At 49.8% G+C, this 57,671-nt stretch carries 53 protein-coding genes (1 of these 53 running past the window's edge); 23 read left to right on the forward strand and 30 right to left on the reverse strand.

Translation table 11 applies throughout. The annotated features are described in order from the left end of the window. The 5 genes from IEY24_RS12095 to IEY24_RS12120 all read left to right on the forward strand — a co-directional run. Positions 1–1,131: oligosaccharide flippase family protein (locus tag IEY24_RS12095; RefSeq protein WP_188932359.1), on the forward strand; the 1,131-nt coding region annotated here is incomplete at its 5' end. 14 nt (positions 1,132–1,145) lie between these two features. Further along, the gene (locus IEY24_RS12100) at positions 1,146–2,408 is read left to right on the forward strand and encodes a glycosyltransferase family 4 protein (RefSeq protein ID WP_188932361.1); all 1,263 of its coding nucleotides are present in this window, start codon (positions 1,146–1,148) and stop codon (positions 2,406–2,408) included. A gap of 1,302 nt (positions 2,409–3,710) precedes the next feature. Then, positions 3,711–4,262, forward strand: a complete 552-nt coding sequence (locus IEY24_RS12110) for a hypothetical protein (protein WP_229222162.1) — start codon at positions 3,711–3,713, stop codon at positions 4,260–4,262. Between the two features lie 111 nt (positions 4,263–4,373). After that, positions 4,374–5,300 (forward strand): hypothetical protein, encoded by a 927-nt coding sequence (locus IEY24_RS12115; RefSeq protein ID WP_188932365.1) that lies wholly within the window; start codon positions 4,374–4,376, stop codon positions 5,298–5,300. A gap of 17 nt (positions 5,301–5,317) precedes the next feature. Then, complete coding sequence (locus IEY24_RS12120; RefSeq protein ID WP_188932367.1) at positions 5,318–6,880, forward strand: vanadium-dependent haloperoxidase; 1,563 nt, start codon at positions 5,318–5,320, stop codon at positions 6,878–6,880. A gap of 70 nt (positions 6,881–6,950) precedes the next feature. Here IEY24_RS12120 and IEY24_RS12125 read toward each other — a convergent pair whose 3' ends face one another. The 6 genes from IEY24_RS12125 to IEY24_RS12150 all read right to left on the reverse strand — a co-directional run bounded on the left by IEY24_RS12125 (position 6,951) and on the right by IEY24_RS12150 (position 11,626). After that, the gene (locus IEY24_RS12125; protein WP_188932369.1) at positions 6,951–7,439 is read right to left on the reverse strand and encodes a YdeI/OmpD-associated family protein; all 489 of its coding nucleotides are present in this window, start codon (positions 7,437–7,439) and stop codon (positions 6,951–6,953) included. Next, the gene (locus IEY24_RS12130; RefSeq protein ID WP_188932371.1) at positions 7,439–7,792 is read right to left on the reverse strand and encodes a TfoX/Sxy family protein; all 354 of its coding nucleotides are present in this window, start codon (positions 7,790–7,792) and stop codon (positions 7,439–7,441) included. Before IEY24_RS12130 ends, IEY24_RS12125 begins: the two co-directional genes overlap by 1 nt. A gap of 2 nt (positions 7,793–7,794) precedes the next feature. Beyond that, positions 7,795–9,957 carry a xanthine dehydrogenase family protein molybdopterin-binding subunit gene (locus tag IEY24_RS12135; RefSeq protein WP_188932373.1) on the reverse strand — a complete coding sequence of 721 codons (2,163 nt, stop codon included), beginning with the start codon at positions 9,955–9,957 and terminating at the stop codon, positions 7,795–7,797. Between the two features lie 32 nt (positions 9,958–9,989). Continuing rightward, complete coding sequence (locus tag IEY24_RS12140) at positions 9,990–10,481, reverse strand: (2Fe-2S)-binding protein (protein ID WP_188932375.1); 492 nt, start codon at positions 10,479–10,481, stop codon at positions 9,990–9,992. A gap of 92 nt (positions 10,482–10,573) precedes the next feature. After that, the gene (locus IEY24_RS12145) at positions 10,574–11,086 is read right to left on the reverse strand and encodes a DinB family protein (RefSeq protein WP_188932377.1); all 513 of its coding nucleotides are present in this window, start codon (positions 11,084–11,086) and stop codon (positions 10,574–10,576) included. Positions 11,087–11,212: 126 nt separating this feature from the next. Beyond that, positions 11,213–11,626 (reverse strand): DUF3052 family protein, encoded by a 414-nt coding sequence (locus IEY24_RS12150; protein WP_188932379.1) that lies wholly within the window; start codon positions 11,624–11,626, stop codon positions 11,213–11,215. 147 nt (positions 11,627–11,773) lie between these two features. Here IEY24_RS12150 and IEY24_RS12155 point away from each other — a divergent pair, with 147 nt between their 5' ends. The 4 genes from IEY24_RS12155 (at position 11,774) to IEY24_RS12170 (ending at position 15,505) form a co-directional block, all read left to right on the forward strand. Next, the gene (locus IEY24_RS12155; protein ID WP_188932381.1) at positions 11,774–13,000 is read left to right on the forward strand and encodes a DUF819 family protein; all 1,227 of its coding nucleotides are present in this window, start codon (positions 11,774–11,776) and stop codon (positions 12,998–13,000) included. Between the two features lie 12 nt (positions 13,001–13,012). Further along, entirely contained in the window at positions 13,013–13,705 is a 693-nt protein-coding gene (locus IEY24_RS12160; RefSeq protein ID WP_188932383.1) for a molybdopterin-dependent oxidoreductase, read from the forward strand. Positions 13,706–13,718: 13 nt separating this feature from the next. Further along, positions 13,719–14,531: a helix-turn-helix transcriptional regulator gene (locus IEY24_RS12165; protein ID WP_188932385.1), complete on the forward strand. Its 813-nt coding sequence runs from the start codon at positions 13,719–13,721 to the stop codon at positions 14,529–14,531. A 101-nt stretch (positions 14,532–14,632) separates the two neighbouring features. After that, complete coding sequence (locus IEY24_RS12170; RefSeq protein WP_188932387.1) at positions 14,633–15,505, forward strand: SDR family oxidoreductase; 873 nt, start codon at positions 14,633–14,635, stop codon at positions 15,503–15,505. A gap of 21 nt (positions 15,506–15,526) precedes the next feature. Here the strand turns inward: IEY24_RS12170 and IEY24_RS12175 are convergent, their stop codons facing one another. Continuing rightward, the gene (locus IEY24_RS12175) at positions 15,527–16,288 is read right to left on the reverse strand and encodes an MBL fold metallo-hydrolase (protein ID WP_188932389.1); all 762 of its coding nucleotides are present in this window, start codon (positions 16,286–16,288) and stop codon (positions 15,527–15,529) included. 7 nt (positions 16,289–16,295) lie between these two features. Continuing rightward, positions 16,296–16,673, reverse strand: coding sequence for a response regulator (locus IEY24_RS12180; protein WP_188932391.1), 378 nt, complete (start codon positions 16,671–16,673; stop codon positions 16,296–16,298). A 187-nt stretch (positions 16,674–16,860) separates the two neighbouring features. Between IEY24_RS12180 and IEY24_RS12185 the strand changes: the two genes are divergently transcribed. From IEY24_RS12185 to IEY24_RS12210, 6 genes are all read left to right on the forward strand, one after another. Beyond that, positions 16,861–17,514, forward strand: coding sequence for a DUF1684 domain-containing protein (locus tag IEY24_RS12185; RefSeq protein WP_188932393.1), 654 nt, complete (start codon positions 16,861–16,863; stop codon positions 17,512–17,514). Positions 17,515–17,637: 123 nt separating this feature from the next. Continuing rightward, positions 17,638–20,067 carry a phenylalanine--tRNA ligase subunit beta gene (pheT, locus tag IEY24_RS12190; RefSeq protein WP_188932395.1) on the forward strand — a complete coding sequence of 810 codons (2,430 nt, stop codon included), beginning with the start codon at positions 17,638–17,640 and terminating at the stop codon, positions 20,065–20,067. A 41-nt stretch (positions 20,068–20,108) separates the two neighbouring features. Then, a complete protein-coding gene (locus tag IEY24_RS12195) occupies positions 20,109–20,453 on the forward strand; it encodes a hypothetical protein (RefSeq protein WP_188932397.1) in 345 nt (114 codons plus the stop codon). After that, positions 20,450–20,761, forward strand: a complete 312-nt coding sequence (gene zapA, locus IEY24_RS12200; RefSeq protein ID WP_188932399.1) for a cell division protein ZapA — start codon at positions 20,450–20,452, stop codon at positions 20,759–20,761. Before IEY24_RS12195 ends, zapA begins: the two co-directional genes overlap by 4 nt. 120 nt (positions 20,762–20,881) lie before the next feature. Next, positions 20,882–22,453: a ribonuclease Y gene (gene rny / locus IEY24_RS12205; RefSeq protein WP_188932405.1), complete on the forward strand. Its 1,572-nt coding sequence runs from the start codon at positions 20,882–20,884 to the stop codon at positions 22,451–22,453. 15 nt (positions 22,454–22,468) lie between these two features. Continuing rightward, positions 22,469–24,007 carry a magnesium chelatase ATPase subunit I gene (locus IEY24_RS12210; RefSeq protein WP_188932407.1) on the forward strand — a complete coding sequence of 513 codons (1,539 nt, stop codon included), beginning with the start codon at positions 22,469–22,471 and terminating at the stop codon, positions 24,005–24,007. A 75-nt stretch (positions 24,008–24,082) separates the two neighbouring features. Here the strand turns inward: IEY24_RS12210 and recA are convergent, their stop codons facing one another. Further along, the gene (recA, locus tag IEY24_RS12215) at positions 24,083–25,150 is read right to left on the reverse strand and encodes a recombinase RecA (protein ID WP_188932413.1); all 1,068 of its coding nucleotides are present in this window, start codon (positions 25,148–25,150) and stop codon (positions 24,083–24,085) included. 350 nt (positions 25,151–25,500) lie between these two features. Here recA and IEY24_RS12220 point away from each other — a divergent pair, with 350 nt between their 5' ends. Both IEY24_RS12220 and IEY24_RS12225 read left to right on the forward strand, forming a co-directional pair. Then, positions 25,501–26,538 (forward strand): aminopeptidase, encoded by a 1,038-nt coding sequence (locus IEY24_RS12220; protein ID WP_188935137.1) that lies wholly within the window; start codon positions 25,501–25,503, stop codon positions 26,536–26,538. Between the two features lie 10 nt (positions 26,539–26,548). After that, positions 26,549–27,355, forward strand: a complete 807-nt coding sequence (locus IEY24_RS12225) for a DUF3108 domain-containing protein (RefSeq protein WP_188932415.1) — start codon at positions 26,549–26,551, stop codon at positions 27,353–27,355. On the opposite strand, the gene IEY24_RS12230 is transcribed toward IEY24_RS12225, so the two are convergent. Together IEY24_RS12230 and dnaA are read right to left on the reverse strand one after the other, a co-directional pair. After that, positions 27,312–28,325 (reverse strand): GNAT family N-acetyltransferase, encoded by a 1,014-nt coding sequence (locus tag IEY24_RS12230; protein WP_188932416.1) that lies wholly within the window; start codon positions 28,323–28,325, stop codon positions 27,312–27,314. The two genes, IEY24_RS12225 and IEY24_RS12230, sit on opposite strands and share 44 nt — an antisense overlap. 40 nt (positions 28,326–28,365) lie before the next feature. Next, the gene (gene dnaA, locus IEY24_RS12235; RefSeq protein WP_229222171.1) at positions 28,366–29,793 is read right to left on the reverse strand and encodes a chromosomal replication initiator protein DnaA; all 1,428 of its coding nucleotides are present in this window, start codon (positions 29,791–29,793) and stop codon (positions 28,366–28,368) included. A gap of 220 nt (positions 29,794–30,013) precedes the next feature. On the opposite strand from dnaA, the gene scpA reads away from it, so the two are divergent. Both scpA and IEY24_RS12245 read left to right on the forward strand, forming a co-directional pair. Beyond that, positions 30,014–32,977, forward strand: coding sequence for a methylmalonyl-CoA mutase (gene scpA, locus IEY24_RS12240; protein ID WP_438821070.1), 2,964 nt, complete (start codon positions 30,014–30,016; stop codon positions 32,975–32,977). 277 nt (positions 32,978–33,254) lie between these two features. Next, entirely contained in the window at positions 33,255–33,650 is a 396-nt protein-coding gene (locus IEY24_RS12245) for a DUF4369 domain-containing protein (protein ID WP_188932418.1), read from the forward strand. 935 nt (positions 33,651–34,585) lie between these two features. Here the strand turns inward: IEY24_RS12245 and IEY24_RS12250 are convergent. Continuing rightward, complete coding sequence (locus IEY24_RS12250; RefSeq protein WP_188932420.1) at positions 34,586–34,942, reverse strand: hypothetical protein; 357 nt, start codon at positions 34,940–34,942, stop codon at positions 34,586–34,588. Continuing rightward, on the reverse strand, positions 34,882–35,493 hold the full coding sequence (locus IEY24_RS12255; protein ID WP_188932422.1) for a hypothetical protein: 612 nt from the start codon (positions 35,491–35,493) through the stop codon (positions 34,882–34,884). Before IEY24_RS12255 ends, IEY24_RS12250 begins: the two co-directional genes overlap by 61 nt. 157 nt (positions 35,494–35,650) lie before the next feature. Here IEY24_RS12255 and IEY24_RS12260 point away from each other — a divergent pair, with 157 nt between their 5' ends. Next, a complete protein-coding gene (locus IEY24_RS12260) occupies positions 35,651–38,806 on the forward strand; it encodes a T9SS type A sorting domain-containing protein (RefSeq protein ID WP_188932428.1) in 3,156 nt (1,051 codons plus the stop codon). After that, complete coding sequence (locus IEY24_RS12265; protein ID WP_188932429.1) at positions 38,763–39,089, forward strand: hypothetical protein; 327 nt, start codon at positions 38,763–38,765, stop codon at positions 39,087–39,089. The genes IEY24_RS12260 and IEY24_RS12265 overlap by 44 nt, the downstream gene beginning before the upstream one ends. A 31-nt stretch (positions 39,090–39,120) precedes the next feature. Here IEY24_RS12265 and IEY24_RS12270 read toward each other — a convergent pair whose 3' ends face one another. From IEY24_RS12270 to IEY24_RS12340, 15 genes are all read right to left on the reverse strand, one after another. Further along, entirely contained in the window at positions 39,121–40,308 is a 1,188-nt protein-coding gene (locus IEY24_RS12270; RefSeq protein ID WP_188932430.1) for a beta-ketoacyl-[acyl-carrier-protein] synthase family protein, read from the reverse strand. Positions 40,309–40,314: 6 nt separating this feature from the next. Next, positions 40,315–40,581: a phosphopantetheine-binding protein gene (locus tag IEY24_RS12275; protein ID WP_188932431.1), complete on the reverse strand. Its 267-nt coding sequence runs from the start codon at positions 40,579–40,581 to the stop codon at positions 40,315–40,317. A gap of 82 nt (positions 40,582–40,663) precedes the next feature. Next, positions 40,664–41,941, reverse strand: coding sequence for an ABC transporter permease (locus IEY24_RS12280; RefSeq protein WP_188932432.1), 1,278 nt, complete (start codon positions 41,939–41,941; stop codon positions 40,664–40,666). 4 nt (positions 41,942–41,945) lie between these two features. After that, positions 41,946–42,692 carry an ABC transporter ATP-binding protein gene (locus IEY24_RS12285; protein WP_188932433.1) on the reverse strand — a complete coding sequence of 249 codons (747 nt, stop codon included), beginning with the start codon at positions 42,690–42,692 and terminating at the stop codon, positions 41,946–41,948. Positions 42,693–42,698: 6 nt separating this feature from the next. Then, positions 42,699–43,730, reverse strand: coding sequence for a BtrH-related acyltransferase DarH (gene darH / locus IEY24_RS12290; RefSeq protein WP_188932435.1), 1,032 nt, complete (start codon positions 43,728–43,730; stop codon positions 42,699–42,701). Positions 43,731–43,734: 4 nt separating this feature from the next. Continuing rightward, a complete protein-coding gene (gene DarG, locus IEY24_RS12295; RefSeq protein WP_188932437.1) occupies positions 43,735–44,133 on the reverse strand; it encodes a flexirubin biosynthesis protein DarG in 399 nt (132 codons plus the stop codon). A gap of 26 nt (positions 44,134–44,159) precedes the next feature. Next, complete coding sequence (gene darB, locus IEY24_RS12300) at positions 44,160–45,302, reverse strand: dialkylresorcinol biosynthesis protein DarB (RefSeq protein ID WP_188932439.1); 1,143 nt, start codon at positions 45,300–45,302, stop codon at positions 44,160–44,162. Beyond that, positions 45,302–46,213 carry a hypothetical protein gene (locus IEY24_RS12305; RefSeq protein WP_188932441.1) on the reverse strand — a complete coding sequence of 304 codons (912 nt, stop codon included), beginning with the start codon at positions 46,211–46,213 and terminating at the stop codon, positions 45,302–45,304. Before IEY24_RS12305 ends, darB begins: the two co-directional genes overlap by 1 nt. Positions 46,214–46,243: 30 nt before the next feature. Then, positions 46,244–46,720 (reverse strand): hypothetical protein, encoded by a 477-nt coding sequence (locus IEY24_RS12310; RefSeq protein ID WP_188932443.1) that lies wholly within the window; start codon positions 46,718–46,720, stop codon positions 46,244–46,246. A gap of 43 nt (positions 46,721–46,763) precedes the next feature. Further along, the gene (locus tag IEY24_RS12315) at positions 46,764–47,822 is read right to left on the reverse strand and encodes a methyltransferase (protein WP_188932445.1); all 1,059 of its coding nucleotides are present in this window, start codon (positions 47,820–47,822) and stop codon (positions 46,764–46,766) included. Next, entirely contained in the window at positions 47,819–48,559 is a 741-nt protein-coding gene (locus IEY24_RS12320; protein ID WP_188932447.1) for a YdcF family protein, read from the reverse strand. The genes IEY24_RS12315 and IEY24_RS12320 overlap by 4 nt, the downstream gene beginning before the upstream one ends. A gap of 136 nt (positions 48,560–48,695) precedes the next feature. Next, positions 48,696–49,331: a hypothetical protein gene (locus tag IEY24_RS12325; RefSeq protein ID WP_188932448.1), complete on the reverse strand. Its 636-nt coding sequence runs from the start codon at positions 49,329–49,331 to the stop codon at positions 48,696–48,698. Between the two features lie 26 nt (positions 49,332–49,357). Beyond that, positions 49,358–49,972, reverse strand: a complete 615-nt coding sequence (locus IEY24_RS12330) for a hypothetical protein (protein WP_188932450.1) — start codon at positions 49,970–49,972, stop codon at positions 49,358–49,360. A gap of 33 nt (positions 49,973–50,005) precedes the next feature. Beyond that, entirely contained in the window at positions 50,006–51,256 is a 1,251-nt protein-coding gene (gene flxY / locus IEY24_RS12335) for a flexirubin biosynthesis putative acyl-CoA ligase FlxY (protein ID WP_188932452.1), read from the reverse strand. 48 nt (positions 51,257–51,304) lie between these two features. Further along, entirely contained in the window at positions 51,305–53,014 is a 1,710-nt protein-coding gene (locus IEY24_RS12340) for a C45 family autoproteolytic acyltransferase/hydrolase (RefSeq protein WP_229222178.1), read from the reverse strand. A gap of 34 nt (positions 53,015–53,048) precedes the next feature. Between IEY24_RS12340 and IEY24_RS12345 the strand changes: the two genes are divergently transcribed. Further along, positions 53,049–53,675 (forward strand): 4'-phosphopantetheinyl transferase family protein, encoded by a 627-nt coding sequence (locus IEY24_RS12345; RefSeq protein ID WP_188932454.1) that lies wholly within the window; start codon positions 53,049–53,051, stop codon positions 53,673–53,675. 30 nt (positions 53,676–53,705) lie between these two features. Then, positions 53,706–56,183, forward strand: a complete 2,478-nt coding sequence (locus tag IEY24_RS12350; RefSeq protein ID WP_188932456.1) for a PIG-L family deacetylase — start codon at positions 53,706–53,708, stop codon at positions 56,181–56,183. Between the two features lie 72 nt (positions 56,184–56,255). Here the strand turns inward: IEY24_RS12350 and IEY24_RS12355 are convergent, their stop codons facing one another. Both IEY24_RS12355 and IEY24_RS12360 read right to left on the reverse strand, forming a co-directional pair. Then, positions 56,256–57,365 (reverse strand): vWA domain-containing protein, encoded by a 1,110-nt coding sequence (locus tag IEY24_RS12355; protein ID WP_188932458.1) that lies wholly within the window; start codon positions 57,363–57,365, stop codon positions 56,256–56,258. Positions 57,366–57,442: 77 nt separating this feature from the next. Next, positions 57,443–57,671, reverse strand: partial view of a BrxA/BrxB family bacilliredoxin gene (locus tag IEY24_RS12360; RefSeq protein ID WP_188932460.1) — the 3' portion only. 200 nt of this gene lie beyond the right edge of the window; 229 of the gene's 429 nt are visible here — the last part of the coding sequence; the start codon falls outside the window, past its right edge; the stop codon is at positions 57,443–57,445.

Below are 57,671 nucleotides of genomic sequence, written 5' to 3' on the forward strand. Positions count from 1 at the left end.
AATGACGTGTACATCCCGATCGGGCAGTTGCTGGCCATTCATGTCTTTTTCAGTTCCCTCAGCGTAGTCCCGAAGAATATACTAATCAAGTCGCAGCTGTTCAAGAAAATAGCTATTATCGATGTTTGCACAGCACTCACGGCCGGGCTTTTGGCGGTGTTATTGGCCTCGCAGCATTACAGCTACTTTGCCATCGTGTGGAGATCGATATTTGTGAGCTCTGTCACCTTTACCATCTATTTCCTGATCTCCGGCCTAAAATTTAAAAAAGGCTTATCGCTGGCGCCGGCACGGCGGGTTGCGAAATACTCGTCGTTCCAGTTTGGATTCAATTTCATCAATTACTTCTCAAGAAACCTCGACAACATCCTGATCGGCAAATTCATGGGCAATGCTCAGCTTGGCGTGTACAACCAGGCGTACCAGCTGATGATGTACCCGATCTCCAACCTGACCTTCGTGATAACCCCCGTGCTGCACCCCATTCTGGCCAAATACCAGCACGACAAAGCCTTTATTTACAAAGAATATGTAAATGTGGTCAACATCCTCGCTGTTCTGGGCGTGCCGATATCTGTTTTTGTATTTTTTTCCTCCGAAGAAATCGTCCAGATCATGCTCGGAAGCAAATGGGCTGCCGTTGTACCCATACTGAAAATAATGAGCCTGTCCGTATGGATACAAATGGTGCTTTCCAGCAGCGGTTCTGTTTTCCAGGCCTCGGGAAGGACCGACCTGCTTTTTCTTTCGGGGGCATTGTCGGCCGTGTTCACCATTTCCGCTATTCTGGCAGGGGTTTTTTATTATCAATCCATGCAGGCAACGGCCTGGCTGCTGGTGAGTGCGTTTTCATTTAATTTCTTCCAGGGATTCTACACCCTTATTGTGCACGCATTAAAACAGTCCCCGCGCATTTTTTTCAAAGCAATTCTCTCCAAAGCACCCATGGCGCTGGCCATGATCGTTACACTGCTTGCTAAAAACCAGTTTATCAGATTAATGCATTTCGATCTCCCCCTCATCCCATCAATCCTCCTCAACATCATGATTTGCCTGGTGTTTTTCATTCTATTCCAACATGCCCTTGTGTCAACATTCGTAAGAAAGTTCGTGCCGCAGAGGGTTACTTAACGCTCCCCCGAATTATGATCACTAAAAAACCCCGAATTTTAACTTTTACGCATTATGGTGAATTGTACGGTGCAAACCGGTCCCTGCTAACCCTTTTGATCGCCCTGCGCGACAAAATCGACTGGTGGGTGATCTGTAAAGAGGAAAGCGAGTTCTCCCGGGAATTGCGACAGCAAAACATCCGGTACAGCATTGTCCCCTTCACCAATGACGTTTACATGCAAAAAAAGCGGTTTCAATGGCTTAACAGCATCAAACGCACGGTGTACAATGTTGCGGTTGGCCTTTACACGGCGTTCATCGCAAGAAAGCATGGTGTTGATTTGATTTACACCAACTCATCCGTCATTTTCATCGGCGCGGTAACATCCTTCTTCTCCGGAAGAAAGCACATCTGGCACATCCGCGAATTTGTTTACGACGACTACAAACTCACATACCTGCTGGGGGAAAGGGCATTCCGTTTTTGGGCCAACAAAGCCAGCGCTATTATCTGCATTTCTAAAAGTATTCAAAAGCGCCGGGTACTTTCCAAAGACATCAACGTTAAGTCAGTTATCATTTACAATGGGCTTGTAAGCGATCAGAGCAAAGCCACAGTCAGGCCGAGCCCTGTCAAACCTACCGTTCTGGGTATTGTCGGGGTTATTGATCCTGCCAAAAATCAGCTTGCGGCCATCAAGGCGGTCCACGAACTTGTGAAACGCGGAAAGTTTGTCGTCTTAAATATCGTCGGCAGCGTTAGCTCGCAGGCTTATTTCGAAACCCTGAAAACCTACATTTCGGAACATGGTTTGAACGAGTACGTCAATTTTACAGGATTCTGTAAAGATGTGAGTGCTATCTTCAAATCGATCGATATCACATTGATGTGCTCTCCGCACGAGGCATTTGGACGGGTAACCGTAGAAAGTATGATGCACGGGGTACCGGTAGTGGCTTACAAATCAGCGGGCACGGTCGAAATTATCGACCACGAGATTACCGGATTGTTATATCATGACGAGAAAAACGCCCTCACTACGCAGTTAACACGACTAATGACAGACGACGACCTGTATAAAAAAATCTCCTCAAGGGCCTCAAAAGTAGCCCGCGAAAATTTTACCATTAAAAGCTACGCCGACCAGTTCGCCCAGTTGGTTTACAGTCTAACAGCCAATTGCGCCACCTCCGGCGGCGCAAACTGGTTAAGTGTCACTTTGGGGGCGAATTTCATGTCAACATGCGCAGTCGTAACAGACCAAATTTTGATTTGCCCTACATTGTTGGTTTGATTGTCTTCGGTTACTTGTCCTTCCGTTTGGCCATTACTCCACTCGGGACGGAACCGCAACGGTGGACCGTACTTCTTTCGCAGTGTCAAAGTCCCGAGGTAGGCCCCTGACAAATCCGTGCAGGACAGGTATTGGTTCGGCATCGTACACCCGTTAGTTAACCCGCTCGCTTATTGATCCCTCATTATTCGTTTGAAACGTAAACTTAGCGGATGCATCAGACCAATAGATTCATTATGATTAATCAAGTGTGTAAAAAAACTTGTCCGCTTCCGGCCAATCGAGGGCTTGCTGGCCAAGTAGTCGCGTGAGCTTGCGGCTTGGATAATTAAACTTATTCCGAGTTGGTAGCAGGGTAGACTTTGGGGCGGGATGGGGATAGCTGGATAGAAAGACGGCCAGGTAGCTTCCGTTATAACCCCGAGTACTGATTTGGTCGAACAAGGTTTTATCACAGATCTTGCCTCTGCTGCCTTAAAAATGCTTTCTAGGTGAGCAGATTTCGTCTTTCCCCAGTCTGGGGCAGGTACAAAATGAGCTTGTTTGAAGTACTTTCCAATTGTGTTACGTGAGCTGCCTAAATGAATCGTAATAGTCCCAATACTATGGTCTTGCTGCTGTAATTCTTTGGCCCGTTGATAAAGTTCATGCCTTCTTTTATTGGGAATTGCCGTCTCTCGCAATTGATCACCCGGTAGTTGCAGGCCTATTGGCTTCGCCATATCCTTTGATGTTAACCAAACAGCAGGGGTAGTAGTGACCAGACTTATCGATTATTGGCTTATAAATTGAGCGGCTTGCCGGAAGGCAGCGCGTTGCGGATCTAAAAAGCGTTCGACCGCTTCGGACAGGTTGGTGACCATAATTAGGCTTTTGTTGAAGCGCTTGGACTGTTTGCCATTCCTTACCTGGTTGTTTAAGCCCAGCGAGGTCCATCGTTGTCGGAACTGGCGCCTGCGGCTCCACCACGTATAATTTGCTATTTAACAAATATGCAGCAGCTGCACAGCACGACTGTTTCCCATTTTCTTGCAGCACTATCCCGTCGGTTAACATAAGCCCGCAAGGCTAAAAAACGCCGACTCCTCTTGTTCACTATCGCCTTATGCCGCGGTCGTCTTTGATCGTTGTGTCCAAACATTCACCCATAGCACTGAAATCCAAATAAATAGCCCATTTGTCCTATATTAAATCACCGACGGTTACTATATTTTGCAGTAAATGAGCTTGTTAATCTTACAACCGGCGCTTGCTTATATGTGGCTAAAATGATTACATTTGGTTATAAATCCTCTTTAAGAATTGAGAAGACTGGCGCCGATAGGGTTACTTGCATTGCTGCTCTACAACATGTTTGGGCTAAGCCTTGCTGCCCTATTCTTTGAAAAAGACTATCAGATCGCAACCGCTGACGCCCCTGGCCAGGGGATGGTCATGAAAATGTACTTTCCCTCACTACCCTATTCGGGTAATCTGGAAATCACCGAAAACATCGAAGGGCTGGTACGTCAGGACGGGCAGTTTTACAATCCGACCCGCATTCTTCACCAGAACGATACGCTTTATGTGACGCTGCAAACAAATGAAGCGGCACGTGATCATTTTTTTGAGCTCGCCAACGCCATCCAGGTACTCAACGACCCGCAAACCGATGTTCCTAAAAGCCCCTACGCTAAGGCCATGGAGCAGTTGAGTAGCCTTTTGAAAATTTACATTCCCGGGGAGCAGAAGTTCCCTGTCTACGCTCAAAGTATCGTAGAGGAAATGCTGCCCTCGGTCGGCAATCATTTTATGGCAGCACGTTACCTGTCATACCAAACCTCCCTGGCATCCCCACCACCCGAACACTGCTGATCCCTCCTTTTCCGAACCATAACACATTACCGGTCAGTGCTGCTGATTAGTAAGTGCTATGCAACACTTTCGCACCCTGATAAGGTGCCCAATCCTATTAATTTATAATCTATGATACGTTCTTTACATCAAAAAGGGCTGCACTTGCTCGGCATATTGCTGACGGTTGCCGGCTCGGCCTCCTCTGTTTATGCTCAAATGCCCAACGACGCCATTTATATGGGCAAAAAAACGGCGTGCCTTGCAGTATCCTACACGCACAGCTCGTGGGATCAGTACTGGGAGAACTCACTGAAGCGCGAAAACCTCAATATCGGTACGCACACCACACAGAGCGTCATGCCGATGCTCGCAGTTGGTATTACCAAGGACTTCAACGCCATCGTGGCTTTGCCATACGTCTGGACACAGGCCAGCACGGGTAATCTCAGATGGCAGAAAGGGGTGCAGGATGCTTCGCTTTGGCTCAAATACCGCTTTTTGAATAAATCCGGATTCTCGCTGCATGCTATCGGTGGCGCCTCGATTCCCGCATCCGACTACATCCCTGACTTCCTTCCGATGTCCATCGGTATCCAATGCAAAACCGCCACAGCGCGCTTGCTTGCTAGTTATCGCCATAAAAGCGGCATTTACCTGACCGCTTCGGGTTCTTACATTTTCCGCAGTAAAATCACCATCGACCGTGATTCCTATCAGGCTGATGGCAAATTGTATAACACCAACAAGGTATCCGTGCCCAACGCTTACGATGCTTCGGCAAGACTGGGGTATCTTAAAAAAGCCATTCAGGCGGAAGCTTTCTTGGAATATGGCGCCTGTGACGGCGGCGATAACATCCGTCGTAACGACATGCCCTTCCCGACCAACAACATGAAAGCGACTGTGGTAGGGGTTTATGCCAAATTCCAACCGAAGAACATTGGTGTGAACGCGCGCGCCTCCCACGTGATTGAAGGACAGAACATGGGTCAAAGCACCGCCTTTTCACTGGGTGTACTTTACCAATTTCGCTACGCCAAAGAAGCTAAAAACTAATATCTCAGACAGAAACAATGAAAATCAATTATATCTCCTTTCGATACTCCATCACCCGGCTTGCAGTACCTGCCCTGTCGGTCATGATGCTATGGTCGTGTTCCAAGACAGTCGACGAACCAACAGCGGGTATCAATTCACCTTCCAGCCTGGATGAAAATGCCGGAAAATGGAAACCGTACGTGCTCTCCTCCTCGGAGGAAATTGCCGTAGCCCAACCCAAGGAGGCAACTTCGGACGACTATAAAGCCGAGCTTAAAAAGCTCAAAGAAGCCACAGATGCGGTTACCCCCCAACAACGCGAGCAAATTAACTATTGGGGAACAGGGGCCGTATACCGCTGGAACGAAATAGCACGTGAACTGTGCGCACGTTACAACACCCCGCCCGCGTCCAATGCAGAAGGCAAATATCCGTTGCCTGACGCCGCCAATCCGCTGAAAGACCCAAAATTCCCCTTCGCCAACCCGCCTTACGCCGCGCGCGCTCTGGCGTACCTGAGTGTAGCGCAATACGACGCGCTGGTGGCTGCGTGGAACTACAAATTCAAATACAACCGAAAAGCCCCTTCCAAGAACGACACTTCGATTAAAACCCTGCTTCCCGTAAGCGAGCTTCCGTCATATCCTTCGGAGGACGCGGTGGTAGCCGAAGTTTCAGTTGTGATCCTGAAAGCGATGTTCCCCGGCGAAGTGCCCTTTCTTGAAGCCAAACTGGCCGAACACAAGCAAAGCAGAATATCAGCCGGAATGAATGTCGAAAGCGATATTCTTGCCGGTTCCGATTTGGGTAAAGCTGTTGGCGCCAAAATCATGGCGCGGGCTAAAACCGACAAAATGTCGGCAGCAAATGGCCAGGCGATGACGGCAGCCATGATTGCCAATGCACGTAAAATTGGTGTTACAGAGCCCTGGGTAAGCCAGGAATTCCCTCCACGCCCGCCAATGCTGCCTACCTACGGCTTTGTAAAACCGTGGAATTTCGACTCGGCGACAGTGGTGGCACTCCGCCCGGAAGCGCCGCCGATCATCGGCAGCCCGGCATTCCAAAAGGATATGAACGAATTGCTCGATATCGCCAAAAACCAGACGCGTGAACAGGCACGCATCGCCAGCTTTTGGTCTGACGGCGTAGGTAGTTACACCCCTCCCGGCCACTGGCACAGAAAAGGCGCTGCATTGTGTCATGAAAACAAATACAGTGAAGTTCGCACGGCTCGTACGCTTGCATTGCTGGGTACCACCATGCAGGATGCGGGGATTTGCTGCTGGGACGTGAAATTCTTTTATTACTACCCACGTCCGAATCAAATGAACAGCAAGGTCAAAACATCTGTCGGCTTGCCTAACTTTCCGTCTTATACTTCGGGCCACTCCACATTCTCGGGCGCGGCAGCGGAAGTGCTGGCGCATATTTTCCCCAGCAACAAGAAGGAAGTTGATGATATGGCATCCGAAGCATCCATATCGCGCATCTATGGACTTATCCACTACCGTTTCGACTGCGAAGTAGGACTTTCCACCGGACATAAAATCGGAGGATATGCCGTGGCAAGAGCAAAGACGGATGGTGCCGAGTAATAGCTATTGTATTAAAAAGCAAACGAATCTCTGTCAACTGATAGAGATTCGTTTGCTTTTTAACGCTAAGCTAAATCGTCCGGTCCCCGGTCAACCGCTTACCTTGTAGCAGCATATCGATCATTTTCGCGATCCGCGCGACTTTGGTTTCGTCCTTTTTGGCGGAATAGACCCAGTCGCGGTACTCTTTCTGGGCGCTTTCAGCAAGTTTTATAAAGTTTTCGTAGGCTTTGGGCTCGTCTTTGAGGCAATCTATGAGCTCTTCGGGAATGGCCAGGGCCGAGTCATCCGAATAAAGCTCTACTGTCACCCAATCGCCTTCCTGCTTATTAATCTTCTTTCTGATCTCAGCCCTGACTGGAAGGAAAAGCTCTCCGGTGCCCATCGGCATCAGGTTATAGCCGAATAATTCGTAATCGTCGATCCGGCCTTTGACTTTGACCATTCCGAACTTCCGCTTAATATCCTGCCGGATTTCGGAGATGATCACGTAAGTCCAGCCACCTTTACCGGGAAACTTTGCTAATTGATACTTTTTGCTAACCAACAATTCATCCATTACTTCTTCTTTTTGGACGATTTGGCAAACTGATTGAATTGCAGACATTTGGCAATCCAGAAATCAAAAGCCTCGCGCGAGGCATAAGCCTCCGGACTGACATACACATACCCTATCGCCGTCCGGCCATTCATGACCATCGGCTCTACATTATTCATTTCAAGGGCCGCTTCGTACTCATCCGGACCGATCCGGCATAACAGCACGTCGTTGCGCACGCAAATGCACAACTTCTCGTCGACCATAAAAGCCAACCCCTGGAAGAGGGCTTTCTCTTCCAGGGGCTTACCGGCCAGAAACTGGCCAGACAGGGCTTCGCGAATCCGATTGGCTACCCGTTCGTCGTATGCCATATTTACGCAATATTATTAATGTCGAAAGGCAATTTTCTCAGGCGCTTGCCGGTCGCTGCAAATATTGCGTTGCCTAATGCCGGAGCAATCGGCGGCAGGCCGGGCTCACCTACCCCACCCGGAACGGCGCCGCTATCGACGATATGGATTTCCATCGGTGGCGCTTCGTTGATACGCATCACGTTAAACTGATGGTAGTTGCTCTGGTCACAAATCCCGTTGGTAAATGTGATGCCATCCTTGATCGCAGCGGTAATACCCATTACGATATTTCCCTCGGTTTGGGCCTTCACATTGTCCGGATTCACATAGTAACCGCAGTCGATCACCGACACTACTTTGTCGATTTTCACGCCCGTGTCCTTTTTGGACACCGTAATGCAGCAGGCCGAAATACTGCCAAAAGATTTGAATACGGCAATTCCCTTGCCGCTGCCGGCAGGAAGCTTTTCGTCCCAGTTCGCCTTTTCGGCCAGCGTTTCAAGCACTTTTTTGAAGCGCTCGTCGGGCAGGATTTCAAGACGTGCTTTCAAAGGGTCTTTTTTGGCCAGATGCGCCAGCTCGTCAACGAAGCATTCCTGGCCCCAACCGAAGTTGGAGGCATATACCGAGCGCCACCATACTACGGGAATATCGGTTTTCACATTCGTCCAGCTCACTTTAGAAGCTGTTGCAAACTGGTACTTGTTATTTCCGGTACTAATCTCTTCGCTCAGCCACGGATCGGCCTCGTCCTCTTTTAGTCCTTTGAAAACCTGCCCGACAATGGACTCGCCGATGGCGTGGTGGTGAAAGCCGGTGATTTTGCCTTCCTCGACAAATCCTTGCATATGACTGAGCATTCCCGGCCGGTAAGGGCCCTGGGTAATGTCATCTTCACGCGTCCAGATCACTTTTACAGGCTTTTTCAGTTCCCTGGAAATGTGGCACGCTTCCAGCAGAAAATCATGATAAGCCTTCCGGCCGAATGCCCCACCCAGCAATGTGACGTTGATTTTCACCTGCTCGGGTTTGACCTTCAAATAGCCGCACACATCCCGCAATGCCCAGTCGGGTCCCTGAATGGGCGCCCATATTTCCACTGAACCATCCTCCTTCACATGTACGACCGCGTTCTCGGGCTCGATGGGGGCGTGGGCAAGGAACGGCGTCTCATAATGCGATTCGATTTTATCCTTCGCATTCGCGTATTTAACAGTGAAGTCGCCCTTCTCTTCAAAGTTTACACCTTCCTTCTTGGCAGCTTCATAAGTGGCGGCAAAATAGCTGGCAGTGTCCACTGTTTTGGCATAATTACCATTATCCCAATTTACTTTCAGTGCCCGCTTGCCTTTTAATGCGGCCCACCAGTTGGTAGCAACTACCGCAACAGCATCCGAAGTCCGGTGCGGCATGGTGCGCTCGGTTTTGATTACCTGCAAAACGCCTTTCACCTTTTTAGTCTCAGAATCATCGATTGAGGCGATTTTCCCATGGATCATCGGTGAATGTACGATGGCCGCATACACCATGCCCGGCACGTCCACGTCGAGCCCGTAAACAGCTTTACCCGTTACACGCTCGGGCACATCGAGGCGTTTGTTATACTTTCCAATGATTTTAAAATCCTTCGGATCTTTCAGTTTAGGTTCTTTCGGGATTTCAAGCTTCGATGCGTCGTCGGCTAGTTCCCCGTACGAAAGACTCTTTCCGCTTGCTTTATGCCATATTTTGCCGTCTTCGGCTATGCATTCGGATGCGGGCAGGTTCCATCGCTTTGCCGCGGTGGTGGTAAGCATTTCGCGGGCTGCCGCGCCGGCTTTGCGGATCGGCATCCATAGCTCACGGACCGAGCTGCTCCCCCCTGAGGTCTGGCTACCATATTTGCCCATGCCGTCGCTTTGCACGATCAGCACTTTTTCCAGGCTCACTTCGAGCTCCTCGGCAAGCAGCGAGGGCACGGCCTGCGTCGATCCCTGGCCCATATCCGGCCGCGGGTTTACCAGCGTAATATTACTGGTGGTATCGATAATAATGAATGGATTGATTTCCAGCTTCAATACCGCCGGGGCGATTTTTTTAAGGCTGGCATCCTTTGTAAAGCCCGAAATGCCAACGGCCAGTCCAAGCGAGGTAAATCCGGCGGCTTTCAAAAAGTCACGCCGTGATGTTTGTATATTTTCCAATGTTTTCTGAGGCTAAGGTTGATGAACTGGCATTAGCGCTGGCCTATTCCTTTCTCGGTGACCTTCATTTGCTCGGAAGCGCGGTGGATCGCCTTTCTGATCCGGTCATAGGTTCCGCAGCGGCAAAGGTTTCCGCTCATAGCCGCGTCGATGTCCGCATCGGTCGGGCTGGGATTGGATTTGAGCAGCGCCGCTGCCGACATGATCTGCCCCGACTGGCAGTAACCGCATTGCGGCACCTGCTCCTCTATCCAGGCATTCTGGATAATGCTCATTTTGCTCTCCCCGATGCCTTCGATCGTGGTGATCTTATCATTTTTTCCGACACTGGAAACCGGTGTCTGGCATGAGCGCGCGGGCTGGCCGTTCAAGTGGATCGTGCAAGCGCCGCAAAGCGCCATTCCGCACCCGAACTTGGTGCCCTTCAGATCGGCAAAGTCGCGTATCACCCAAAGCAAAGGCATATCGGGTTCTACATCGACTTTCACCTTTTTACCATTCAATGATAAATTGTATACAGCCATGGTGATCAGTGATGACGATTTTAATGAGAGTGGTGAATAATCCTGTAAAATATTACAAATTCCCTGACTTTTACAACAATTCAGAACCTCTATCAGGCTTTTAAAAAGATGAGCTGGCCCAAGTGATAAGCCTGATGATTAGTCCTGTTAATCAAGACATTAAGCTTATTACGGTGTGGTTCCTGCGCAAAAGCATCATCGGATACAGCATTATGTTTGCTAAACCACTCCTGAGCGTCGAGCTCAGCGAAGTAGCGCGACAATACCTGGTTCAAATTCGCCCATTTGTCTCTTAGCTCGGCTACCGGTGGGATCTGGTCAAATGCGCGGTCGGGATTCTTTACGAAAGCCTCATCGAGTTCGGGGTACAGGCGCTCGCCCAGGCCCAGAAGTGAGATCATCCCGTCGTTGACCGCTATCAGGTGGCCCAGCAAATAAACGGCCCGGTTTTTACCTTCGGCAACGGGTTCCAACAGACGCTCGTCTGATAATTGGGCCAGCCAGCCATTCATACGCTGGTTTTGCAGCTCCCAGTTGGAGACTACCATTTTAATAAACAATTTTTTGTCCGCTTTCAGGGCTGCGGTTTCGTCCTGGGTGTTCATGGTGAAGATTTCTGGATGATTGGTGGTTAAAAAACGGATTGGCTCCGCTTCCGACAACAAGATCTGCCCCGGCAAGGATCGCGGTTGGGAGTATTTATTTTTTAATTAGGGGAAAAAAGTTTTACACTACCGGTCTTTTACCCTGATTACCAACTTTAAAGCAGACCAAACCGCATCGACTGCGCATACCTTCACATCCACCAGACCGATCGACAATGCCAGATTGCGGATCACATCTTCTGTCAGATCGGTCGGAACCTTGGAGGCTTTTTTCGGCCATGAAACCCAGATCATCCCGTTTGATACGATTTCGGTTTTCAATGCAGGCAAAACTTTACCCAGATCGGAAGCTTGTTTGGTGAAATAGTGAATCAAATCAGTTCCCGGCCCGGGTTCTTCAAAAAATTCAGTGTCGGCCGGAAGGACTTCGAGCAGATCAAAATAATGCTCCGGCGGGTTGATAAGCCTGATTTTGAAACCGGGTTTGATCCCCAGTTTTTTGACGAGACTTGCATTCGAGTACCCTGCCTGATCAGCCATATTATAAGTAAATCATACATGGGTCCAATATAGAAATCTGCCATTTCAGACACAAGTACCCATATGCAAAAGCTTGAAACGAATGCGTTTCTGGCACTTTTAAGCTATTTTTACCCATTCACCTTTCCCTTACCTCAATTCTGACGCATGATTACAAACGACGCCGTAGTGCTCGGACTCTTGATGCTGATCCTGGCCGGTATTTTCTACACGGCTTCCCAGCCAGCCTGGAAACGGTTTTACAATATTATCCCTCCCCTGTTGCTTTGCTACTTTATCCCGGGTTTGCTCAACTCGTTTGGAATCATAAGCGGCACAACATCGCAGCTGTATCCGGTCGTTTCCAAATATTTTCTGCCTGCCTGTCTGGTGCTTTTTACGGTAGGAATGGATTGGAAGTCCTTGACCCGCCTGGGTCCGAAGGCTTTGGCTGCGATGCTTATCGGCACCGCCGGCATTATGATCGGCGGCCCGCTCGCCTTATGGATCGTTGGGACAATCAGCCCTGCCACAGTCGCAGGCGAAGGCGCCGACGCGGTTTGGCGCGGGCTGGCTACGATAGCGGGAAGCTGGATTGGCGGGGGTGCTAACCAGACTGCCTTGCGCGAGGTATTTCGCCCAAGTGATGCGCTGTTTTCGCAAATGGTGGCCGTCGACGTGCTGATAGCCGAGCTATGGATGGCTGCATTGATCTACGGCGCAGGTATCGCCGGCCGCGTGGACGCATTCCTGGGCGCTGATAGCAGCACAGTCCAGCAGGTGAAAGAGCATCTTGACTCGGATCAAAAGGCCAACGAGCAAAACCCGATGCTGCGCGATTATATATTTCTGGCAGCAGCAGGCTTCGGGGCAACTGGTGTAGCGCATGGTCTAGCGGAAATTATCACGCCATACCTTGCTCAAAATTACCCCGCACTTGAAAAATACAGCCTCACTTCCAATTTCTTCTGGGTGATCAGCATTGCGACCGCGATAGGTATCGCCCTATCTCTGACGCCGGTGCGCAAGCTGGAACATTACGGCGCCTCGCGACTGGGCTCAGTGTTCCTGTATGTGCTTGTGGCTACAATTGGCATGCAAATGGACCTGGGGGCCGTGGCCGGCAATCCCGGGCTGTTTGCCATTGGTCTGATTTGGATTTCAATCCACGGCATCATCCTTGTCGCCGCCTGCCGATGGCTCAAAATCCCCTTCTTCTTTCTGGCCGTGGGTAGCCAGGCCAATGTGGGTGGTTCAGCCTCCGCCTCAGTTGTCGCGGCAGCATTTCATCCCTCGCTAGCGCCGGTTGGCGTACTTCTGGCAATTTTAGGGTACGCTATCGGAACTTATGGAGGGTATTTAACTGCTTTAATGATGCAATGGATTAGCACCTAAACATCGGCACGCATGGAAGAAAACAACAAGCTTGATAAAATCGTAGAAGCGCGGATGAAGCTGAAAGCCCGCTTCGAGCAGCAAATGGCCGAAACGCCCTCTGTTTCTGATACCCGCCCGATGGGAACCGGCGCGCCAAACCGCCACGGAATGCCCCAGCTGCCAGTCGGCCAGACGAAAACTGTCAAATGGCCCGTGCTCGACCTGGGTTTCAAACCCGATGTGCCGCTCGGCAAATGGAAGCTGGTTGTGGACGGCGAAGTCGAATCGCCGCTGACATTAACCTGGGAGGATTTTATGGCGCTGCCCCAAACCAGTGATGTAAGCGATTTTCATTGTGTAACCACCTGGTCGCGCATGGATGTGCCCTGGGTAGGCGTGCGCCTGGCCGATATTGCCGCGTTGGTCATGCCCAAACCTAGCGCTACGCATGTGCTCTGCCACGGATACGATAAATACACGACCAATCTTTCACTCGAAGAAGCATTGAAAGAAGATGTGCTGCTCGTTCACACCGCCGACGGCAAGCCGCTCGAACGCGATCATGGCGGCCCTGTTCGCATGATCACGCCTCAGCTTTACGCCTGGAAAGGAAGCAAATGGATCAGCCGCATTCAGTTTCTGCCTAAGAACCAGCTTGGTTTTTGGGAATTGAGAGGTTATTCCAACACGGCATATCCCTGGCGCAACGACCGGTATAGTTAATCTGCAAGAAATCATGGAGCACCACATCGAAGGCTATCAACAGCAGCGCATACCGGTTTCAGAGGAATTTGAGCAGATCATCAGCTATTTCTATTCAGCCACCAATAAGACCAACGCCGACATCACCAAAATACTGGCCCCCGGCTTGCAGACCATCATGGTCTTCAGCTTCGGAGCGGCAATCCGGTTTAAATCAGGTGGCGATTCTATTTTGCTGGACCAATGCCTGGTGCTCGGGCCGATCAGGCAACCGATTGCCTACACGCTGCCGCCGGCCGCTGATATGTTGGTGGTGAATTTCAAAGACGATGCATTCTACCGCTTTTTCGGTCCTGCGCTCGCCGCGGGAATGGTGACCGCTCATCCCGATGAGCTTTTGCGGGAGAATTGTTTTGATCAACTATGGTTTAGCTTAAAAAATGAGCCTACGGATGTGCGAGCCGCTCTTTTGCTTGAATTCTGCAAACCCTATCTCAAATGCCGCGATGCATTGTTTGAAGGCATTTCAGCCCAAGCGGCTGATTACCTGGCCGTAAGTCCTGTTAAGGCTGCCGCTCAGAAAACCGGCCAAAGCGAGCGGAACATTCAGCTTAACCATAAAAAATACCTGGGTTATAGCGCCAAGGAGCGGTCACGGTACGAACGATTTCTGAAAGCGTTGCTGCTGGTGCAAAATCATTCAGGCAAGGTGGATTGGCTGCAAATCGTCGAAACGTGCGGCTACTATGACCAAAGCCAGCTGATTCATGATTTCAAACACTATTTGAAGCTGAGCCCTGGCCGCTATGTAAAATTCCAGGCGGAAATCTGTCGGGTTGAAGCCTAGCGGCTCCTAGGGATGTTTGTTTCCCGCAGCTTTTCGTTTTCTTACAATTTTCCGGATGCCGAAACGGTGAATTTTGTCCTGTTCATTCAAAATCACAATCTATGAAACAGGCAAGCATTTTTCTGACAGGCGCAACCGGAGCCGTGGGATCGCATTTAATTCAACAACTAGCACCGCTGAATATACCCCTTAGGGCATTGGTGCGCGCCGGCTCGCAACCAGCCACATTTGAGCATATTCCAAATCTGGAAATCGTTACCGGCGATCTGGCCGACCCCGAAAGCTTCGAATCTTCGCTGAAAGGCGTAGAAAAAGCATTTCTGCTAAGCAATTCCTCCGAGCAGGCCGAAAGCTTGCAGCTGAATTTCGTGGAGGCAGCTCACAGGGCCGGTGTAAAACACATTGTGAAGTTATCCCAACTGGCCGCCAGCGAATCCTCGCCCGTACGCTTTCTGCGTTACCATGCAAAGGTTGAAAATAGGATTAAGGAGCTGGGTTTTGCCTACACATTCCTGCGGCCCAATCTGTACATGCAGGGACTGCTTTCCTTCAAAGACTATATCAAAGATCAGGGACAATTCTTCGCATCGGCAGGCAACGCGGGAGTGAGTGTGGTGGATGTCAGAGACATTGCCGCTGTGGCGGCGGCTTGTTTGGTGGAGCCCGGTCACGAAAACAAAGTTTACGACATTACAGGTCCCGACTCGCTGACGCATTATGAAATGGCCGAGATTTTCTCGCAGGAATTAGCAAAACCGGTCAGGTTCATAGATGTGACTGCCGAGCAAATGCAGGGCGGTTTACGCGCCGCGGGCTTTCCCGAGTGGCAGGTGGGCGGGTTAATCGAAGACTACGCGCATTATGCGCGTGGAGAAGCAGCCAAGGTAGCCGAGACAGTCAAGGTAGTAACTGGCAGTAGCGCCGGCTCATTGCGGCAATTTATCAAGGATTACCGCAGCAGCTTCCTATCCTGATTTTTTTAGCTTAAATCCACATTAAAGATCCAGCACCAGCCCGTCGTAGGCCAAATGCACGTGCGGCGGTAGCTCGCTTTCGACCGCGGCATGCAGGCCGAGTTTATGGCTGATGTGTGTAAGATAAGCCTCCGGTACATTCAGCTTGTCGATCAGATCAAGTGCCTGCGAAAGGGTGAAATGCGATAAATGCGGTTCTTTTTGCAAGGTATCAAGCACCAGCACTTGCGAGCCTTTGATCTTTTCCTGCTCTTCTTCGGAAATGTAGTTCGCGTCGGTAATGTAGGTAAAATCGCCAATGCGATAGCCGTAAACAGGCAGCTTATGATGCATTACCTCGATAGGGACCACTTTTACACCCTCCACTTCGAAGGGCTCGTTTTCAATGGGATGCAGTGAAAAGTGCGGGACGCCGGGATATCTTCGCTCTGAGAACGCGTAGGCGAATTCGGTTTTGATCTGGTTGAGCACTTCCAGCCTGCCGTAAAGGGGAATATCCATCTGCTGCCGGTGGTTAAATGCCCGGATATCGTCCAGACCGGCAGTATGGTCTTTGTGTTGGTGGGTGAAAACAGCTGCATCCAAACTTCGCACATTGGCCCGGAGCATTTGCTGGCGAAAATCCGGGCCGGTGTCGATTACAAACGATTTGCCATGGGCCTGAATCCACACGGAAGTTCGTAAACGCTTGTCATGCTGATCATTAGAACGACAAACGGCACAATCGCAGGCAATAACGGGTACTCCCTGCGATGTGCCGGTTCCTAAAAATGTAATCCTCATCAGGTCTTTATTCGGTCAGATGCGCCACCACTTCAACCAGACGGTCGAAATTCAACGGCTTCATCAGCGCATCGTCAAATCCTGCTTCTTTGAAATCTTCTTCTGAATAATTTTTGGCATTACCCGTAATCGCTACGATCGGCGTTTTAGCCTTTTTCTCATCGGATAATTTACGGATGCTTCTCGCACACTCCATTCCATCCATCACAGGCATGTTGATATCCAAAAGAATGATATCAAAATCCTCTTTTTCAAGCAGTTGAAGCACTTGTTCGCCGTTTTTCACGGAAGTGATTTCATAATGCTGAAATTCAAGAATCTTCCTCGCCAGGTTTTGAATAACTGAACTGTCTTCGGCAATGAGTACTCGTTTTGTGTATGACATACAATGGGGCAGGTATTGTGTTTAAAGTTTTTTCCCAGGTCAATTTAGATATATTTCAACCAACATCGCAAACCCGACGGTCGCGAAGTTTCAAAATTATTCCAAAAAAGTAAATAAACCCTTCATACTTTTTCAAAGCGCGCGATCGGGTGTAAGTTTGTAGTCCGATTCCCCTATTATCCTTACTATGTTCAAAAATAAAGTGATCCGATACAGCACGATCGCGATGTTCATTGCGATCCTTGCTTACTTCGTCATTGAAAACATGGGCGGCACCAGCAGCTCTGATGACGCCATCGCGGCCAATCCCGCCGCCTATAAAACCAAGATCCTCGAAGAACGCGCCGCCAAAGACGAGCAGTTCAAATCCGGCGACGACTCGCCGATCAAGGATAAGGAGGCATTCCACGGCCTGCATTACTTCGAACCCAGCCTCGCATTCCGGATTAAGGCCAATATTTCGCCCTACATGCAAGACGATAAGGAGGTAATCGTCAAATATACTGACGGCACCACCGAGAAATACGAAAAATACGGCTATGCCAATTTCAGCGTCGAAGGCCAGTCGCAAAAACTGCTGTTGTTAAAAAACGAGGGCACTATTTCGGTGCTTTTCCGGGATGCTACCAGCGGCAAGCAGACCTACGGCGGAGGCCGCTACCTGGATTACCCGGCAGATCAGATCAAGAACAACACCATCGTGCTCGACTTCAACAAGGCGTATAACCCCTATTGTGCCTACCAGGAAAGCTACGCCTGCCCGGTACCGCCAGCCGAAAACACATTGACAGTGGCCATTCACGCCGGCGAAGTGACCGAAGAGGCCACCCACGAAGAATGATGGCCTGATAAAAAACACGCACGCGGCGCCCAAAGCCCGGATGCCGTTCAAACTAAATCATTAATTTTGCAAACAGGCTCTATTTACCGCGCCTGAATTATTATTGTTATTAAAGCATTCTAGATGAAGATCTCTTATAAGTGGCTTAAAGATTTAATTGAAATAACTGAAACACCCGAAGAAATCGACCGTTTGTTAACGGGCACCGGGCTGGAAGTAGAAGGTATTGAAGAGATCGAATCGATAAAAGGCGGCTTGCAGGGCGTGGTAATCGGTCAGGTATTGACCTGTGAAAAGCATCCCGAAGCCGACCGGCTGAGCCTGACCACAGTCGATGTAGGCGGCCAAGCACCGCTTTCGATCGTTTGCGGCGCGCCTAATGTGGCCGCAGGCCAAAAGGTGATCGTGGCAACCGTTGGCGCTACATTATACCCGACCGGCAGCGAACAGCCGCTGGTTTTGAAAAAATCCAAAATCCGCGGGGCGCTTTCCGAAGGGATGATCTGCGCCGAGGACGAGCTGGGCGTGGGCACTTCCCACGAGGGCATTCTCGTGCTGGATACGGACCTGCCCAACGGCACACCTGCCGCTGAATATTTCGGCATTTCGTCCGATTACCTCATCGAGATCGGCCTTACGCCTAACCGCGCGGATGCGGCCTCGCATTACGGTGTTGCGCGTGATTTGAAAGCGGTTTTGAAGCGTCAGATCACTTTGCCCTCCGTTGATGCATTCAAAATCGATAACCAAAATCTGCCGATTCCGGTAGAAGTTCGCAATACAGAAGCTTGCCCTCGCTACACGGGTCTGACAATTTCAGGCATTACCGTGGCCGAATCGCCTGAATGGCTCAAACAGCGCCTGCAAACGATCGGCATCCGCGCCATCAACAATATCGTCGATATTACCAATTACATCTGCCATGAGCTTGGCCAGCCGATGCATGCATTCGATGCCGGTAAAGTTTTGGGTCAAAAAGTGATTGTTACCACCCTTGCAGAAAACACGACATTTGTGACTTTGGACGGTATCGAACGCAAAATTTCTGCGAACGATCTGATGATTTGCAACCAGGGTACAGACGGAAACCCTGAACCAATGTGCATTGCCGGTGTTTTCGGCGGGCTTACCTCCGGCGTCACCGAAACGACTACTTCCATTTTTCTCGAATCGGCCTACTTCTCCCCTGTTTGGGTGCGCAGGACCGCCCAGCGTTTCTCGCTCAAAACCGATTCCTCATTCCGTTTCGAACGCGGTACCGACCCCAATATGCCGCTTTTCGCATTGAAACGCGCTGCATTACTGATCCAGCAGATCGCCGGCGGAAGCATTTCATCCGAAATTATCGACATTTACCCTGAGCCTATCGAGGATTTCAAGGTAAATATCAAATACAAAAACGTCGACCGGCTGATCGGCAAGTCCTTGGACAAAGCGCAGATTAAAAGCATTCTGGAATCGCTCGATATCCGCATTACCGACGAAACTGAGGTTGGTTTCACTGCGATTGTGCCGCCATACCGTGTGGACGTTCAACGTGAGGCGGATGTTATCGAAGAGATTCTGCGCATTTACGGCTTCGGTCACGTGGAATTGTCCGACGCATTGAGCTCGGATTACCTTTCGGATTTCCCCGTTAACGATCCTGAAAAGCTGAAACTGCGCGTGGCGGAGCTTTTGGTGGGCAATGGTTTCAATGAGATGATCAACAACTCGTTGACCAAACCGGAGTATCAGTCCATTTTGGGCGAAAGCCTTGCAGGTAATCCCGTTAAGATCCTGAACTACCTGAGCGAAGAGCTCTCGGTCATGCGCCAGACGCTGCTTTTCTCAGGTCTGGAAGTGATCGCCTACAACAGCAACCGCCGCCAGAAGGATCTGAAAGTATTTGAATTTGGCAAAACCTACCATGAAACCGATGGCAAGTACATCGAAAAGGAGCGCCTATCGGTATTCCTGACGGGCAATATCACCCATGAAAGCTGGTTTGAGAAGTCGCGCGAGGTGGTTTTCCACGATCTGGCTGCATTTGTGAACCAGGTTTTGACTTCGATGAAGATCAGAGAGGTGCAGAAACAGGAAGCGGACAGGGGTATTTTCAAAAGTGGGTTAACACTGCTGGCCAATAAAAAGCCGGTAGTATCCTTTGGTTTGCTCAATGCGGCCATTGCGAAAAAGCTGGACATCAAAGCGCCTGTTTACTACGCTGATTTTGACTGGGAATACCTGCTTCGCCAGTATAGCGCCGCCGTTGAATACACCGAAGTGTCTAAGTTCCCCGAGGTGCGCCGCGACCTTTCTGTGGTAGTAGGCAAAAACATCACTTTTGAGGAGCTTCGCCAGGCTGCCTACAAGACCGAGCGCAGCCTGCTCCGTTCGGTGAACGTATTTGATGTCTACGAAGGGGCCAACCTGGAAGGCAAAAAGTCGTATTCGATCAGCTTTATCTTACAGGACGAGCAGCAAACGCTGACCGACAAGGTGATCGACAAGTCCATGCAGCGACTGATCGCTACCTACGAAAGGGAATTTGAAGCGGTGATCAGAAAATAAGTCCGGTTTTTTTCACTTGTCGGATCTTTCAGTTTAAAAAAATGGAGAGGAGCATTGAACGTATTATCGAACACAAACTGTCCGACGTCGAGAAAAAACTCGAAATCCTGATCAATCATAAAGAGAAATTAAACTGGTCGATCTCAGAGCTCCAGCGTGAAAACGCGGAGCTCCGGGTGGCCAATGCGAAGCTCACGGAAGAATCGAAAGAAATAAGGAAAAAATACACGTCTTTAGAAAAAGACTTTAATAAGTCTAAAAGTTTCGCTAAACTTGTCACTAGTAAACTGACACCAACAGGCGCAATTGCCGAACTGAAAGAATCAGTTGAAAGATATATCCAGGAGATCGATAAGTGCATCGAATTGCTTGAAGATACCTTATGAAAAAAAATAGCATACCTAATCCAGATGTTTCTGTCTTTATAAAACTGCTGGACAGAGGTTTCAAACTGAGCGTTCCGGCGGATCAGGAGAAATTCTACAGGGATGGGTATGAGGTGTTCATGCAGCGTGTGCAACAGCATAAATTAAAAGGGAAAGTATACGGTGATATAGAGGCTATTGCATTGACTTCTATAGAATGCCTGGTGGCATTGCAACGGAACCAGGAAGAAATGGACGACCTGGTAGCGGCTTTTAAAAGCAGAGTAGAAAAACTGGACGAGACTCTCGCCGGTGCTATTGAGAGCTGACGCCCATACCTGACCTTTGATTTAACAGTATCTGCAAAAATATTCTTTCAATTTCTTCCATTTTCGGCATTTCAACGCGGGTGTAGTCGGTAAAACCAACTATATATAACCATTATTGAAATGTCTAATTCATTGTATTTCATCGTCATCCTGTCAGATATCATCGCCATAGGGGTGGGTATTTTTGCAGGTAAGTACATCTTTCAGCGATCATTCGACGCAAAGGAAAAAGAGGCCCAGGAACGTGCAGCTGAAATTCTCCGGAATGCAGAAGTAGCAGCCGAAAACATCAAAAAAGACCGCATTCTTGAAGCGAAAGAAAAGTACCTCCGCTTGAAAACCGAATTCGAAGAAGACGCCAATAAAAAACGCAGCATCCTGCAAGGCAACGAGCAGAAGCTCAAACAACGCGAACAGAGCCTCAACCAGAGCATCGAACAGGCCAAACGCAAGGAAAACGAGCTGGACACGCTCAAAAACAACCTCAGCCAGCAGCTGGAAACCGCAACAAAGCGCCGCGAAGACGCGGAAAAATCCTTGCAGCAGCAGGTTGCCCAGCTTGAAAAAATAGCTAACCTTACCGCAGAACAGGCGCGCGAGCAGCTTGTAGACGCATTGAAAGCCGAAGCCGAGACCCGCGCGGGATCCTATATTAAAAGCGCGATGGAAGAAGCGCGTCTTACCGCTACCAAAGAGGCGAAAAAGATCGTTATCGAAACCATCCAGCGCACTGCCGCCGAGCATGCCATCGAAAACTGCGTGTCGGTATTCAACATTGAAAACGACGATATCAAAGGTAAAATCATCGGCCGTGAAGGACGTAACATCCGCGCGCTGGAAGCAGCTACCGGTGTTGAGATTATCGTAGACGATACCCCGGAAGCGATCGTTATCTCAGGTTTTGACCCCGTAAGAAGGGAAATAGCCCGCCTTTCATTGCACCGTTTGGTGCAGGACGGACGTATCCACCCTGCCCGTATTGAGGAGGTGGTGGCCAAAACACGCAAAAATATCGAAGATGAAATCGTTGAGATCGGTGAAAGAACCGTGATCGACATGGGTATCCACGGCCTTCACCCTGAACTGGTGAAAATGATTGGCCGGATGCGGTTCCGCTCTTCTTACGGGCAGAACCTGCTGCAACACTCGCGCGAAGTAGCCAAATTGTGCGCTACGATGGCTGCCGAACTTGGCTTGAATACCAAACTGGCTAAACGCGCCGGTCTGCTGCACGATATTGGTAAAGTATGGCCCGAAGAATCGGATCTGCCGCACGCGATCCTGGGTATGGAGCTTGCCAAGAAATACAAAGAGAACCCAGAGGTTTGCAATGCGATCGGAGCCCACCATGACGAGATCGAAATGACTTCTATTCTTTCGCCGATCATCCAGGTTTGCGACGCCATTTCAGGCTCTCGCCCGGGCGCCCGCCGCGAAATGATGGAATCCTACATCCAGCGTCTTCGCGACCTGGAAAACCTGGCCTTGTCCTTTGATGGCGTCGAGAAATGCTACGCGATCCAGGCGGGCCGCGAGCTGCGCGTGATCATCGATGCGGATAATGTTTCCGATGAAAAAGCGGGTCTGTTATCGTTTGACATCTCCCAGAAAATTGAAAAAGAAATGCAGTACCCCGGCCAGATCAAGATCACGGTGATCCGTGAAATGCGCTCGGTGGCATACGCGCGTTAATCCACTATTTCATACATGACTTACTCAAAGCTTACAAGCACAGAACTACTGGGAATCCGCACGCTCGGAGAACTAAAAAAAGCAGGTTATCGGTCCCGTTCGATCAAGCAGGAGCTAAGAGATAATCTGATTGAAAAAATCAGAAACAAAGAGAATGTTTTCCCCGGAATCTGGGGTTATGAAGAAACGGTCATTCCTGATGTGGAAAGGGCCGTTCTTTCGATGCATAACATCAACTTTTTGGGTCTTCGCGGGCAGGCCAAGACGCGTATCGCACGCATGATGGTAGGTCTGCTGGATGAATATATCCCCTACATTAAAAATTCAGAGCTGCACGATGATCCTTTGGCCCCGCTCTCACGCTATGCCAAGGATGTGCTGGCCGAGCAGGGCGATAATGCCGAAATCGGATGGCTGCACCGCGATGAGCGCTATACCGAGAAACTGGCTACGCCCGATGTTTCGGTAGCGGATCTGATCGGTGATGTCGACCCGATTAAGGCGGCAACATTGAAGCTTCCCTACTCGGATGAGCGCGTGATCCATTTCGGATTGATACCTCGCTCTCACCGCGGCATTTTCGTGATCAATGAGCTGCCCGATTTACAGGCGCGTATCCAGGTGGCGCTATTCAATATTTTGCAGGAAGGCGATATTCAGATCCGTGGTTTCAAACTGCGGTTGCCGCTCGATATTCAGTTTGTCTTCACTGCTAACCCAGAGGATTATACCAACCGCGGAAGCATTGTAACGCCCTTGAAAGACCGGATCGAAAGTCAGATCGTCACCCATTACCCAAAGACGATCGAAACCGGCAAGCGCATTACCGAGCAGGAAGCGGTTGTCAAACCAGAGCAGAAGGGCATTGTGCGCGTCAATGAGCTTGTTAAGACCCTTATTGAACAAATTGCATTTGAGGCCCGCGAAAGTGAATATGTCGACAGCAAAAGCGGCGTTTCGGCGCGTCTGACGATTTCTGCATATGAAAGCCTTCTGAGTACTGCTGAGCGCAGAGCATTAATTAATGGCGAAAGCTCGACCTACGTGCGCGTTTCCGACCTTTACGGAGTCGTTTCCGCGATTTGCGGAAAGGTGGAGCTCGTCTACGAAGGTGAAGTGGAAGGCCCTGTGATCGTAGCTCAGAACCTGATCGGTAAAGCGATCCGGACCCAGTTTCTGAACTTCTTCCCGGATCCGGAAAAAAGCAAGAAGAGCAAGATCAATCCTTACGCGAAAGTAGTCGAGTGGTTTGGCGCGGGCAATGAAATGGAAATGCCTGCCGATATGACCGACCGCGAATACATCGCCCGTTTGAAAACCATCGACGGCCTGGATGATTTCGTGGATATGCTCTCAGCATACAATGATGCCGAAGAAAAACTTTTCATGATGGAATTCGCCCTGCACGGTATGGCCGAATTCTCGCTGGTAGGCAAGCAGGCCCTCGATCAGGGCATGAAATTTCAAGACCTGGTCAGCAGCATGTTCTCAGGTCCCGGGGAAGATGATTATGACTTCGACGAAGACGACGATGATGATCGCAAGCCTTTCTAGAAGATTCAAATAGACTACAAATAAAAATGCCCTGCTACAAACAGGGCATTTTTTATAATCAATGCAATTGAAAACTTATTCCGGTGAACCCTCGTCTACCACATTAGGCTCGCTGGTGTCGATCAACACATCTGGATCGACATTTACCTGGCCGCGGATCTTGGCTTCCAGCTCATCCATCAGCTCGGGATTATCTTTGATCAGCGCTTTGACCGCGTCACGACCTTGTCCGAGTCGGTTACCGTCATAGCTGAACCACGAGCCTGATTTCTTGACAATATCCAGCTCCACAGCAAGGTCGATGATCTCCCCTACTTTGGAAATGCCCTCGCCGTACATGATATCGAATTCCACCACTTTGAATGGAGGCGCTACCTTGTTCTTAACTACTTTCACACGTGTACGGTTACCCAGGATCGCGTCAGCACTTTCCTTGATCTGGCCCACACGGCGGATATCCAGCCGAACGGATGCGTAGTATTTCAATGCATTACCACCTGTTGTTGTCTCAGGGTTACCAAACATCACACCGATCTTCTCGCGAAGCTGGTTGATGAAAATACAGCAGCAGCCTGTTTTGTTAATCACCCCGGTCAGCTTACGCAGGGCCTGGGACATCAAACGCGCCTGCAAACCCATTTTGCTGTCGCCCATTTCACCTTCGAGCTCAGCGCGTGGTACCAATGCGGCCACCGAGTCGATGACGATAATGTCAACAGCGCCGGAGCTGATCAGGTGCTCTGCGATTTCGAGTGCCTGCTCACCGTTGTCGGGCTGCGAGATAAGCAGGTTGCTTGTATCGATGCCGAGCTTTTCAGCGTACGAACGGTCAAAAGCGTGTTCGGCGTCTATGAATGCAGCAAGGCCACCCTTTTTCTGGGCCTCGGCAATACAATGCATCGATAATGTGGTTTTACCCGATGATTCCGGTCCGTAGATCTCCACGATCCGGCCACGGGGAACACCGCCTACGCCCAGGGCGAGGTCAAGGCCCAGTGAACCGGTTGAAATCACGGGAATATCTAATACTTTGGTGTCGCTCAGACGCATCACAGTACCTTTTCCGTAAGTCTTATCGAGCTTTTCGAGCGTGGTCTGTAACGCTTTTAGTTTGTTGTCTTTATCTGTTGTTGCTTGTGCCATAAAAATGGTAACAGTAATTTGGTTGGTACATAAAAAAGCGGCTTTTGCAGGACAAAAACCGCTCGTAAATGGGTCTTTATTGTTTTGTAAAAATAGCTAATTCCAAGTGAAACAACAACCCGCATTTTGCCGAAAAACTTAATATTTCCCGAAATTTTCGCATTTTCGGGCGTTTACAAAACAGGAAATAAAATAGCGATACCCAAGTGAGCGGAACTGATTATTAAACGGCGTCAAAGCATCTTCTACCAGCACTTAGATATCATTGATTTGCCTAATTTTACAACGATTACCGATTTACATCCGGGCATCATTTCAGGGGCCGGATGCATTCACTTAATATTGAAATTGTGATCAAAAAAATATTGGTTGCCCTTTTGGCCGTCGTGGTACTGCTTGGTATATGGCAAAGGGATGTGCTCACTTACGCATTTTTACAGGCCAAAGGACAGATTGGCATACTCATGCAGGTAGAAGACGTTGAAGATGTGCTGGCCAGCAAAACGTTTCCCGATTCGCTCAAAGCGAGGATCCGTCTCATTGAGGAGATTAAGAAATTCGGTGTGGACTCGCTCGGGCTGACACCCTCTGATAATTATACCACGTTCTACGATCAGCACGGCCGGCCGCTTATCTGGCTGATCACCGCCTCGGAAAGGTATAAAGTCCAGCCGCACCAGTGGCATTTCCCGATCGTGGGCACATTCCCCTACAAAGGCTATTTTGATTCAACCCGCGCAGTTGCCGAAGAAAAAACATTGATCGACAACGGGCTGGATACCGATATCGGTGAAGTATCAGCGTGGTCTACGCTCGGCTATTTGAAAGACCCAATCCTTTCCAGCATGCTCCGCCGACGCGATGGCAGCCTGGCCAACCTGATCTTGCACGAGCTTACGCATGGTACGCTTTTTGTGAAAAATAACCTGGAATTGAACGAAAACCTGGCCAGCTTTGTGGGCGATCAGGGTGCGATCCGGTTTTTGAGATACAAATACGGAGCGGATTCTGAGCAAATGCGTCAGTATGAGTACTCAAAACGTTATAATGACGCCTATTCACAGCATATGCTCAGAGGCGCAGGCCGGCTGGATAGTCTTTACAAGACATTCGGCCCCGACCCGACACCGAATGCGCGGCGGGACTCGTTGAAGGCCAGATTGATCACTGATATCGTCAGCGACACGGATACACTTCTTTCAGGCAAGCGTACGTTAACAAACAAAAACGGCTGGCCCGACGGAAAACTTCCCAATAATGCTTACTTTATCAGCTACCTGACCTACAAGTCCAAGCAGGACACTTTCAGGCAGGAATTTGAAAAAAAGTTTGGAAGGGATTTAAAGAAATACCTGAACCATTTAAAGGGACAATACCCTTCCCTGTAAAGTTATTAGCATGAAAAAATCGTACGCATTACTATTAGCCATTTCGACATTAGCATTGCTGTTCTCTTTCCGCCAGTTCGAGGAGAACGCGGAAATCGACCGCGTAGTACACAACAAGAGCTTCGGAACCGGCGAACGGGTCGAATACCGGGTGCATTATGGGTTTATCAACGCGGCAGAAGCGAAGGTAGAAGTAAGCAAAGCGGTTTCGATGATCAACAACCGCCCTTGCTACCGTGTCAATGTCATTGGCCGAACAGTAGGTGCATTTGACCTCATATCCCGCGTGCGCGACACCTGGCGCTCCTATATCGACACAACCGCCATTCTCCCGCACATGTTCGAGCGGCAGATCCAGGAGAACAAATACCGCAAAGAGGAAACGGTATATTTCAATCACAGCAAAGACCAGGCCGTTTCAAATGTGAAGGCCGAGAGTAAGACCTACAATGTACCCAACAACATTCACGACATCATCAGCGGCTATTTTTTCCTTCGCACCATCAATTTCGAGAAGGTTCGCGAAGGCGATATCATCGAAGTACCCACCTTCTTCGACGGTGAAGTCTACAAGCTCCGCGTGCGTTACGTGGGCAGGGATGTGATCAAAACCAAATTTGGAAAAACGAAAGTATTTAGATTATCTCCCCAGATCCCTTCCAATAAATTCTTCAAAGGTGAAGAACCGATGGCGCTCTGGATCTCGGACGATTCCAACAAAATTCCACTAAAAGCCGAGGTCGATCTTAAAATCGGCTCGCTGGAAATGGATCTTAAATCCTACAAAGGCCTGCGGAAAGATATCGCCTGGTTTTGATAATCAGCCAGCTGCGAAGCGTTTGAATCTGAGCTAGCGGAAAAGGCAATGCATTTCTTCTGATCTGATAAAAAGGCATTGCAACCGCCCCGAAGCCCGCATAATATTCCGCAATGGATTGTTTTTCAGGACTTTCAAAATCAAAGACCATTTCCGCGCCTGCATTGCCCCGAAAGTAGTTGTCAAGCATTAGCACTCTCGCATTTTTCTTTCTTCCCGCATTGTCCGCTGCATTAAAAAGATAGACCGTTCGCCCGCGGTAGCGCGTAAGCAATGTACCTGCGTGTGTGCGCGCGTCTGCACGTGCATACAGGAGTCTTCCTGACCCGTTTTCAAGGCACTTGCTCCCAAGCCGTTCCAGCATCGTGTAAGCGTCGTTCTTGACCCTGCCTATCCTACGGGCATGGTTTTCGGCAAAAAGCGTCCTCAGCATTTTGAAATTGTCCGATTCGATCATCTGCCATTTTGCACTGATGCCTCTTTTAAGATTTAACTTCCGGTCCTTGGAATAACCTGAATCGATAGCCTCGTAAGAGCGGTTTAAATCCAGCCAATGCGTGTGAAGCACCTTGATATCAAAGCATTTCATGCCATCCAACACGCCGCGCATTAGCTGAAAGGTCTCAGGATTAAAAGTGTAGCTGGAAATGTAAGGATAATGCGCAGCCAATGCTTGAAGAAACAGCGCGCAATGTTCTGCGTCCGGCTCGTTTCTGGAAAAAATCCCCAGATACTGACAAAACAGCGGTTGGTATAAAACCCGGCGGCCAAATCTTCGCCTGACCGGCAATGGCATTGCAATCCGGAAGTCATCAGCCGAAGGCCAGACCAGCGCTTGCCATTGCTCACAAACGATATCCAGATACCAGCTCAAAGCGTAAATGACGCCTTGCCGGCTATGATGAATGTGATTATCCCAGATTTGAGCATCGATCTGCTCTCGGGAAAGAAGGATAGGTTTCCGCAACATCGTGTTCAGGGAGTTGTCCTGTACATTGATACGTCAAAACCTATTTAAAGTAACTGCGGAGCTTCTGCAAAGTTTCTTCCACGTCCGGGGTTTCGTCCATCAAAAGGTTAATGCTCTGGATCGAGTGAATCACAGTACTGTGGTCGCGGCCGCCGAAGTGGTAGCCGATCGATTTCAAAGGTAAATCGGTGTATTCTTTCGCCAAATACATCGCCAGCTGACGCGGGTAAACGACCTCCTTTTTGCGGCTTTTGCTTTTCAGATCGGCAATGGAAACCTGGAAATAATCAGCGATGATTTCCTGGATCGTGTCAATGGTAACCTCCTTGTCCTCGTTCATCACGATGTTGCGAAGCGTATTTTTCGCAAGTTCCACGTCAATATTGCGGCGCGTGAGCGAAGCCTGGGCCATCAGCGAAACAATGACGCCTTCCAGCTCCCTGACGTTAGAGTTGACACTGTGGGCAATGTATTCGATCACATCATAATCAATCGAGATGCCTTCGGACTGGATCTTTTTCTGGATGATGGCGATACGCGTCTCAAAATCCGGCGCCTGCAAATCGGCCGTCAGGCCCCATTTGAAGCGGGAAAGCAAACGGTCCTGCAAGCCTTGCAGCTCACGAGGCGGGCGGTCGCTTGTCATGATGATTTGCTTGCCGAGCTGGTGCAGGTGGTTAAAAATATGGAAGAATGTATCCTGTGTCTTTTCCTTACCCGACAAAAACTGCACATCGTCAATAGCCAGCACATCCACTTTCATGTAAAAATCAGTGAATTCTTGCAGTGTGTTGTTGCGGATCGAGTTGATGAACTGGTTGGTAAATTTCTCGGAGGAAACATACAGCACCAGCTTGTTCTCGTAGTGGTTGGTGATATAGTTTCCGATAGCCTGCACAAGGTGCGTTTTACCCAGCCCTACCCCGCCGTACATCATCAGCGGGTTAAAAGAAGTAAGCCCCGGACGCTGCGCTACGGCAAAACCAGCCGAACGCGCAAGCCTGTTACAGTCGCCCTCGATGAAGTTATCAAACGAATAATTGGGGTTCAGATAGGTGTCCAGCGTGAGCGAATCCTGGTCTTTCTCCCTCACACTAGTTCCCATGCGCGGGTCGGTCGAGAAATTATCCGGCCGGGAATAATTTGGAGATTTCTGCGTTGAAACATTCATCGTCAGCGGCTGGTGCTTCTCGTTGCCAGTATCGACGATAATGGAATATTCCAATAATCCGTCGCGACCAATCGCGTAATCCAGCGCCTTCCTCAGCAGATTGACATAATTATCTTCCAGCCATTCATAGAAAAACTGGCTCGGAACCTGCACCGTAAGTACTTTACCATAGAGCTTTAAGGGACGAATGGGTTCAAACCACGTCCTAAAACTCTGATCGGGAATGTGCTGCTGAATAATCCGCAGGCAAGCATCCCAAACCTGGTCTACCTCTCTATTTGTGCTGATTCTTTCCAATGTATAATTTACCAAACTCTGAGTATCATAATTCAAAAGGACGGCAAAGATATAAAAATACCTGATCTCTCCAGATGAAACGAACATTCAATTTAATCCTCATAAAGTGTATCTGCAAACCCATAAATAAAATAACGAGCGTAATCGTGCCCAGAAGGTTACAGAAGCAGTTTTGATTTTCTGCCCCCGTTTTTGCGTGCCAAAATTTGTAGTTTTGCTCATGGCGCATATCCTTGAATCGTTCAACAATCCACAGTCGATGTCAGCAAAGCTCTTTTCTGAATTTTCCCCATCCGGGAAATATGCCTGGAAAAAACTGGCAGCCGGTGAGTTGAAAGGCCGCACGGGCCTGCTCGATTCATGGGAAATAGCAGCTGGCTTGCATTTCAAACCCTATGTGACCGCCGCTGAAATAGACTGGGAAACAGTCGCCAAAGTTCAGAAAGCCCAAAGGAAAACTGCTGGCTGGGTTAATGTGAACGAGGGGCTTATAAAAGAGTCGCGGCCATTCAGCATAGAGCTGCAAGGCACAGAACCCGTTTCGCAGCTGGCAGGAGCCCTTGCTTGTTTTTCAAATCTGTATTACAATCAGAGCCCATCCCCTGAGCTCGCATTTGAGCAAACCACGTTCCTTGTTCCTCTCGGCTGCCAATACCTGACTGAAATCGCCAAACTAAGGGCATTGCGATACCTTTTAAGTAAAATGGCGCGGGCATTCGGACTGCCGGGGCACAGCGCCCCCTTTATTGAGGCCAGCACATCGATCAGCTACAAAGTCAATGAGGCCGACTATACCAATCTGATTAGAGCCACCAGCCAGGCCATGAGCGCTGTGATCGGAGGATGCGATGCTCTTACCGTACTTCCTTATGATCAATCAGCTAATGCATTGGCTCAGCGGCTGGCCACACACGTTTCTTACATTCTTGAACACGAAAGCCTTTTATCCCAAGTAGCAGATCCTGCGGCAGGCGCATATGCGCTGGAAGATATGACATTGAAACTGGCGGATGCTGCCTGGGAAGCCTTTCTGAAAACTTCTCAAAATGAGATTTTTATAAATCTTTCTGATGAAACTGTTCCTGAAAATCTTGATCGTAAGCAGCCCGAAGCGTTTCAAACTGCCGAAGGCATCGCATTGAAGACTACATTTTCCCAAAACGACCTGGCAGACGCCGAGCACCTGGCATTCGGCGCAGGCGCTCCCCCGTTTCTGCGCGGCCCCTACGCGAGCATGTATCTGGAGCGGCCGTGGACGATCCGGCAATATGCAGGCTTTTCAACCGCCGCCGACTCGAATGCTTTTTACCGCAGAAACCTTGCCGCCGGTCAGAAAGGCCTGTCGGTAGCCTTCGACCTGGCCACTCACCGGGGCTACGATTCGGACCATCCGCGTGTGACAGGCGATGTAGGCAAAGCTGGGGTCGCCATCGATTCGGTGCAGGATATGAAAACACTTTTTGAGCAGATCCCGCTCGAACAAATGTCAGTGTCGATGACCATGAATGGTGCGGTAATACCTGTTATGGCATTTTTTATCGTTGCTGCGCAGGAACAAGGCGTGCAGCCCCACGAGCTTACCGGCACAATACAGAACGACATTCTGAAAGAGTTTATGGTGCGCAACACCTACATTTACCCGCCAGAGCCGTCTATGCGCATTGTCGGCGATATTTTCGCCTATGCCAGCCGGTTTATGCCGCGTTTCAACTCGATCAGCATCAGCGGCTACCACATGCACGAGGCGGGCGCGCCCGCCCATATCGAGCTCGCCTATACGCTCGCCGACGGGCTCGAATACATCCGCACAGGCCTTGCAGCAGGGATTCCCATCGATGATTTCGCACCCCGGCTGTCGTTTTTTTGGGGAATAGGCATGAACCATTTTATGGAAATCGCTAAAATGCGGGCAGCTCGGGTTCTTTGGGCAAAAATTGTCAGCCAATTCAACCCCAACAATGAAAAGTCGCTCATGCTCCGCACGCATTGCCAGACCAGCGGTTACAGCCTTACCGAGCAGGAGCCATTCAATAACATCACCCGCACGACGATCGAGGCCATGGCCGCCGTTATGGGTCACACCCAGTCGCTGCATACCAACTCGTTTGACGAGGCCATTGCGCTTCCCACCGATTTCTCGGCCGGCATCGCGCGGGATACCCAGCTTTTCATCCAGAAGGAAACCGACCTGTGCAAGGCTATTGACCCCTGGGGCGGCTCCTATTACGTTGAGTATCTCACAGCGCAGCTGATCGGGAAAGCCTGGCAGCTGATCGAGGAAGTGCAGGCATTAGGCGGAATGACCAAAGCGATAGAAACGGGCCTGCCTAAAATGCGCATCGAAGAAGCTGCCGCCCGAAAGCAGGCGCGGATCGATGCGGGTAAGGAGGTTATAGTTGGGGTTAACCGTTATAAAAGCACCGAAAAACAATCTTTTGAAATCCTACAAATTGACAATGATGCGGTAAGGAGCGCCCAGATCGCCAGACTGGAAGCTATTCGCCGCGATAGAAATGAACCGGCGGTGCACCACGCATTGCAACGTATCACGAGCGCCTGCAAAGAAATGGGTGGAAAGGATATGCATTCAAATTTGCTTGCTTTGGCCGTGGACGCGGCCCGTAAAAGAGCCACATTAGGAGAAATCTCAGATGCAATGGAAAAGGAATTCGGCAGATACCAGTCCACGATCCGGTCCGTTTCGGGCGTTTACCGGACGGAAGTTTCGGATGATGATAACTTCCGCCGCGCACGCGAAATGTCCGACGAGTTTGCCCGGCTCGAAGGCCGCAGACCGCGGATAATGGTTGCCAAAATGGGCCAGGACGGCCATGACAGGGGCGCAAAAGTGATCGCGACAAGTTTTGCCGATCTTGGATTTGACGTCGATATTGCCCCGCTATTTCAGACGCCCGCAGAAGTGGCCATGCAGGCTGTTGAAAACGATGTGCATGTAATTGGCGCCTCGAGCCTGGCCGCAGGGCACAAAACGCTCATTCCAGAGCTGATCAGTGAGCTTGAAAGGCTCGGGCGAAGCGACATTATGGTTATTGCCGGAGGGGTAATCCCTGCCCAGGATTATCAGTTCCTGTACGATGCGGGGGTTAAAGGCATTTTCGGGCCCGGAACGGTCATTTCCGTGGCAGCACAGGAGATTCTCGGCAAGCTGATGCAGGGAAATTAATCGTTTCAGGAAACTACCTTGAACGCGTCTCAACAGGAGAAGGGTTCCCAAAATGCATAGTGGAAGTCAAAAATTTGCCTCCAAGCAATTGCAAATCTGTTTAGTGGATGTTAGGGTTGAAATTAGGCATTTCTCAACGGCTGTTCATTTCTATTTTATGTTCACTGAACATGAACAAAGCGAGATAATAATTAAGTTTGGTACAAGTTACTTCCTTGCTCAATCTCTAATCCCCGTTTCAGAAACGCGGACAGTATCACCCTCAAAAAAGGCTGCCGTGATTTTCATGTTGGCCTTGCTCGCTAGCAGTTGGAGCGTAGTTGCCCAAAGTTGCATTGTGACTGGCGAGATCAATGGCATTGGCGATATACCCATTCAATTCAGATACATGAAGAATGGCGAAAATAAGATAGATACGGTTGTCGCCAAAGGCGATCGGTTCCGGTACGTCGCCCAAAAGCCTGACGACGGCATGTTTGATATTTTCATTAAGTACCCGGCGTGGAGAGGCGTGTGGTATGAAGCCGGGAGCCTTACAGTTTCGGGCAACATCGACAAACCGAAACAACTGGAAATCAGAGGCACCAAGGACAACGACCTGCTCACCGCCTACAATAAAATTAGATGGGCGTACCGTGAAAGAGCGCCAGGCCAACTGGATCCAGCTCGCTGACTTCCCGTTTGATCGGGGTGAGATAATGAAAGCCTACAAGATCTCCGAATTCCCTACCTATTTTCTTGTCGACCAAAATGGGATTGTAGTAGCAAGGGAAAACAATTTTCGCGACATTGAAAAAATTGTCACCGAGACGAAAGCCTTTCGATAAGTACACCGTTAGCTATGCGGAAAAAACTCTTTCCTATATTACTACTAGGCTGCATTCTATACACTTGCAAGGATGAAAATCCGTATTTTAACCAGTGTCAGGACGGGCCGATCAAATTCGAATTGTTCAATGACGAATTAAATCCCAAAGTGAGCTTCAAAGATTTGAGCAGTTTCGACACTCAATACAAAATCATACAAAGCGAGCGCCAAATGTATCAAGACTTAGAAATCCTTTATTTTAGAAACAAGATCGATTTTACAACTAAGAGTCTTATAGTCATTAGTATAAAACTAAATACATATGCTCAGGTCCTGTCTCAAAACATTATTGCCCATTGTCCTAGCAACAAACTCGCTATTAGCGCCGAGCTTAGATACGGCTCACAGCCTAGAGAAGGAATCAGTTATGTACTTGCGATAATACCGAAAGTTTCATCGGATACACGAATCGAATTTCTTCCAACCTTTACACGCTAACACGCAAATCTATTGCCGGCACATTACCACGATATCCAATTTACGACAAGTTTCGTATTGACTAAATGCTAGAATAGTGCAATACCTCGCTCATTTTTCCCGCAAATAACGCGTAATATTTACATTTATCATGATGACATGCAAACGGTTTTTGACTACTGATTGCCGTTAGAGGTGCCGGATTATCATACCGTTTTCAGCGTTCGTGGAAAGAATCCAAGGCCTGACGGGAAGCCGAAGTTTGAGTTTTGGAAATATGATAAAAAGTTGAACCGTCATGCACATTTTTCATAGCCAACGAGTCACTTCTTTTCATACTCGTACCGACTCATGCCCGCTTCGGCGAATCCCCAGGTGGGCGCGTAACGTATTTCTTCCCGGAGCAGCTTTCCGTAATACTTTCTTCTGTTCAGAGTATTCGTGCCGATCAATGTGCGGATCTGGTTGCCGGCGACGTCGAATTCATAGGTCGTTCTGGCCTGCCCGTTGCCGGCGGCATTCCGGGATATTTCCGCTGACGGCAAGGTGTTGTTACCGGTGTATTCGGTGCTGATGACCGTTTCAAGTGCATTCTGATGATTAAAACGCTCGGTGCGGATTACGCGGTTTTGGCTGTCGTAGGTGTAGTTGTCAGTGCTCGACAGCTCGTTATCATACATATAAGCCTGCATTTTACCACATTCCCGCGGCTGTCATGAGTGTATTTGTAGTGATGATGTTTCCCGAGCGACTCGGACCATGTGTATGTTTCAGTGAGCCTCCGGTTTGCATATACATAATGCTTCGAATGCAGCAGCGTACCCACCTCGTTCGTTATATCCTCCTTTGTCAGCAGGTCGCCCTCATAAGTGTAGGAGGTCGTGTTTGCCAATGTGAGGGCGTTTACAGGCCCTGCGTACACTTTTTCGGTTGCCTTCCGGTCATTGATGTAAGTGTAGGTTTTGTAGGTCAAGAGCAGTTCGGGAACATCGTAATAGGACTGGCGCGTCAGATTTCCTGCTCCGTCGTAAGTGAATTCCACATATCCGCCGGGCTGCGGCGAATCCGATTTGCTGAAATTGAGAATTTTCGTCAACCGGTAGTGGTCCGAGTTGTAAACGCTCGTATCGCCTTCATTCGGCCCCGGCGGCCCCTGGAAAGTTTCGATTTTCTTGTCTTTACAGCCTCCCAGGAAATACACAGCCAGGATCAGGTAAAAAAGCTTTTTCATAGCGAACGATCTGAGTACTACCCTCATCAGACAGGAAAATCCTTGAAATAGTTGCAAGGTTACTTTTGTTTAATCGCAACGCCGGTGACTTAAATTGTGTCTACCTGGATGATTCCGGCCTACTGGATATTTCCTGAACAATCCCACCTGCATGATTATGAATTTGACATTTACATCCTACGGTCTCCGGCTACTTGTAGTGCTTTCTTTTTGCTGCCAAATGGCCTTTGGACAGGAAAAACCGGTTATGTGCGGCACCCGAGATGCCGACGCACCGCCGCAAATAAAGCAGATGATGAGCCAGCTGCCGGCCATCATGGCCAAGCAAAACACGCGGACTGCCGCAGGAGAAATGAGAATATGCCGCGTTGCGGTGGAGATTGATTCGGATACTTATGTGAAATACGAGCGCGACACCGCGGCGATTATCCAGACGGTGATCAGTAATGTCGAAAAATGTTCGAAATTTTATGAGCGGGAGGCAAACTTCCGGATGATGGTCACAAGCATCCGGATTTTCAAAGACACCGAGCCGAATCCTTACGCCAACGCACACGATGTGCATGCCATGCTGACGATCCTGGCCAACAGGCAGGTGTCAGACCAGAATTTTGACAAACGCATTTATCTTTATACGAAGCCTGTCGGTGGCGGTGCTTCGGGCGTGGCCTTCATTGGCGGTGTCTACAATGTGTCGCCGCTAGAAAATGCCGCAACACTCATGCACGAGTTTGCCCATAATTTCGGATCGTACCATACCAACTACTGCGGCTGGCCCGGCGGCCCGCTCGATTACTGCGGCGGAGTAGAAGGGGACTGCTACACCAAATCTTCGGAAGTAAACACAAAAGGGTCGCTCATGAGCCGGTGCGGCAGCAATGGAGCCGGAGAAGCGCTTCATCCGATGGTGCAGGCGGTGATAAAACAGCACGCCCAGGTCACTTTTGCCAAAATGGAATCCGCGCCGCAGGCGCCTTCACTGCCGGGTGACATTACTGCTGTGAAAGGGGATTTTTACACCTGGTCGGCATCGACGCTGGCCAGCACTTATGAATTCAGCTATTCGACGGATGCTAATTTCAATGGCGAAACCCTCGAAACCACCGCCGTAAATGGCATTAACTTATTGAAACAAACATTAGGCGCCGACTATTTCGTGCGGGTCAGGGCACGCAATGCATTCGGCACGTCCGACTGGTCCAACACGGTTAAAATCCGCATCGCCCCCGACCAGCCCGACTTGCCGGTGCTTCTGGGGCCTGCCAATCACGCATTTCTTCCGGCGCAGCTTCCGGTGACATTGTCGTTCTCGAATGTTCCGGGTGCAGCCTCGTATCAGGTGCAGGTCTCGCCGCTCAGTGATTTCGACTTTGCTTATCCGGCCAGCGAAATCATTTCCGGAAATCAATATAACTACGTGCCGTATTTCGGCGGGTTCAAATGGCGGGTAAGGGCAATTGCGAATGGAAAAACAGGCAAATGGTCGGAAATCGGATATTTTTCGGCGAATGCGCGCCTGAACATGGTAGGGCTGTACCTGCCTGTCCCGGATAACATGCTCGATGTACCCCGCACGATCCCGATCGCCTACGCGCCATCAACTTACTATTCAAACACGCACATAACAGTTGCCGACAATCCGGAATTCAATAATCCGCTCTTCCAGCGTAATTACGAGCCATTTTTGGAAATCGCGGATGTGCTGAAAGACCTGCCTGCCAACACGCAGCTCTACCTCCGTGTGCAGGAACGCCAAACAGACCTGATCAATTATCCCGACCGCGACCTGGTCGACTACACCATTCAGTTTACCACCGGCAGCGCCAACAGCCCTTATGCGCTGACATTCCTCAGCGAAAAAGACCAGCCCGTTTTTGGAAAACCCAATCCCAAAATCGCCGTTTCCAAAGACCATGTGTGGCTGGGCGTGATCGATGCCGGTTTCATCAAACTCGACCAGAAAGCGCTTACATTCCAGACATTTAACCGCGCTAACACCGATGGACTTCTCGGTGTGGGAATGGACAATTCCGTTCGCACGGATAACGAGCGGAACATCTACACCATCAACCCCGCGGACGGTTACCGGTTCCGCAAAGTGAAGCTTGTCAACGAAAGTCCTTCTGGCGACGCGACCGTGACGACCATTCCATTTGTCGGTTACATCCAGGATTTTAGTCCGCAGCACCAAGTGTTCTGGACGCAGCGGGTTATTTACAAGGAAACGCCCGACGGTTTTATCGCGCTTCGCCAGGTCTCGGACAGTCAGTTGATCAAGGATATCCGGTTCCGGGACAATAAAGCCTGGATTCTGATTCTCAACATGGACCGCGATTACAGCACCGAAATCCTCGTCATGGACCTCAATGACCACGATTTGATCTACACGATTGATTACCAGACCAGCCCTGCCATCGAAAATGTGATCGACCAGATCGAGGTCCAGCCCGACGGAAAAGTATGGCTCCGGCAAACGGATTATTTCACCCAATTCAGCTCCCTGGCCTATTTCGACGGCACTTCCTGGTCGCTTTTCGACTCGGGTAATACGGCATTCGGAACCCGCATTTCCAGCATCAATATTTCCCCCTCCGGTCAGCCTTACGTCCTCGCTGTGGGCAGTGAAACGCAGGTGTACAAATTCCATAATGGCCAATGGGAGAAGGCAGGCGATGCGTTGCCATACCAGCGGTTTGACGGCGATTTGTGGGTAGATACTTACGATAGCTTCTGGATCTCCAACCGCTTCGGGCTGGCAAGGCTCGGGTCCGACGCCGCATTTCCTGTTACGCTGGTGCATTTCAGGGCCACTCCGGAAAACAATACCGTGGTACTCAACTGGAAAGTCACCGACCAGATAGACATGGCTCGTTACGAAATCGAGCACAGCACCGACGCGAAGCGCTTTCACGTAATCGGAGAAGCGCCGGCGATTGACACCGCTTTGTATAGTTTTGTGCACACCAGCCCAGCGCCCGGCACCAATTATTACCGGCTCAAAATGGTCGAATCCAACACAGATTTCGCCCTCAGCAAAATAGTGAAAGTAAATATGAATGATCTGGCGGAAGTTGTAATTTATCCAAATCCGGCTGCCAGCTTGCTCCATGTGAAACCGAGGCCGGAACTCGTTGGTCGGTCCGGCCGGATCACGGTGTTCAGCATAGAAGGAAGGCGGATTTATGCGAAAAAAATAGATCAATTTCGGGAGCAGGAGCCGGTCGATGTATCTACTCTGGCTGCGGGCAACTACCTGATCAAGGTCGAAAATGGAACCTCTGCCAACAGCAGGGTTGTGCAGGTCGTCAGGTAGCGGAATGCATTCCTTCATGCGAATGGCCAACACGCAGCACCAGTATCTGGTTGAAATATATACCAGGCAATTTCGAAGACAATTGAGAATCAACCGCAAAAAGATCGTTCATGGCACACAGTTCGTCGAAGAGTTGAACGGCGAAGTTAATGACGGACTTCGCAAAAGAAGGCTCTCATACGACGCTGAAAGTAATTCCCGACGAGACGAATTGGCGCAGGCAAGGTGGGAAATAGTCATTCAAAACGAACTTGACGCTCTGAGAGCATTTTCAAGTGAATGATTGTGAGCCGGAAATTACCGGCCAGTCAGACCTAGACGCGGGCAAAAACAAGCGAAGTGCAATTTCCCCCGAAGCCGAAGGAATTGGAAAGCACGTAATTCAATGGGTATTCACCCCGCCACTGCGAAACAGGCGCAGGCCCGCCGATGGGCTCGCTCACATTCAAACCCGGAAACAGCTCACTGTGAACAATGCCCAGGATGCTGTAAATGGCCTCCACAGCGCCGGCAGCCCCCAAAGTATGTCCAGTGAATGATTTGGTAGAACTGTAAGGCGGCATCTTATCGAACAACTCCCCCATTCCGAAGAATTCTACCTGGTCGTTGTTCTGCGTACCGGTTCCGTGCGCGTTTACATAGTCAATTTGTGAAGTTTCAATTCCGGCCGCGCCGATCGCCTCGCGCATGCACCGGATAGCCCCGGTGGCTTCATCGGACATCGCAGAGGGGTGGTGCGCATCGTTCGCATTGCCAAAACCAGCGATTTCTGCATACACTTTCTTTCCAGCCGTAAGCTCCTCTGCTTCCAGTACCAGGTAAGCCGCCCCTTCGCCCAGATTCAAACCGTCACGGTTCACATCAAAAGGCTTACAGGGTGATTCAGAGAGTATTTTCAAGGCATTAAACCCGTTGACGGTGTATTTGGCCAGACTATCCACTCCGCCAACTACCGCTCTTTTCACCCGTCCCGAGCGTATCAGACGCGCACCGAGCATGATCGCGTTGGCCGATGACGAGCAGGCAGTGTTGATCGTATCGGTAAAACCTTTGATCCGGTAACGTTTTATCAATTTCAAGGTATGCGCCGAGCAGCCATAGGATTCCAAAAACTCGGAGCCTTCCGATTTGTGGTTGGCATCCTGGTAGAGCTGATCTGTCAGGCACATTCCACCCACGGTGCTGGCCGATATTAATGCGGTATCCAGCGATGAAAGCTGGCCCCGGGTTAAGGCCGCGTCCGCAATGGCTTCGCAAAAGGCCTTATCGGCCAGCAGGCACGTGCGCGTATAGCCGGGGGCGGTTTCCAATTGCTGCATTCTTTTCAGCTCCTGGTTGCTGAGCTTCACCTCGCCAAACGGTAGCGAAGCGGCGTATAAGGATTCAAAAAAAGCTGCCTTGCCAATTCCCGAACGCCCGCCGCGCAAGCTCTGATGATTCTGCTGCACATTCTCACCAATGGCCGAAATCATGCCCATACCCGTCACCAACACCCTTCTCATCGAAAACTACGCGGCTTTTGTATTGGCGAGTATGTACTCGGCCATATGGTTGACATCGACCAGGATCTTGCGTCCTTCGGCCGGATTATTGATTTTAATACCGTATTCCCGTTCCAGCAGCACCACCAGTTCGAGCGAATCGATCGAATCCAGTCCCAGATCGCCGCCGAAAAGCGGTTCGTCGTCCTTGATGTCCACAGGGTTAATGTCCAGCAGGTTCAGGTATTGTACAATTTGCCCTTTCAGAATGGGCTTTAAGCTTTCTATGTCCATATTGATTTGTTAATCGCTTCTAGTAATCACCGGTTACAGCTGCGCTCACCGGCCGAGGGTGCATTAAGATAGAATTTCAAACTTAAATAATTCTTTCCAACCGCAGCTTAAAATATGTGCCAAGTTGACAAAACACTATAAAAATGCCAAGGAAAGCGAACACCGTCCGCAGGTCCTGCCAGCTTCCGCCTTTCAGGAAAAGCACATAAAAACCTTCCAGGCACCAGTGGAGCGGGGAAAAATTGCTAAAAAACTGCATAAAACCCGGCATCACGAAAGTCGGCACCAGGATGCCTCCGATGGCCCCGAAAATGATAATCGAAATCGCTCCGAAGCCGTTGGCCTGCTGCTCTGTTTTGGCAAACGCCCCGATCATTAAAGCGTAGCTGACCGCTGCCATACTACTTATGAAAATTACCGCGATGGTGGCAATGATATTATCGGGCACGCTGAGCTTTGGCAAGCCCAGTTTTGGCAGTATCCATACGCCCATCGAAAATGTAAGCGCCACCTGTAATGCTGCAACCACCACGTAAATCGCCATTTTACTGAACATAACCACCATGAACGTTGTAGGCATCGTTTTCAGCCTTAGGAAGCTGCCGTTGATGCGCTCCTTGACAATGTTACTACCAAGGGAGACGACCATGAAAAACATGGCAAAAATCGTCCAGGCCGGCACATTGTGCTGGGTGGAATTGGGAATAGCGGTAGAATTATTATTGCGCGCCACGATCTGATCGATGCCTACGCGATTGGAGATCATCTTGTCTTTGAGCTTGGCTGAACGTTCTGCGATATCCATATTGGCATACATGCGGTCGATCATCAGCGAATTTTCGATCACGCTCATATAGGACTGGATCACGCTCATAACCGAGTAGCTGTAATTTTCCTGCAAAACCGGATCGTTGTAAAACGAAAGCCTGGGCATGGAGACCTTCCGGCGGGCGGTCGTATCATGCGCAAGCCCCAGATCGTCCATTAAAATCGTGCTCACATCCTCGGCGTTACTTTCAAGGCCGGCCGAAAAGCTGGCCGGGATGTAGAGGGCGATCATTTTCCCTCTCGATAGCAGCTCGGACTTTAAAGATTGCTGCTCAATAGCATTCTGTGAATCGATCTTGAAAAGACCCGATTTGGTCAGCAGATCTACCAGCTTGGCTCCTTCGCTGCCTTTGTCCTGATTGACAACCAAAAGCGGTATCTGATTCTCGTTGACCATCTTGTATGCACTGTCCTGGATGATGGTAATGATAAAAACCAGCAGCAAGGGCATCAGAAACATCAAAGCCAGCCCTACTTTATCATTGATAAGTAGCAGCAGTTCTTTGCGTAATGATGAATACAGTTTGAACATAAGCTTAATCGCGGTATTCCTCGCCGGTCAGATTGATGAATAATGTTTGCAGGTTTTCGACCTGGTGCTCAGCTTTCAAATGCTGCAAGCCTCCCGCTGCAATAAGCTTTCCGTGATCGATCAGGGCGATATTTTTGCAAAACTCCTCGGCTTCCGACATATGGTGCGAAGTATAGATGATGGTCGTTCCTCCCTGGTTGATCTGCTGCAAATAGCGGATAATTGCATTGCGGCTCTGAACGTCCACACCGACGGTCGGCTCATCCAGAAAAAGGATCTGCGGCTGATGAATAATGCCGATCGCAAGGTTCACACGGCGTTTCATACCGCCTGAAAACGTGCCCACCTTCTTGTCTGCCGCTTTTTCAAGGCCCAATACTTCCAGCAAATGCTCCCGGCGTTCTTTGAGCCTGTTTTGGGAAAGATTATACATCGCCCCGAAGTAATCCAGGTTCTGGCGCGCGGTCAGCTCCTGGTAGAAGGCATACTCCTGAGGCACAAAGCCGATGCGGCTCTTTCGTTCGGCATTCGAGTAGGGCGTGCCATTGTGAAAGAAGCGGACATCCCCGGAAGAGACCGGGATGATGCCGCAAAGAATGGAAATCAATGTGGTTTTGCCCGCTCCATTGGGCCCCAGCAAGCCAAATACATCGGATTGCATAATGTCGAGCGACACCTCGGACAGGCTATCTTCCTGGGCGGATTTATAACGCTTACACACGCCCCTGATCTGAATACACACCTGGTCCATCGACACTTATTTACCCAGTTTCAGGCTGGAAAGCTTTTGAAATGCCTCTTTTTCAACCAGACGGATTTCCAGCATCATATCGGCAATTTCTTCAAAGTCTTTCTGTTCTGTGAGGCGGCCCTTGTAGACGCCTGCCATTTTGATCGCGCTCGCCCGCCACATGTCGCCGGCTTTGGTGAAATCCTCGGAGATGTTCGATACGCGCTCGTCCTGCAAATAGCCGGCAGCTTCTTCCAGAAACGCGCCGTACAAAAAGCGAAAACCGCCTCCGCCCGTACCGATCTCCTCCTGCATGCGCACGATCTGGCCCAGATAAAGGCTCGCCTTTCGCAGTCCCAGCTTATCACGCCACTTACGAACGTGGTTAGAGGTATGGCGAATGCCGTTCACCCCCGCAAAATTGCCCGGGATGCTCAGCATATCGCGCACATTGCGGCGGATCCCGCTCACGATACCTTTACGGATCATCTCCTGGGAAATCGGCTTTATTTTTTCAGGGAAGTAAATATGTCCTTTCGGCGCCAGCGGGCCCTGCGCGAAACGAACGCGGGAAAGCTCTTCTTTGGAAAGCGATGTGACATCTTCCATCACCGGGTCGCTGATCAGGTAGCGCCCGTCCCGCTCGCCAAAAACAATCAGGTTATGCGCGTTGAAATGAAAGCGGTATTCCTTGGGAAAATAGCTCAGGTGAAAAACCCCCACCTGGCAGCCTACCGGCACACCCTGCTTTACTTTTTGGTCCAGAAATGCTTCTGCCACAGCCGGATTCGAGAACTTCTTTCGGGTAACCTCCACGCCAAGGGATTTGCAAGTCCGTTTAAAGATCGCGCCAGGCATCGTCCGGAAGGAGATGGCCGGACCGTTGTTAACCGTCAGAAAAGGTATCTGTATATAAAACAGCCCTGAGCCCATACCGAAAGCCAATGGCTCGCTCATGAATTCCAGGCCATGGTAGCGCAGTAGTGCGGTTGTGACCCCGTTTTCGCAATGGGCCGTCTGGACGTGATGGAACGCATCCGTTTGACTTTCAATATTCACTGTATCAACCTTTAAAATTTTTCAACTCGCTCACAGTAATGTCGAAAGCCCTGGCATATTTTTCCAGTTTCCTTTCGCTGAGACCTTTAAAAACCGATGGCTTGAAATGTCGTTTGATAAAAAACGGGAAGAAACCCGTGTAACCCGACAGGACGGGCATATCCATCAGGCGAAGTTCCATAAAATAGTATACCGGGCTTTTCTCACCACTAGCCACCGCCCTGCGCGCATCCTCCACCCGCTCGTTGACCTCCTCCCAGGCACTGTCCAGCGCCTGTTTTTTCACATCCCATCCTTTGCTCAACGCGGTTTCGTACTTGCCGTCCTGGTTTTTGACATAGCATACTTCCCGGGTAAATTTGTCGAGCGCGCCGGGATCTTGCGGAAGGTCTTCCTTTTTCATGGGTTATGGGCAGCTTTTGTATGGTTTCAGCACACGGTCAGCAGGCAGAACATATACGAGAAACGCGAGCTCTCGGGCACTGCCAGCAGTATTTTTTCGCCCTTTTTCAAGGCGCCGCTATTGAATACTTCTTCCAGCATCATATAGATCGAGGCCGCGCCTACGTTGCCCTTGGTGACAAGGTTGGTGTACCATTTCTCTTTGGGAATAGGCATGCCGTTTTCCCTGAAAAATTCATCGATCTTGCCCTCAAAGAAGTAGCTCGACAAATGGGGCAGAAAATAGCTCACATCCGCGATTGTCACCCCTCTTTTGAGAAGAATATCCCTGAGCTTGGCAAAGCCCAATTTAACGATTTTTTCGCCTAAAAGCTTCACATCCTGCTTGATGCTCAGCACCGAACGCTCCTGGATTTCCTCCGCGGTAAAGTCCTTATAGCTTCTGAGGGTGCCGTCTTCGAGCTTATCTGCGCCCATGTACATGCACGCTTCGATCTCGTTGGCATATGAGCAGCCTTCAATCCAATCTATTTTCAGGGAAATGCCCTCCTTGTTGGGAGCCGGCTCGACCAGGAACGCGCCCGCGCCGTCTGAGAGCATCCAGCGAAGGAAATCCTTTTCAAATGCCAGAAAGGGGTTCTTTTCAAGCCGCGTGAGCTGCTGGATCTCATCCTCGAACTGGTCTGAGCGCAAAACCGTCGACAAACGCTCGGATGCGCAAGCCACCGCTTTTTGCTTCTCGCCAAGTTTGACGGCCATGTAAGCATATTTGAATGCATGCATCCCCGCGCAGCACACGCCCGAGGGTGATACAACCTCTATTGAATCGGCCTGGGGCAGATAACCGTGCACCATTGAACCGTGAGAGGGCATCAGCTGGTCGGGACTGGATGTAGCGCAGCTGAGCAAATCCATTTCGCCAATCTCTGCCGGATTGTTTTTAAAAAGATCCTGGACGGCAAGGGCGGCCATTTCTGCATTGGTATGCGTAGGCGTTCCGTCTTTGCGCAATGCGTAAAACCGGTTTTTGATACCGTTATTACGTAAAACAATGGCCTTTGATTTGGATGGTTTTCCGTTGATGTATCCTAAGTATTCTTCCATTTCCTCATTGGAAACAGACTCATTCGGTAAAAACTTGGTAATCCTGGTAATATATGCTTCTGACATTATGATTTGGTTTCTACACCACAAAAGTATTCTTTTTTCTTCTTAATCGCATTGGCGGCAAAGGGTGCTATCAACACCCTGTAAACCGTAACCAGCACAGGCGCCACCATAAAAAGTGCCACCAGCAGGTAGTATTTAAAAAAACCGACCAGCCGTTTCCGCTTTTCAGGCGTGGTACCTTTCGTTTTGATCAGCTTTGCCCAGATCCGGAATAGTTTCTTGGCCCGCGCTTCGATAAAAAGAATATCAGTGGGTATGTTAATAAGGCCTGTGGCCATGATTTCTCTCTGCAAACCGGCATACTGCCCGCTATCGTATGCCTTTTTGACAATTGCCCCAAAGCGCGAGGCGCTCTGAATGTCCTGCTCGCTCACGCCCGGCTTTGGAAAAATACCCCATTTGCGGTCTTTGCGGCCGGTGAGCATCCAATGCAGAATGGTTACCGCGCTGACAAGATTGGAAACGCGGTCCATCAGCGGGATATTGCCAACCAGCTTGCCGCCCGCATCGGCGATCAGCTTTTTGACGCTTTCCTGCGAATTGAGCCACATATTCCGCCCCCCGATCACAGTTACGATGGGCGTATCTTTCACCCTGGCTTTAAAGACAGGGCTGTGCAGCAGCGCTGTTATCGGCAGCGACGGCGACAAAAACCAGGGCTGGTAACCGATCACGATCAGCTCGTAGCGCCCGGCACCAAAATGCAGCGGTTGGAGCTCGATCGGCTCCTCATGCACGCATTCGGGCATTTTGTCAAAAAATTCGTCGGAAGTCCAGGGAAACACAAAAGGCTTTGCAGGAAAAATTTCCAGCCGCTCTACTCTTTCAGCATCGAACGGAGTCAGGAACTGATCGATAATTTGATTCAACTGACCTGATTGAGAGTAGTTTACAACTAGAATATTTTTCATTGATCCCCAAAAATTCCTTTTAATGCATTCCTATTTAAGATCCGATTCTTTCAACACCTTCGAATCCCTGGCATAATCGGCGATGACGCTTTTAAGGTCTGCGTCCAGCTTCTCATAGCCAGAAACGACGGCCTGTTTGTCGGCATCTATTTCCTTGTTGTATTTCAAAATCCCCGGCGCGTGCTCCTGTACGGTTAGCCGCAGGAAGCGGAACTCTGTATTAGCTGGGTTAGCTTTAATTTCATCTTCGAGCAGGTGCGCACCTTTTTTGAAAGTCTTCACCTTGCCTCCTACCCCTTTGACAAATCCCGCTTTCTTCATCGTCAATGCACCTATGTAGGCATTCACTTTCGGGGAGGACCTTTCCGCTTCCAGCCTTGTGAGCACCTTATCGATCGATTCCTGCTGGCCGCTGGACAATGCCTTGTAATAAACCCCCTTGTCGATCTGCGCCTGGGCCGACACCGCAAGCAGGACAAGAAGCCAAAGAGCCGCTATTTGCTTCATAACAATCAATATTTACGTACTCGGGATCAAAAAGGACCGGCCATTAAGCCTTTTTCCTGCATTCCAGAATCGTATGATAGCTGTCGCCAATGAGCGGATAAGTATTAACGACCTCAAATCCGGCCTGGCCGACCAGCTCTTTCATGACACCGATCCTGTACATTTTGCTATTGCCGTTGGCCATAATTGTAAAATACAGAGATGTCGCCACCAGGCTATAATGCGCAGCAGGATAATTCTGGTTATCAAAAAATGGTTCCAGAATGTATAATGTGGTGTTTTCAGAAGCTGCCTGGAAGGCGTTTTCAAGGATTGCTACAATTTGTTCTTTGGAGAAACAATCCAGAAACTGGCTCATCCAGATCACATCGGCGCCCTGCGGGATTTTCTGTGTCGTATCCAGCAGGTCGATCGCGTGGAAATCGATGCGGCCCAGCAAACCTCTTTCGGTTGCATTCGCACGCGCTACGTTGAGCTGCACCGGCAGATCGAGTATTTTAATCCTCACATCCGCGTCGTGATCGCAGCAAGCAAAGGACCATTTACCTGTATTGCCGCCAATGTCAAAGAGCAGTTTCGGCTTTTTAGCAAAGACGATTTTTAAAGCGTCCGGAAATGCATTGTCCGAATAATAATGATCGAATTCAAACCAGGAAGTTTTCGCGGGTTCGGGAAGGATCGAGAGCCCTTCATAGATCGTCGGCCAGCTGCCCAGCTCTTTGAGCCCTTCGGGTTTACCATTGACGATGCTCTCGGTCATGTGGCTTGCGCCCTGGTAGCACACATCCTTCATGAAATTCATGTTCACGCGCGTCATCTCGTCCTTCAAGAGGAAAAAACCGACTTTACTGATCTTGACGATCTCATTTTCTATTTCCACCACACCCAGGATTTCGGCCGCTTCCAGCAAGAGGGTCACCCCGTATTCGGAGACATTCACATTTTCGATGATCTTATCAATGCTTACTCCCTTACGGTTTTCGCTGATGTACTGCAAGATACCCAGGTCCCTGAGGGCCACCACCGACTGGAAATACATCGGGCCGAATGCTATCTTCTGTGCTTCATACTTGGCTTCAATAGCCGACAATTCTTTTTTCATTGTACGCTTTTAGTGTTCCCTGACTGTTCGGAAGAGGGTATCATCCGATCCTTGTATTTTCTCCTGTATTTCGCTTTTTTCAGATCTTGCTCGTGCCAGACGATGTACTTGCCCATCGTGCCGCGGAAACGCTTGAAAAAACCTTCCTTATCTGAGAGCTTGACAAAACCTTCCTTGACGACTGCATTACTATGGTCGGCCTTGGGCTCGTATACATTCATTGTTTTCACCGTATCGATCACCGTCGGCAGCAACCCGATCGGAAGTTCAAATTTTTTGACGAACTTCTTCATATAGCTCGTCTGGATAGGATCGGTGGCAAGCGCAATTTTCGAAAAGCCAAGCTCTTTTGCAAGGCGGTAGGAATAATACACATTTTCTGTGCTGTGCTGGGCCCTTTCCTCGGTGAACAGGTGCTCGCGCGGGATGCCGAGCGCCTCAGCGTAGTTGGCCATTACTCGGCTTTCGATGTAGGGCGTTGCTACCGCTCCGCCCGAGAAGATCACGTTTTTGGTATAACCCTTCGAGTACAGATAATAGGCCCAGTGAATGCGGAGCTGATGTACCATGTCCCATTTCTGGCCGTTGTAAGGAAAGCCGGGAACGATAATGGCCTCGTAAGGCGCTTGCTTGGCACCTTTCGTGAAAGCCTTTGCCGCTGAACGGTAGAGCATTTTGCCACAGCTTGTCAAGAGCAGGCAGATCAGCAGCAGGGAAAACCAATGGGCGATGCGCACGGTAACGGGTTAGCGGTTTTAAACAGTAAGCTGTGAACGTTCACCGGATTCAGGCAAACAGATCACAGCTTACAAGACGATGATATGGTATCGGTAATCAATCTGAACTTTAAAAATAGACAATTCTATTTACTTTTTAAGCTTTGAATGATTTGCTCCACTTTTTGTAAAGGCTTTTGTCGATTTCCTGGTTGATCTTGTAAACCCCGCCGGCCCAATAGTTGCGAAAACCAAAGCCGCCCGCTTTACCTTCCACTTTTTCGGTATGGATCACCTTTTTGGTTGCAAGGTCAATGAATGTAACCCAAACTATGAGCTTTTCCGCATTTTTGTTCAGGCTTTCCACTACATAAACGATGCCGATTCCATCCTTTTCGCTCAGCGAATATTTGGCGACCGATTTCTTGACCTGCTCTTCGGTAATGCTGTACTCGTCGTCGGTGATATTTTTCTCCACGTTCACCGATTTGTTCAAGCTCACCATATCCTCCACTTTCGACTTGTACTGATCGTCCTTAAGGCTGAATGCCTTTTGTAGAGAAAATTTCTTGGCTTCGAGCTCGATCAGGTTGTTCCAGCTTACAATATGCTGGTTTTGAATTGCCTGCGCATCGGTAAAACCTACTTTGCCAATGTATTTGGCTTGTGTAAAATCAAGACCCAGGAAAACCAGCTTGGTTTTACCTGCAAAAAGGTCAGCCATGGTGTTGTCTGCGTTAGCCACGCTCACCACATGAAACAACACAAATGCGATCAGTAGTAACTTTTTCATAACCGGAAGTAATTTGGAACGTTAGTTTATTTTAGTTTTTTATCCAGAAATGCCGCCAGGGATTTGCCCGCTTTCGCATAAGACTCGGCAATGCGGACGCCCGTATCGAAGTCGAAACCGCCGAACTGGCCGCCCGGAACATTTCTCATTCCAATTTCTGCAACTTTATTGGATTTGTTAGCCGATTCGACAAGGTCTACTTCAAAATCCACATACGCGTTCTTGCGCATCACCCCCACGTTGAAACCCGGTTCTATGAATTTGGTTTTCACAATAAGGGTATACTGAGCGTCGGGACGGGCCGTAACGGCTGAGATACCTTTATCTGCCAGACCTTTGTTGAAAAGCTCTTCGAACTTGGGTTCATAGCGGGCCTTACGGTCTTCCACCCAGGCCTTTTTCCAGGTATCGCCTTTGCCGGCCTCCTTGGCATTGTACTCGGCCGATTTCTTGTCGAGATACTCCTGTTCTGTGGCAAATTTACCTACTCCGAACGCTGAGTAGTCGTATTCCACGTTAACGGTTTTCTGGCCCGACAGCACCCCTACATCCCCTGAACGGAGATCGACACGCTGGGCAAGAGCTGCATCTGCGGCAAGGAAGGAAACGGCCATTACAGAGGCGTAAATCAATTTTTTCATAGTAGTAATTTTATTTTTATGGTAACAGAGGCGTCAAATATAGATCAATTTCTCAGGTTTGCGTTTCTCCTGTTTGTAGATCCGGAAAGTTAGTTCTTCAGCGGTCACGAAAGTTAAAGAGGGCGATACGCGGAGCCTGGATTTGAAGAGCGAATGCATGGTTTCCTTGAATGCCGTAGTCTGCAACTGCATGGGCAGCACAACGGTGATCTCATCGTTTCCAAACTCGTTTTTAGATACGACAACCTGGTACAAATCGATTTCCTTCACAGCGTCGAGCACATCAAATAAAGCGGGCGGGAATATGGTCGTCCCTTTGAATTTGATCATTTGCTGCTTGCGCCCTACCACCGGCCCCAGGCGCGGGCTGGTGCGCCCGCATGCGCAGGGCTGGTAATAGACATTACATAAATCGCCGGTCTTGTAGCGCAGCAGCGGCAGGCCTTCCACGCCAAGCGTAGTTACCACCACCTCGCCAAGCTCACCGTCCTTGACCGCATTGCCTTCATCGTCTACTACTTCCAGAATCAAAAGCTCCGGGTTCAGATGCCCGCCTTTGCCTTCGCCGCATTCAGTGAAGGCCGCACCCATTTCAGTAGACGCATAGGTTGAATACAGTTTCACCTCCCATTGCGAGGTGATGCGTTTGCCCAGCTCATTGAGCGAAAAATCCGGGTTGCGGATCGGCTCGCCGATACAGATAATGGATCTGATGCTCGATGAACGGTAATCGATATCGTTGGCTATGGCATAGTCGATCAGCCTTGGGATGAAGGACGGAATGGCAATGATAACTGTCGGCGAAAACCGCTGGACCGATTCCCATTGCAGAAAAGGCGCTCCCGGGCCTACGCGGATCATCCCCGCCCCCATTTTGCGTGCGCCCATCCAATAGGCCAGCCCGGCCATAAACCGCCGGTCGATCGTCGTCATAAGCTGGTAAATATCATCCTGGCTGCCACCGGCGCAACGGAAAGATTCAGATTCGTTGTTTGCAAGCCTTTCCACGTCGGAATCCGTAAGGTAAAAAGCGACCGGATCGCTCAGTGTGCCCGATGTGGTTACGAAATCGGTAATGCGGCTTTTGGGCACGCAAAGGAAGTCGTCGTTGTATTGGGCCAGATCATCTTTGGTTGTAAATGGCAGCTGGCCAAGGTCTGCAACTGTCCGGATCGTGTTTATATCAATATGGTGGGCGCTGAAAACCCGCTGGTAATAGGCGGAATTAGCAGAAACGTAGGATAATAGCTGCTGCAAGCCAGGCTGCTGTGTTTCAGGACTCATGGCAATCAAAAGTTGACGTGGAAAATCTAAAAAAATGGACAACAGCCGTTAATGGCTTTTGTTTGTGCATTCGGTTATCCGCCTCCGGATCGATTTCTGCTCGCTCAGCGATGATACCTCATGCTTCAATGCCTTTTCATAGTAACCGATGGCTTTGCCAAAATCACCTTTCTTTTGGTGATACTGTCCAAGGAAAAAATAAGGAAGATAACTCTGCGCGTTATTGGCAATAAATTCCTTCTCGGCCCCTGCCGTCAGCGAAAGCGGTGTGTCCAGCATCACATATTTAGTGATTTTCTGTCTCAGAGATTTAAATGCTTCAAACTTTTTATAATCCGCCGATTCCAGAAACGGATCACGGGCGATTTCCAGCGAGTCAAATGATTGAAATTGACCTTTTTGTGCAAAAACGCGGGTGAGGTCATATCCTACAAACTCGCCGAGCTGGTAAGGAGAAGCTGAAATCCAGAACTGTTTTTGGGCAGGTTTGAAAACAATGCCATGGTGGGCGATCAGCTGGTTGAGCAGTTTCGAGTTGCCATAACCGATAAATTTATCATCTACCCCCTTTTGATCACGCAGAATAGCCGTGGCCTGATTCACATCCATCGGGTAAGATCTGCCCATGAGCTGGTTCATACGGTCAAAACGCGCTTTGGAGTCGGTATCCCTGATATTTTCGATATTGACCGAATCCTTCACAAATGCACTGCTCTGATAATGGTTTGCGCAAACCAGGTAGTCTTTGCCCGGATCATACACGCCCATTTTCTGGGGAGATTTCTCGATGATCACCGCCTTATCGTCGGCGGCCGAGCCGATCAGCAGCGATTCGGAAACAAATGTCTCGCTTTTGGCAGCAATGCTGCGCGCCTCCTGGATCGTGCCGGCATATTGCAGGATCTCCCGCGCCAAAATAGAAATTGGCTCCTTGGCCGAGAAGGGGATATCTGATTTGGAAGCGTTTAATGTAACGGTAATGCCCTTCTCATTCATACCCGAGACCACCCCGGTAAGGCCCGCCCAGGCGTAGGAGGCAAATTTGTAGCCTTTCTCGGGATTCATAAAGACGATCAGCTTGTCTTCGGCAAATGCATCGCCCATGTAAAAGTCGAAGTTGCGGGCAATCAGCAGGGTGGAATCCTTGGTGAGCGAATGGTTGACGGCAAACGAGGTGCAGCCGACCATATTCAAATCCGTCAGCGCGTGGCCGATGTCGTGGGCGGCGTGGTAGTTGAGAATACGGTAATATTTGGGGCCGATGTAGTCGAACTGGTCTGAAAAAGACTGGGAAACACCGTAAATCTCCTGCTGGTTTTCCGCTGGGATATACTTGTAAATCTCGCGGTTGAACCAGCCCACAAAACCTTTCAATACTTGCAAAAACATCGCGCTCGGGATCATCTCCTTGATCTGGCCAACAAAATGCACTTCCTGCTTCTCCATCAGCTCTCTGGCAAGGATCCCGTAAATAAGCCCGCGCTCATAAGGGGAGCCTTCCAGATACATTTCCCAGATGCCGTGCTTGTTTTTTCTGAGCCAGTTGTTGCCCACCCGGTAATGGTTCTCCCCTACCTGCTCGCGCTTGTAACTTTCGACAGTTTTAGTACTTTCAACCTCCGGACTTGGCACGTGGATACGCCACAGGAACAATCCAAAGAGTATGCCGATGATCAGAAGGAAAATCAGGAATGCTTTGAGCGCAGAGCGCAGAACTTTGTTTTTAGGCCACATAAAATAAGCAGAAGGGCGCATCATGTGACGCCTGATCTGATACCAAAATTAGCAATAAATGGGCATCGTTTCTATAAAAACCATTTCACCGGTATCAATGCTGGCCCTTTGGCGTATGAGCGAACCCTGGGAAGATTTGCTGGCTATGCTGGATTTGCCCGCCACCGAACTAGAAACGCTGATGGCAATTTCAAAGGCTAAACGAAGACAGGAATGGCTGGCTTGCAGGGTTTTGCTCAAAGAAATGCGGGGGCAAAATACGCTGATAGGCTATGATGCCCAGCGCAAGCCGCACCTGGGCGGATCGGCCACCGAAATCTCTATGTCGCACTCGGGCGAATATGTGTGCGTGTACCTGCGTGAGGGTGCGCCGGTGGGAGTCGATATTCAGCAAATGAAACCATCTATTTCAAAGGGTGCATTCTATTTTTTAAATGATGCCGAGCTCAAATGGGCTGACCTGGAAGACAATCTGCAAATGCATCTGATCTGGTCGGCCAAGGAATCGGTTTTCAAATATGCAGGCGATGCTGCCATCGATCTGAAAAAACATATCGTGATAAATTCGTTTTCCGGCAACCAAAACGGCGGTTTTGAAGTTAATCTGCAAAAAGGCGATTTACCGGAAACGATACAGATTCAATTTGATACATTTGAGGATTATGTACTGACCTGGACGCTATAAGCAGCCCTAAATCAACCACCTTAACCCGTTATGCATCGTTTCTTTACGCTCGCACTGGTACTGTTTGCCACCAGGCTTTTCGCACAGACACCCTCGCTGTCTTCCAGTGAAATCTTCCAAAACATTAAAAAACTAGACGTGCTCGGCTCTGTGCTCTACATTGCGGCCCACCCCGACGATGAGAATACGCTGATGCTCTCGTATTTATCCAAAGACCAGCTCGTGCGAACGGGCTATCTCTCGCTCACGCGCGGCGATGGCGGCCAAAACCTGATCGGCGCCGAGCAGGGCTATAATATCGGCGTTATCCGTACCCAGGAGCTGCTGGCTGCCCGGCGCATTGATGGCGCCCAGCAGTTTTTCTCGCGCGCCTACGACTTTGGCTTTTCCAAGACCCGCGATGAGACGCTCAACTTCTGGGACCGCGATAAGGTCCTTGGCGATGTAGTGTGGATGATCCGCAAGTTCCAGCCCGATGTGATCATTACCCGCTTCCCGCCCGATCCGCGGGCGGGCCATGGCCACCACCAGACCTCGGCATACCTGGCCGAAGAAGGTTTTAACCTTGCCGCCGACCCGAAAGCATACCCTGATCAGCTCAAATTTGTCAAAACCTGGCAAACCAAGCGGCTGGTTTGGAATACATTCACGCCCGGCTTTACCAACAAAGCGCCCAGTGATGAGAAGAATCCATTCATTTCCATCGAAATCGGCGGTTATAACCCCGTTATAGGAAAATCCTACACGGAGATCGCCGCATTAAGCCGCAGCCAGCACCGCAGCCAGGGCTTTGGGAGCGCCCCTCAAAGGGGCGACCGGATTGATTTCTTTTTGCACAAAGTCGGGGCGCCCGCGGAGAAAAACCTCTTCGACGGCGTGGATGTAAGCTGGAAACGCGTGAAAGGAAGCCAGAAAGTACATGCCCTTGTTGCGGCAGCGATCAAGAACTATTCGGTAAACAAGCCGTCGGCCTCCATCCCGGAGCTTTTGAAAATCAATGCAGAGCTTAGTACGCTCGATTCGGGTAACATTTATGTCAAAGCCAAAAAGGAGGAAGTCAAAGACCTGATCCAGCAATGCGCCGGACTTTGGTTTGAGACTAACCCCAATGACTTTTCGGGTGTTGCAGGCGAGCAAGCGCGGATTAATATCGGTGTGGTGAAAAGGTCGGACTATCCTGTAAAGCTCGTCTCGCTGCATTGGACCGGCGAATCGGCCGACAGCGTCCTGAACCTTGCACTGGCTTCCAATGAGATGAACCTGTTTGCCAAAAAGGCGCTATTGCCGGCCAACCTGAGAACCAGCCAGCCCTACTGGCTGGAAAAACCGATCGAGCGCGGCATTTTCCAAATCGATAACCAGCAGGATATCGGCTACCCCGAAAACCGGCCCGAAACCAAGACCAGCTACCAATTCGAGATCGGCGGGCAAGAGTTTGTCTTCGAAAAACCATGGGTTTACAAATCAGTCGATCCGGCGGAAGGCGAGATTTACCGCCCCTTTGAAATACGCCCGCTTGTTACCACCACCATTACCGAGCCGGTTTTCATATTTTCTTCGATGGAAGCCAAAACAGTCAATATCATCGTCGAAGCCCAGCGCAGCGGCGTGAAAGGCACATTGAAACCTGAAATCCCGGCGGGCTGGAAAGCGGTCCCCGAATCGGTGGAATTCAGTTTAACCAACAAGTACCAGCAGCAATACTTCTCCTTCATCATCACCCCACCCGCAGGCAATCAGCAAGCCATTATCAAGGCAATCGCGGTTGTGGATGGGAAAAATTATGATAAATCGGTCAAAACCATTGCCTACCAGCATATTCCAAGCCAGACGCTCTTTCCGGAATCCTCGGCCAAACTGGCTAAGATCGTTGTAAAAACGACCGCTAAAAACATTGGCTACATTGCCGGTGCGGGCGATGATGTCCCGACCGCATTGCGCCAAATGGATTGCCAGGTAACGATGCTCAACGAAGCCGGCCTTGCCAAAGAGCTCAATGCTTACGATGCGATCGTCGTAGGTGTGCGGGCCTATAACACGGAAGGTTATTTGAACAACTATCAGGCCAAACTGATGGATTACGTTAAAAACGGCGGCACGATGGTGGTCCAATACACGATTCCGGGCGGGCAGAAAGTGAGGCAGATCGGCCCGTTTAATATTGAACTAGGGCGAGAAAGGGTTACCGAGGAAGATGCCCAAATGCATTTTCTGCAACCTGAAAACCCTATTTTGAATTACCCCAACAAAATCACGCAAAAGGATTTTGAGGGCTGGATTCAGGAGCGCGGGCTGTATTTCGCCCAGGATTGGGACAAAAAGAATTACCAGGCATTGTTTTCGGCCCATGATAAGGACGAGCCTGCCCGGGAAGGAAGTACGCTTTACGCGCAATATGGCAAGGGGCACTACATTTACACCGGCCTGTCATTCTTCCGGGAGCTTCCCGCGGGCGTGACCGGCGCCTATCGCCTTTTTGCCAATATGATCTCGGTTGGCAGCAAATAATTAAAGTGTTGTCAGGTGTTGTCATGGGTTGAATATGCGCATCTGAGCGGCAATAGCTGACAACACCTGACTTTACTTGACGTTCTTTCTTCTGTTGCGCTGGAAATCTTCGAGTACAAAGCCGCCTAGTCCCTGCAAATTGCTGTAATAAGCCCGGCCGTTGTTGACCTGCGTGAAATTCTGCACAAACTGTTTCAGGTAAGGGTCAGTGGCGATCATAAAGGTCGTTACCGGAATATCGAGCCTGCGGCACTGGGCAGCTAATGTGAGTGTTTTATTGATGATCTTCCGGTCCAGACCGAAGCTGTTTTTATAGTAGCGGATGCCTTCTTTCAGACAGGTCGGCTTACCGTCGGTGATCATAAATATCTGCTTGTTACGCGTTTTCTTGCGGCGCAGAATGTCCATTGCCAGCTCCAAACCAGCCACCGTGTTGGTGTGGTACGGACCTACTTCAAGGTAAGGCAGGTCTTTGAGCTGTATCTGCCAGGCATCATTTCCAAAGACGATGATATCCAGCGAATCTTTGGGATATTTGGTCCGGATCAGCTCGGCGAGTGCAAGCGCCACCTTTTTAGCCGGCGTAATGCGGTCCTCGCCATAAAGGATCATCGAATGGCTGATATCGATCATGACCACAGTCGCAGTAGTGGTTTTTTGCTCGCGCTCGACCACTTCCAGGTCTTTTTCCATCAGCATAAAATCCCCGATACCGTGATTGACCTGCGCATTTTTGATCGATTCGGTCATCGAAATCTGGTCGAGCGTATCCCCGAACTGAAAATCGCGGATGTCGCTGGTCAGCTCATCGCCCGCGCCCAGGTGCGGCGTGTGATGGTTACCGCCGGATTTGGACCGTTTGAGCTTACCAAAAATCTCGTCCAATGCGCTCTTGCGAATGCTTTTCTCGGCTTTGGGCGTCATAATGAGCCTGCTTTCGCCTTCCTGCTTTTCTTCGGTGACATAACCTTTCTTTTTCAGGTCTTCAAAGAAATCACCTATCCCGTACGAATCGTTGGTCAGGTTATATTGGCGGTCGAGCTGGCTCAGCCACGACATGGCCTCCGAGACATCGCCCGAAGTCATCAGCAGCAGCTGTTGAAAAATATCAAAAAGCTGGTCGAACTTGCTGTTAGGCCCTTGCTCGGGCGGAATGTATTTGGTGAAACGGTGTCCTCGCATATGGGCAGCTATTAAAACAGACGGCTACTTTCAAATGTAATCGAAAGTAGCCGTCACCTGATTAAATAAGTTTCGAATTATGCCTCTTCTGTGCAGAATTCTTCGAAAGCCATTTGCAAATGCTGGGCGATCATCTGGGCCGAACGGCCTTCGATATGGTGGCGCTCCACAAAATGAATCAGCTCCCCGTCTTTGAAGAGCGCAACGGCTGGCGAAGAGGGAGGATAAGGCAAAGTGTACTCACGCATTTTAGCGGTAGCTTCCAGGTCAGCACCTGCAAATACCGTTGCCAGGTGATCAGGCTTC

The sequence above is a fragment of the Dyadobacter endophyticus genome (genome assembly GCF_014641595.1).
GTDB lineage: Bacteria > Bacteroidota > Bacteroidia > Cytophagales > Spirosomataceae > Dyadobacter > Dyadobacter endophyticus.

What these genes read in the sequence shown, in the direction of transcription:
- IEY24_RS12140 (WP_188932375.1), bottom strand. Translation starts at nt 10,481, where the DNA reads ATGGCTGTATACAATTTATCATTGAATGGTAAAAAGGTGAAAGTCGAT.
- IEY24_RS12330 (WP_188932450.1), bottom strand. Translation starts at nt 49,972, where the DNA reads ATGAAAAAATTGATTTACGCCTCTGTAATGGCCGTTTCCTTCCTTGCC.
- IEY24_RS12155 (WP_188932381.1), top strand. Translation starts at nt 11,774, where the DNA reads ATGATTACAAACGACGCCGTAGTGCTCGGACTCTTGATGCTGATCCTG.
- IEY24_RS12160 (WP_188932383.1), top strand. Translation starts at nt 13,013, where the DNA reads ATGGAAGAAAACAACAAGCTTGATAAAATCGTAGAAGCGCGGATGAAG.
- IEY24_RS12230 (WP_188932416.1), bottom strand. Translation starts at nt 28,325, where the DNA reads ATGTTGCGGAAACCTATCCTTCTTTCCCGAGAGCAGATCGATGCTCAA.
- zapA (WP_188932399.1), top strand. Translation starts at nt 20,450, where the DNA reads ATGAAAAAAAATAGCATACCTAATCCAGATGTTTCTGTCTTTATAAAA.
- recA (WP_188932413.1), bottom strand. Translation starts at nt 25,150, where the DNA reads ATGGCACAAGCAACAACAGATAAAGACAACAAACTAAAAGCGTTACAG.
- IEY24_RS12280 (WP_188932432.1), bottom strand. Translation starts at nt 41,941, where the DNA reads ATGTTCAAACTGTATTCATCATTACGCAAAGAACTGCTGCTACTTATC.
- IEY24_RS12145 (WP_188932377.1), bottom strand. Translation starts at nt 11,086, where the DNA reads ATGAACACCCAGGACGAAACCGCAGCCCTGAAAGCGGACAAAAAATTG.
- IEY24_RS12210 (WP_188932407.1), top strand. Translation starts at nt 22,469, where the DNA reads ATGACTTACTCAAAGCTTACAAGCACAGAACTACTGGGAATCCGCACG.
- rny (WP_188932405.1), top strand. Translation starts at nt 20,882, where the DNA reads ATGTCTAATTCATTGTATTTCATCGTCATCCTGTCAGATATCATCGCC.
- IEY24_RS12340 (WP_229222178.1), bottom strand. Translation starts at nt 53,014, where the DNA reads ATGATGCGCCCTTCTGCTTATTTTATGTGGCCTAAAAACAAAGTTCTG.
- pheT (WP_188932395.1), top strand. Translation starts at nt 17,638, where the DNA reads ATGAAGATCTCTTATAAGTGGCTTAAAGATTTAATTGAAATAACTGAA.
- IEY24_RS12150 (WP_188932379.1), bottom strand. Translation starts at nt 11,626, where the DNA reads ATGGCTGATCAGGCAGGGTACTCGAATGCAAGTCTCGTCAAAAAACTG.
- IEY24_RS12310 (WP_188932443.1), bottom strand. Translation starts at nt 46,720, where the DNA reads ATGAAGCAAATAGCGGCTCTTTGGCTTCTTGTCCTGCTTGCGGTGTCG.
- IEY24_RS12285 (WP_188932433.1), bottom strand. Translation starts at nt 42,692, where the DNA reads ATGGACCAGGTGTGTATTCAGATCAGGGGCGTGTGTAAGCGTTATAAA.
- IEY24_RS12275 (WP_188932431.1), bottom strand. Translation starts at nt 40,581, where the DNA reads ATGGACATAGAAAGCTTAAAGCCCATTCTGAAAGGGCAAATTGTACAA.
- flxY (WP_188932452.1), bottom strand. Translation starts at nt 51,256, where the DNA reads ATGAGTCCTGAAACACAGCAGCCTGGCTTGCAGCAGCTATTATCCTAC.
- IEY24_RS12355 (WP_188932458.1), bottom strand. Translation starts at nt 57,365, where the DNA reads ATGCGAGGACACCGTTTCACCAAATACATTCCGCCCGAGCAAGGGCCT.
- IEY24_RS12100 (WP_188932361.1), top strand. Translation starts at nt 1,146, where the DNA reads ATGATCACTAAAAAACCCCGAATTTTAACTTTTACGCATTATGGTGAA.
- darB (WP_188932439.1), bottom strand. Translation starts at nt 45,302, where the DNA reads ATGTCAGAAGCATATATTACCAGGATTACCAAGTTTTTACCGAATGAG.
- IEY24_RS12345 (WP_188932454.1), top strand. Translation starts at nt 53,049, where the DNA reads ATGGGCATCGTTTCTATAAAAACCATTTCACCGGTATCAATGCTGGCC.
- IEY24_RS12170 (WP_188932387.1), top strand. Translation starts at nt 14,633, where the DNA reads ATGAAACAGGCAAGCATTTTTCTGACAGGCGCAACCGGAGCCGTGGGA.
- IEY24_RS12260 (WP_188932428.1), top strand. Translation starts at nt 35,651, where the DNA reads ATGAATTTGACATTTACATCCTACGGTCTCCGGCTACTTGTAGTGCTT.
- IEY24_RS12325 (WP_188932448.1), bottom strand. Translation starts at nt 49,331, where the DNA reads ATGAAAAAGTTACTACTGATCGCATTTGTGTTGTTTCATGTGGTGAGC.
- IEY24_RS12265 (WP_188932429.1), top strand. Translation starts at nt 38,763, where the DNA reads ATGGAACCTCTGCCAACAGCAGGGTTGTGCAGGTCGTCAGGTAGCGGA.
- IEY24_RS12250 (WP_188932420.1), bottom strand. Translation starts at nt 34,942, where the DNA reads ATGTATGATAACGAGCTGTCGAGCACTGACAACTACACCTACGACAGC.
- IEY24_RS12315 (WP_188932445.1), bottom strand. Translation starts at nt 47,822, where the DNA reads ATGAAAAAAGAATTGTCGGCTATTGAAGCCAAGTATGAAGCACAGAAG.
- IEY24_RS12270 (WP_188932430.1), bottom strand. Translation starts at nt 40,308, where the DNA reads ATGAGAAGGGTGTTGGTGACGGGTATGGGCATGATTTCGGCCATTGGT.
- IEY24_RS12165 (WP_188932385.1), top strand. Translation starts at nt 13,719, where the DNA reads ATGGAGCACCACATCGAAGGCTATCAACAGCAGCGCATACCGGTTTCA.
- IEY24_RS12115 (WP_188932365.1), top strand. Translation starts at nt 4,374, where the DNA reads ATGATACGTTCTTTACATCAAAAAGGGCTGCACTTGCTCGGCATATTG.
- DarG (WP_188932437.1), bottom strand. Translation starts at nt 44,133, where the DNA reads ATGAAAAAGGAAGACCTTCCGCAAGATCCCGGCGCGCTCGACAAATTT.
- IEY24_RS12125 (WP_188932369.1), bottom strand. Translation starts at nt 7,439, where the DNA reads ATGGATGAATTGTTGGTTAGCAAAAAGTATCAATTAGCAAAGTTTCCC.
- IEY24_RS12350 (WP_188932456.1), top strand. Translation starts at nt 53,706, where the DNA reads ATGCATCGTTTCTTTACGCTCGCACTGGTACTGTTTGCCACCAGGCTT.
- scpA (WP_438821070.1), top strand. Translation starts at nt 30,014, where the DNA reads ATGGCGCATATCCTTGAATCGTTCAACAATCCACAGTCGATGTCAGCA.
- IEY24_RS12120 (WP_188932367.1), top strand. Translation starts at nt 5,318, where the DNA reads ATGAAAATCAATTATATCTCCTTTCGATACTCCATCACCCGGCTTGCA.
- IEY24_RS12180 (WP_188932391.1), bottom strand. Translation starts at nt 16,673, where the DNA reads ATGTCATACACAAAACGAGTACTCATTGCCGAAGACAGTTCAGTTATT.
- IEY24_RS12185 (WP_188932393.1), top strand. Translation starts at nt 16,861, where the DNA reads ATGTTCAAAAATAAAGTGATCCGATACAGCACGATCGCGATGTTCATT.
- IEY24_RS12195 (WP_188932397.1), top strand. Translation starts at nt 20,109, where the DNA reads ATGGAGAGGAGCATTGAACGTATTATCGAACACAAACTGTCCGACGTC.
- IEY24_RS12305 (WP_188932441.1), bottom strand. Translation starts at nt 46,213, where the DNA reads ATGAAAAATATTCTAGTTGTAAACTACTCTCAATCAGGTCAGTTGAAT.
- IEY24_RS12130 (WP_188932371.1), bottom strand. Translation starts at nt 7,792, where the DNA reads ATGGCATACGACGAACGGGTAGCCAATCGGATTCGCGAAGCCCTGTCT.
- IEY24_RS12255 (WP_188932422.1), bottom strand. Translation starts at nt 35,493, where the DNA reads ATGAAAAAGCTTTTTTACCTGATCCTGGCTGTGTATTTCCTGGGAGGC.
- IEY24_RS12175 (WP_188932389.1), bottom strand. Translation starts at nt 16,288, where the DNA reads ATGAGGATTACATTTTTAGGAACCGGCACATCGCAGGGAGTACCCGTT.
- IEY24_RS12225 (WP_188932415.1), top strand. Translation starts at nt 26,549, where the DNA reads ATGAAAAAATCGTACGCATTACTATTAGCCATTTCGACATTAGCATTG.